This is a genomic window from Kitasatospora sp. NPDC005751 (genome assembly GCF_040630835.1).
Classification (GTDB): Bacteria; Actinomycetota; Actinomycetes; order Streptomycetales; family Streptomycetaceae; genus Kitasatospora.
This window is the reverse complement of sequence record NZ_JBEXYC010000051.1, coordinates 1-49,972: the sequence shown is the minus strand read 5'-3', so window position 1 is coordinate 49,972 and position 49,972 is coordinate 1. Positions and strand designations below refer to the sequence as shown.

Annotated in this window: 45 protein-coding genes and 1 pseudogene; 23 read left to right on the top strand and 23 right to left on the bottom strand. The window is 73.3% G+C overall.

Annotated elements, in window-relative coordinates:
* Together ABZ497_RS29700 and ABZ497_RS29695 are read left to right on the top strand one after the other, a co-directional pair.
* On the top strand, positions 1-74 hold a 74-nt coding region (locus ABZ497_RS29700; protein ID WP_229847715.1), incomplete at its 5' end, for a cold shock domain-containing protein.
* A gap of 371 nt (positions 75-445) precedes the next feature.
* Positions 446-1,984 (top strand): DEAD/DEAH box helicase, encoded by a 1,539-nt coding sequence (locus ABZ497_RS29695; protein ID WP_359809625.1) that lies wholly within the window; start codon positions 446-448, stop codon positions 1,982-1,984.
* Positions 1,985-2,330: 346 nt separating this feature from the next.
* Here ABZ497_RS29695 and ABZ497_RS29690 read toward each other — a convergent pair whose 3' ends face one another.
* The gene (locus ABZ497_RS29690; protein ID WP_359809623.1) at positions 2,331-2,720 is read right to left on the bottom strand and encodes an STAS domain-containing protein; all 390 of its coding nucleotides are present in this window, start codon (positions 2,718-2,720) and stop codon (positions 2,331-2,333) included.
* Positions 2,721-3,205: 485 nt separating this feature from the next.
* On the bottom strand, positions 3,206-3,487 hold the full coding sequence (locus ABZ497_RS29685; RefSeq protein WP_329492399.1) for a MerR family transcriptional regulator: 282 nt from the start codon (positions 3,485-3,487) through the stop codon (positions 3,206-3,208).
* Between the two features lie 1,084 nt (positions 3,488-4,571).
* Here ABZ497_RS29685 and ABZ497_RS29680 point away from each other — a divergent pair.
* Positions 4,572-5,009 (top strand): Hsp20/alpha crystallin family protein, encoded by a 438-nt coding sequence (locus tag ABZ497_RS29680; RefSeq protein WP_329491750.1) that lies wholly within the window; start codon positions 4,572-4,574, stop codon positions 5,007-5,009.
* Positions 5,010-5,492: 483 nt separating this feature from the next.
* Positions 5,493-5,876, top strand: a pseudogene (locus ABZ497_RS29675) (DUF2267 domain-containing protein); the annotation flags it as partial.
* Between the two features lie 389 nt (positions 5,877-6,265).
* Here ABZ497_RS29675 and ABZ497_RS29670 read toward each other — a convergent pair.
* On the bottom strand, positions 6,266-6,661 hold the full coding sequence (locus ABZ497_RS29670) for a hypothetical protein (RefSeq protein ID WP_329491749.1): 396 nt from the start codon (positions 6,659-6,661) through the stop codon (positions 6,266-6,268).
* Between the two features lie 194 nt (positions 6,662-6,855).
* Between ABZ497_RS29670 and ABZ497_RS29665 the strand changes: the two genes are divergently transcribed.
* Together ABZ497_RS29665 and ABZ497_RS29660 are read left to right on the top strand one after the other, a co-directional pair.
* The gene (locus ABZ497_RS29665; protein ID WP_329491748.1) at positions 6,856-7,047 is read left to right on the top strand and encodes a hypothetical protein; all 192 of its coding nucleotides are present in this window, start codon (positions 6,856-6,858) and stop codon (positions 7,045-7,047) included.
* Positions 7,048-7,174: 127 nt separating this feature from the next.
* Positions 7,175-7,375, top strand: a complete 201-nt coding sequence (locus ABZ497_RS29660) for a hypothetical protein (RefSeq protein ID WP_359809621.1) — start codon at positions 7,175-7,177, stop codon at positions 7,373-7,375.
* A gap of 708 nt (positions 7,376-8,083) precedes the next feature.
* Here the strand turns inward: ABZ497_RS29660 and ABZ497_RS29655 are convergent.
* A complete protein-coding gene (locus tag ABZ497_RS29655; protein WP_359809619.1) occupies positions 8,084-10,420 on the bottom strand; it encodes a molybdopterin-dependent oxidoreductase in 2,337 nt (778 codons plus the stop codon).
* 92 nt (positions 10,421-10,512) lie between these two features.
* On the bottom strand, positions 10,513-10,836 hold the full coding sequence (locus ABZ497_RS29650) for a plasmid stabilization protein (protein ID WP_359809617.1): 324 nt from the start codon (positions 10,834-10,836) through the stop codon (positions 10,513-10,515).
* 284 nt (positions 10,837-11,120) lie between these two features.
* Here ABZ497_RS29650 and ABZ497_RS29645 point away from each other — a divergent pair, with 284 nt between their 5' ends.
* Positions 11,121-11,681 carry a hemerythrin domain-containing protein gene (locus tag ABZ497_RS29645; RefSeq protein ID WP_359809615.1) on the top strand — a complete coding sequence of 187 codons (561 nt, stop codon included), beginning with the start codon at positions 11,121-11,123 and terminating at the stop codon, positions 11,679-11,681.
* 224 nt (positions 11,682-11,905) lie between these two features.
* Positions 11,906-12,415, top strand: a complete 510-nt coding sequence (locus ABZ497_RS29640) for a hypothetical protein (RefSeq protein ID WP_359809613.1) — start codon at positions 11,906-11,908, stop codon at positions 12,413-12,415.
* 182 nt (positions 12,416-12,597) lie between these two features.
* Here ABZ497_RS29640 and ABZ497_RS29635 read toward each other — a convergent pair whose 3' ends face one another.
* Complete coding sequence (locus tag ABZ497_RS29635; protein WP_359809611.1) at positions 12,598-12,840, bottom strand: hypothetical protein; 243 nt, start codon at positions 12,838-12,840, stop codon at positions 12,598-12,600.
* On the bottom strand, positions 12,815-13,504 hold the full coding sequence (locus tag ABZ497_RS29630; protein ID WP_359809609.1) for a hypothetical protein: 690 nt from the start codon (positions 13,502-13,504) through the stop codon (positions 12,815-12,817). The genes ABZ497_RS29635 and ABZ497_RS29630 overlap by 26 nt, the downstream gene beginning before the upstream one ends.
* Positions 13,505-13,613: 109 nt before the next feature.
* Here ABZ497_RS29630 and ABZ497_RS29625 point away from each other — a divergent pair, with 109 nt between their 5' ends.
* A complete protein-coding gene (locus ABZ497_RS29625) occupies positions 13,614-14,048 on the top strand; it encodes an Hsp20/alpha crystallin family protein (protein WP_359809608.1) in 435 nt (144 codons plus the stop codon).
* 125 nt (positions 14,049-14,173) lie between these two features.
* Entirely contained in the window at positions 14,174-14,467 is a 294-nt protein-coding gene (locus ABZ497_RS29620; RefSeq protein WP_359809606.1) for an STAS domain-containing protein, read from the top strand.
* A gap of 157 nt (positions 14,468-14,624) precedes the next feature.
* Here the strand turns inward: ABZ497_RS29620 and ABZ497_RS29615 are convergent, their stop codons facing one another.
* The 3 genes from ABZ497_RS29615 to ABZ497_RS29605 form a co-directional block, all read right to left on the bottom strand.
* Positions 14,625-15,044, bottom strand: a complete 420-nt coding sequence (locus tag ABZ497_RS29615) for a hypothetical protein (RefSeq protein WP_359809604.1) — start codon at positions 15,042-15,044, stop codon at positions 14,625-14,627.
* A 314-nt stretch (positions 15,045-15,358) separates the two neighbouring features.
* Positions 15,359-16,327, bottom strand: coding sequence for an LLM class F420-dependent oxidoreductase (locus ABZ497_RS29610; RefSeq protein ID WP_359809602.1), 969 nt, complete (start codon positions 16,325-16,327; stop codon positions 15,359-15,361).
* A gap of 509 nt (positions 16,328-16,836) precedes the next feature.
* Positions 16,837-17,748, bottom strand: coding sequence for a helix-turn-helix transcriptional regulator (locus ABZ497_RS29605; protein WP_359809600.1), 912 nt, complete (start codon positions 17,746-17,748; stop codon positions 16,837-16,839).
* A 225-nt stretch (positions 17,749-17,973) separates the two neighbouring features.
* Here ABZ497_RS29605 and ABZ497_RS29600 point away from each other — a divergent pair, with 225 nt between their 5' ends.
* From ABZ497_RS29600 to ABZ497_RS29585, 4 genes are all read left to right on the top strand, one after another.
* The gene (locus tag ABZ497_RS29600; RefSeq protein ID WP_359809598.1) at positions 17,974-18,990 is read left to right on the top strand and encodes a zinc-dependent alcohol dehydrogenase family protein; all 1,017 of its coding nucleotides are present in this window, start codon (positions 17,974-17,976) and stop codon (positions 18,988-18,990) included.
* A 29-nt stretch (positions 18,991-19,019) separates the two neighbouring features.
* Positions 19,020-19,430: a cupin domain-containing protein gene (locus tag ABZ497_RS29595; protein ID WP_359809597.1), complete on the top strand. Its 411-nt coding sequence runs from the start codon at positions 19,020-19,022 to the stop codon at positions 19,428-19,430.
* A 414-nt stretch (positions 19,431-19,844) separates the two neighbouring features.
* Complete coding sequence (locus tag ABZ497_RS29590) at positions 19,845-20,486, top strand: dihydrofolate reductase family protein (protein ID WP_359809595.1); 642 nt, start codon at positions 19,845-19,847, stop codon at positions 20,484-20,486.
* A 4-nt stretch (positions 20,487-20,490) separates the two neighbouring features.
* Positions 20,491-21,402: an alpha/beta hydrolase gene (locus tag ABZ497_RS29585; protein WP_359809593.1), complete on the top strand. Its 912-nt coding sequence runs from the start codon at positions 20,491-20,493 to the stop codon at positions 21,400-21,402.
* 135 nt (positions 21,403-21,537) lie between these two features.
* On the opposite strand, the gene ABZ497_RS29580 is transcribed toward ABZ497_RS29585, so the two are convergent.
* Complete coding sequence (locus tag ABZ497_RS29580; protein WP_359809631.1) at positions 21,538-22,704, bottom strand: GDSL-type esterase/lipase family protein; 1,167 nt, start codon at positions 22,702-22,704, stop codon at positions 21,538-21,540.
* Between the two features lie 1,234 nt (positions 22,705-23,938).
* Between ABZ497_RS29580 and ABZ497_RS29575 the strand changes: the two genes are divergently transcribed.
* Positions 23,939-31,999, top strand: coding sequence for a DNRLRE domain-containing protein (locus ABZ497_RS29575; protein WP_359809591.1), 8,061 nt, complete (start codon positions 23,939-23,941; stop codon positions 31,997-31,999).
* 111 nt (positions 32,000-32,110) lie between these two features.
* Entirely contained in the window at positions 32,111-32,572 is a 462-nt protein-coding gene (locus ABZ497_RS29570; protein WP_359809589.1) for a hypothetical protein, read from the top strand.
* 210 nt (positions 32,573-32,782) lie between these two features.
* Here the strand turns inward: ABZ497_RS29570 and ABZ497_RS29565 are convergent, their stop codons facing one another.
* Positions 32,783-33,274 (bottom strand): heme-degrading domain-containing protein, encoded by a 492-nt coding sequence (locus ABZ497_RS29565; RefSeq protein WP_359809588.1) that lies wholly within the window; start codon positions 33,272-33,274, stop codon positions 32,783-32,785.
* Entirely contained in the window at positions 33,271-34,365 is a 1,095-nt protein-coding gene (locus tag ABZ497_RS29560; RefSeq protein WP_359809586.1) for a Gfo/Idh/MocA family oxidoreductase, read from the bottom strand. The genes ABZ497_RS29565 and ABZ497_RS29560 overlap by 4 nt, the downstream gene beginning before the upstream one ends.
* Positions 34,366-34,434: 69 nt before the next feature.
* Between ABZ497_RS29560 and ABZ497_RS29555 the strand changes: the two genes are divergently transcribed.
* The gene (locus tag ABZ497_RS29555; RefSeq protein WP_359809584.1) at positions 34,435-35,571 is read left to right on the top strand and encodes an ROK family protein; all 1,137 of its coding nucleotides are present in this window, start codon (positions 34,435-34,437) and stop codon (positions 35,569-35,571) included.
* 502 nt (positions 35,572-36,073) lie between these two features.
* Here the strand turns inward: ABZ497_RS29555 and ABZ497_RS29550 are convergent.
* The 3 genes from ABZ497_RS29550 to ABZ497_RS29540 all read right to left on the bottom strand — a co-directional run bounded on the left by ABZ497_RS29550 (position 36,074) and on the right by ABZ497_RS29540 (position 38,993).
* The gene (locus ABZ497_RS29550; RefSeq protein WP_359809582.1) at positions 36,074-37,015 is read right to left on the bottom strand and encodes an ADP-ribosylglycohydrolase family protein; all 942 of its coding nucleotides are present in this window, start codon (positions 37,013-37,015) and stop codon (positions 36,074-36,076) included.
* A gap of 226 nt (positions 37,016-37,241) precedes the next feature.
* The gene (locus ABZ497_RS29545; RefSeq protein WP_359809581.1) at positions 37,242-37,781 is read right to left on the bottom strand and encodes an HAD domain-containing protein; all 540 of its coding nucleotides are present in this window, start codon (positions 37,779-37,781) and stop codon (positions 37,242-37,244) included.
* 294 nt (positions 37,782-38,075) lie between these two features.
* Entirely contained in the window at positions 38,076-38,993 is a 918-nt protein-coding gene (locus ABZ497_RS29540; RefSeq protein ID WP_359809579.1) for an alpha/beta hydrolase, read from the bottom strand.
* Between the two features lie 95 nt (positions 38,994-39,088).
* Between ABZ497_RS29540 and ABZ497_RS29535 the strand changes: the two genes are divergently transcribed.
* Both ABZ497_RS29535 and ABZ497_RS29530 read left to right on the top strand, forming a co-directional pair.
* Complete coding sequence (locus tag ABZ497_RS29535; RefSeq protein ID WP_359809577.1) at positions 39,089-39,793, top strand: TetR/AcrR family transcriptional regulator; 705 nt, start codon at positions 39,089-39,091, stop codon at positions 39,791-39,793.
* 257 nt (positions 39,794-40,050) lie between these two features.
* The gene (locus ABZ497_RS29530; protein ID WP_359809576.1) at positions 40,051-40,608 is read left to right on the top strand and encodes a hypothetical protein; all 558 of its coding nucleotides are present in this window, start codon (positions 40,051-40,053) and stop codon (positions 40,606-40,608) included.
* A gap of 396 nt (positions 40,609-41,004) precedes the next feature.
* Here the strand turns inward: ABZ497_RS29530 and ABZ497_RS29525 are convergent, their stop codons facing one another.
* From ABZ497_RS29525 to ABZ497_RS29500, 6 genes are all read right to left on the bottom strand, one after another.
* A complete protein-coding gene (locus ABZ497_RS29525; RefSeq protein WP_359809574.1) occupies positions 41,005-42,291 on the bottom strand; it encodes an MFS transporter in 1,287 nt (428 codons plus the stop codon).
* Positions 42,288-42,824 (bottom strand): winged helix-turn-helix domain-containing protein, encoded by a 537-nt coding sequence (locus ABZ497_RS29520; protein ID WP_359809572.1) that lies wholly within the window; start codon positions 42,822-42,824, stop codon positions 42,288-42,290. The genes ABZ497_RS29525 and ABZ497_RS29520 overlap by 4 nt, the downstream gene beginning before the upstream one ends.
* Positions 42,825-43,169: 345 nt before the next feature.
* Positions 43,170-43,457, bottom strand: a complete 288-nt coding sequence (locus ABZ497_RS29515) for a hypothetical protein (RefSeq protein WP_359809570.1) — start codon at positions 43,455-43,457, stop codon at positions 43,170-43,172.
* Between the two features lie 169 nt (positions 43,458-43,626).
* Positions 43,627-44,169, bottom strand: a complete 543-nt coding sequence (locus ABZ497_RS29510; RefSeq protein WP_359809569.1) for a hypothetical protein — start codon at positions 44,167-44,169, stop codon at positions 43,627-43,629.
* Positions 44,170-44,380: 211 nt separating this feature from the next.
* Positions 44,381-44,977: an NAD(P)-binding domain-containing protein gene (locus tag ABZ497_RS29505; RefSeq protein ID WP_359809629.1), complete on the bottom strand. Its 597-nt coding sequence runs from the start codon at positions 44,975-44,977 to the stop codon at positions 44,381-44,383.
* Between the two features lie 147 nt (positions 44,978-45,124).
* A complete protein-coding gene (locus ABZ497_RS29500) occupies positions 45,125-45,961 on the bottom strand; it encodes a 3'(2'),5'-bisphosphate nucleotidase CysQ (protein ID WP_359809567.1) in 837 nt (278 codons plus the stop codon).
* A gap of 139 nt (positions 45,962-46,100) precedes the next feature.
* Between ABZ497_RS29500 and ABZ497_RS29495 the strand changes: the two genes are divergently transcribed.
* The 4 genes from ABZ497_RS29495 to ABZ497_RS29480 all read left to right on the top strand — a co-directional run bounded on the left by ABZ497_RS29495 (position 46,101) and on the right by ABZ497_RS29480 (position 49,299).
* Positions 46,101-47,006 carry a LysR family transcriptional regulator gene (locus ABZ497_RS29495; protein ID WP_359809565.1) on the top strand — a complete coding sequence of 302 codons (906 nt, stop codon included), beginning with the start codon at positions 46,101-46,103 and terminating at the stop codon, positions 47,004-47,006.
* Between the two features lie 122 nt (positions 47,007-47,128).
* Positions 47,129-47,944 carry a class I SAM-dependent methyltransferase gene (locus ABZ497_RS29490; protein WP_359809627.1) on the top strand — a complete coding sequence of 272 codons (816 nt, stop codon included), beginning with the start codon at positions 47,129-47,131 and terminating at the stop codon, positions 47,942-47,944.
* Between the two features lie 297 nt (positions 47,945-48,241).
* Positions 48,242-48,922: a hypothetical protein gene (locus ABZ497_RS29485; RefSeq protein WP_359809563.1), complete on the top strand. Its 681-nt coding sequence runs from the start codon at positions 48,242-48,244 to the stop codon at positions 48,920-48,922.
* Positions 48,919-49,299: a hypothetical protein gene (locus ABZ497_RS29480; protein WP_359809561.1), complete on the top strand. Its 381-nt coding sequence runs from the start codon at positions 48,919-48,921 to the stop codon at positions 49,297-49,299. Before ABZ497_RS29485 ends, ABZ497_RS29480 begins: the two co-directional genes overlap by 4 nt.
* Positions 49,300-49,780: 481 nt before the next feature.
* On the opposite strand, the gene ABZ497_RS29475 is transcribed toward ABZ497_RS29480, so the two are convergent.
* On the bottom strand, positions 49,781-49,972 hold a 192-nt coding region (locus tag ABZ497_RS29475; protein ID WP_359809559.1), incomplete at its 5' end, for a pyridoxamine 5'-phosphate oxidase family protein.

Genomic DNA, 49,972 nt, shown 5'->3' with positions numbered 1-49,972 from the left:
AGGGCCAGAAGGTCGAGTTCGACGTCACGCAGGGCCAGAAGGGCCCGCAGGCCGAGAACATTCGTCCGCTGTAGTTTCTGCCACGGCACCCGCCTGGTAGCGAGGGGCCCGCACCGCGTATTTGATGCCCGGTGCGGGCCCCTCGGCATTGCGCCACACGCGCATCCCCGGCCGTTCAGGCCCCTGGCTCCGCCACCGGCGGCCATCCCCACGCGAGACGCCCAGCGCCGCGTCCGGATCGGCGCCCTGCCGTGACAGCTCACGGTTCGAGGTTCTTCGCTCCCGCCCCTTCGCGGTGAGCGCCGACCGTAGGTGACGTGCCGCACGGTTCTACCGTCCACGCTCCGCCCGTCACTCTTTCGGCCCGTTCCCTTGCGGTCTCCGCCGGCGCCTCCGCGCCACGGAGCCTTCCTCGTGACGTGCCGCCCTGAGGAAGGTCTCCCAGATGAACCGCTCCAGTCGCTCCTCGTACCAGAACGCCAACTCCCGCTCCTCCACGGGCTCCCGCTCCGGCGGCAGCTCCTTCTACGGCGACCGGCCCGCCGGCGGCCGGTACTCCTCCGGCGGCCGGGGCTCCCGTCAGGGCTCGTCCCCGCAGGGCGAGTTCGCGATGCCGGTCAGCACCACCCCGGCGCTGCCGGCCGTCGAAGCGTTCGACGAGCTGGACATGCCGAAGGCCCTGCTGTCGGTACTCACCCGCCAGGGCGTCACCGCGCCGTTCCCGATCCAGGCCGCGACGCTCCCGAACTCGCTGGCCGGCCGCGACGTCCTCGGACGAGGCCGCACCGGCTCCGGCAAGACCATCGCCTTCGGCCTCGCCGTCCTGGCCCGCACCGCCGGGCGCAAAGCCGAGCCGCGCCGCCCGCTGGCCCTGGTCCTGGTCCCCACCCGCGAACTCGCCCAGCAGGTCACCGATGCCCTCACCCCCTACGCCCACGCGGTGCGCCTGCGGATGGCGACCGTGGTCGGCGGGATGTCGATCGGCCGCCAGGCCCAGACACTGAACCGCGGCGCCGAGGTCGTGGTAGCCACCCCCGGGCGGCTCAAGGACCTGATCCAGCGCGGTGACTGCCAGCTCGACGGGGTCGGCATCACCGTGCTCGACGAGGCCGACCAGATGGCCGACATGGGCTTCCTGCCGCAGGTCACCGAGCTCCTTGAGCAGGTCGCCGAGGGCTGCCAGACGATGCTCTTCTCCGCCACCCTGGACCGCAACGTCGACCGCCTGGTACGCCGCTTCCTCAAGGACCCGGTCACCCACTCGGTGGACCCGTCCGCCGGAGCGGTCAGCACCATGGAGCACCACGTGCTGCACGTCCAGAGCTTCGACAAGAACGCCACGATCGCCCACATCGCCTCGCGTGACGGCGGGGTGATCATGTTCATCGACACCAAGCACGGCGCCGACCGCCTGGTCGACGAGCTGCTCGCCAACGGCGTGAAGGCCGCCGCCCTGCACGGCGGCAAGTCCCAGCCCCAGCGGACCCGCACCCTGGAGCAGTTCCGCACCGGCCAGGTCACCGCCCTGATCGCGACCAACGTCGCCGCCCGCGGCATCCACGTCGACGGCCTGGACCTGGTCGTCAACCTGGACCCGCCGAACGACCACAAGGACTACCTCCACCGGGGCGGGCGCACCGCCCGGGCCGGCGAGTCCGGCACCGTCGTGACGCTGGTGCTTCCCAACCAGCGCCGCGAGATGGCCCGGATGATGACCACGGCCGCCATCACCCCCGTCACCACCCGGGTCACCGCCGGCGACGAGGAACTGTCCCGCATCACCGGCGCCCGCGTGCCCACCGGCATCCCCACCGTGATCGCCGACCCCGTCGCCGACCGCCCCCGCCGCAGCGCGTCCACCAGCCGTGGCCGCCGCGGCCGCCCCGCAGGCGGCTCCGGCGACACCCGGTCCGCCGCGGGCCGCGACAACCGGGGCACCTCCGGCCGCCGCCGCGCGCCCGGGCGCGTGGCCCTCGCCGCGTAGCACCCGCCGGGCCCGGTGCTCACAGCGCACCGGGCCCCCGCGGTTCGCCGCCTCGGCGACACCGGCTTCCCGCGACGCCCCGCACGCGCGAGCCACCGACGGCGCCCCGCCCCGGCGGACCCGCCGGGCGAAAGTCGGCGAGGACGGCCGCTGCGCCGGTCAGGACCGGCCTCGGGCGCGATGTACGGCAGAGGCCGCCTGCTCCCGGCGGCCGGAGGCGTCAGCCTGGGACGCCCACGAGTGCGCGACGAACTCCCACCGGGGCTCCGCGGCCTCCGGGCCGCCCGTGGCACCCGGCCACCGGCGACCTTCTCCCCGCGGGGCGCTGCTCCGCGGCGGTGCGACCTCACGCGAACCCGGGCACGCCCTCCTGGGTGAAGGCCGCCGCACGGTCCGGGCCCACGAACAGGACCTGGTCCACGCCGGTACGGCGCAGCAGAGCCGCGACGGGTGCGGTCGGACGCAGCAGGTGAAGCTCCGACCCCGCTTCGCGGGCACGCAGGTGGGCGCGGATGAGGGCATTGAGGCCGCCGGAGTCGCAGAACGCGACCCGGGACATGTCGACCACCAGCTTCCCGGGAACGGCCGGCGTGTCCAGGACGCTCTCCACGGCGGCGCTCAGCAGTGGACCGGTGGTCTGGTCGAGGTCGCCCGCCGCGTCGAGCACCACGTCGCCCGCGCCCGGCCTCAGGGAGACCTCGAAGGCAGGAGGTCGACTCTCCTCGGAGACGGTCACCGTTCACTCCTTGCGGCCCCGATCTCGGCGGCCCGGGGTGCGCCCGCGGAGCGGGAAACTGACCTGCCGGCCCGCGTGCGGGGGCACACCACACCGTAGCGGCCGGGGGGCCGGCGGACCACCCGCGTGGGCGAACCTCCTACTGGCGGGTCCCGGGCAGAGCCGGCCGGGAGACAGGCGCGGTCCGGTCGGCGGAAGTCGGCCGGCCATCGCCGCCGGGCAGGCGTCCTGACCCTGGCGCGACGGTGGTGGATGAGCGTGTCGGGGCGTGGGCTCGGGAGTGACGACGAGGCCGTCGTACCCGGTGGTCACGGACAGCTCGCGCGGATGTGGCGGGGTCTGCGGCCGGCCCGCGCAGGAGAGGACGCTCCGCGATCCAGGATCGGCGGCCGGCGGCGTTGCCCTCAGACGGGCGGCCGGGCGGCCTGCGGTGAGCGCTTGTCGCCCACCGCGGGCCGGTCTCGTCGGCCGGGCGGGGCACCCGGTCAGGTATCGGCGTCGGGGGCCTGGCCCTGCTGGGAGCGGCGGAGCTCGTCGTTGATGCGCAGGGCTTCTTCGAGCTGGTCTTCGAGAATGACGATGCGGCAGGCTGCGTCGATGGCGGTGCCCTGGTCGACGAGGTCACGCGCGCGCATCGCGATGCGCAGCTGGTAGCGGGAGTAGCGTCGGTGGCCGCCTTCGGAGCGCAGGGGGGTGATGAGGCCCTGGTCGCCGAGGGAGCGTAGGAAGCCGGGTGTGGTGCCGGTCATCTCGGCGGCGCGGCCCATGGTGTAGGCGGGGTAGTCGTCGTCGTCGAGACGGTCGGGGGTGTCGGCGGTATGCGGTCGGATGGTTGCCGTGGTCACTGCACCTCATTCTTGTTGTGTCCGGGGACGCGCTGAGGGGCCCCGGGGCCGTTGCGGCTCCCGGGGCCCCGAAGGGTTTTACACCATCTTCCGGCCCTATGGCCGGGTTCCTTGAGTCCGCCTCGCCCCGGGTGAGGGGGCGTGCGGGGATCGCGTATGCGTGACCGGAAACCACCGTCCTTGCCTCGGGGTCCTCGGATTCCGCCCGGTTCATTGCCTCACGGGCCGGGCGATCCTGATGGCGCTACGTCCCTCCGTTCATCCTCTGCACTACCCGGGTTCTGTCCCTGCGAACTGCGGTTACCGCTGTACTGCCAACTACTGCTGCGGCGGTCCTGATGGTCCGCCCGGTCCGGCAGCCAGCCCCGTCGCCCGTCGTGCTCACCTGCTCGGCTTGGAACCCCACTGCCCGGACCTCCCAGCACGCGCGCCCGCAGTCCTGGCGCCTTTACTGGGATACCGCGTCCTGCGACTGCTGGTACTGCCCAACTCAACTTCACCTTCGGGTCATGCACTTGCTTGGCCATGCACGTGCTGAACTGCGGTAACGCTGGGTGGCGGCCCCTGATACCTGCGGGCCGCCCGGAGCGGCCACCGGTCCTGTTGCCTTACTGCACATCCCTGGCTTCAGGACCCTGCAACCGCGCCGACCTGCGAACGTGCGTACTGCTGCCCGCCAGTTCGTGTCTGGCGGGTACTGCTCGACCGCGTCTACGAGAGAAACAGTAACCACGGCGCCAGGCAATGTCTACTTCAGCGGGCATAGATTTTCCGGTTCGTACCGAGGAGGCAGTCTTCTCCCTGCGCGAGGGACGGGCTCGGCGGCCCGCGCCCGGAGCCCATACCGGCCGGGGCCGGTGGCGGCCCGCACCGGGCGCGACCGCTCTCTCCTGGCGTCACTCTGTCGGAGACATCAGCCGTTGTCATCGGATGGATGACATGCTACAACGGTGTCAGGTGAAGCGCATTGGCACTTGGTTGCCTGGACCACTGGAGGTGTTTCGCGATGTTGATGCGCACCGACCCCTTCCGCGAGCTGGACCGTCTGACCCAGCAGCTCGTCACCCAGAGCGGAACCTGGAGCAGGCCGGCCCCGATGCCGCTGGACGCCTACCGGGCCGACGACGAGTACGTGATCGCGTTCGACCTTCCCGGGGTGGACCCGGCGGCGATCGACATCGACGTGGAGCGGAACATGCTGACCGTCAAGGCGGAGCGGCGCCCGCGCCCGGAGGTCGAGGGCGCGCGCATGGAGCTCTCGGAGCGGCCGCTGGGCGTGTTCTCCCGCCAGGTGATGCTCTCCGACACCCTCGACCCGGAGGGCATCAGCGCCGACTACGACGCGGGCGTGCTGACCCTGCGCATCCCGGTCGCGGAGAAGGCCAAGCCCCGCAAGATCTCCGTCACCGCCCAGGGTCCGGCCCCCAGGCAGATCCGCGCCTGACCTCCTGAGCCTGCCGCCCTGCCGCCCTGCACCCCCGAGCCGCGCAGGGCGGCACCCCTCCGGCGCCCGCCCGGGCGTCAGCGGGGAAGGCTCGACCCGTGCCGAGGAAGCAACGCCGCCGCCGGCGCTGCGGGCACCCCCTCGTGGTGACGGCCCGCGGTGACGTCGAACCTCGCGAGCGGCGCGCCCCTTCGACGCAGGCTCCTCACCGTCGTGCAGGGCCGGCCCCGGGTCGTCGCCGACGTGTCCCGAGTGACGTTCAGGAACTGCTCGGGGCTCGCTGCCCACGTCGCCGCCCGCAACCGTGCCGACACCACCGGCCGCCACCCGGCCGCAGTACCCGGTCACCCGGATCCTGCGGCCCACCGGACTGGGCCGGCGCCTGACCGGCGGATCCCGACCTCACCGCCACCGGGCCCGCGAACGGCAGCAACCCGCGCCCAGGCCCAACCGCCCACCCACGCATCCGGAGAGGCAACCACGATGACTCTTCGACCCGAGGCGTTCCTGGCCCAGGTCCGAGAACGCGGCGAGTACCCCACACCCCGCGAGGCCGATCAGGCCGCCCGCGTGGTCCTGGCCCTGCTCGGTGCCCACGTCGCCGGCCGCGACCGGGCCGAGCTGGCGGCCCGGCTCCCGGAGACCTTCGCCCTGGTCCTCCTCAACCCCCTGCAGGCCGCCCAGCCCCTGGACGCGGAACGGTTCGTACGGGCCACCGCCGCCTGGATCCCCGGAGCGAGCGAGGCGACCGCCGCCTGGGACGTCAGCGCCGTCCTCAGCGTCGTCGCCGACGCCGCGGGCGACGACCTCACCCACCGCCTCCTGCTCCAACTCCCCCCGAGTTACGACCTCCTCTTCGGCCGCCCCGACCCCGCAGCAGGGCCACCGCGGCCACGACCGGGCACACCCGCCCCGACCGCGACCGCATCCTCGGCCGCCACCAGAACAGCCCGAGGGCCGAACGCGCCCTGACCACGGCCAGGGCGTCCTCGGCGCACGACTCGTCGGCGAGGAGCGGTGCGACCTCGCCGACGCCCTCCCCGTCGAGGCCTGCACCGCGACGACCGGCGAACTCCCCCTCCCCCGGACACTGGTGGCCCTCGTCGTCAGCGCTCCCGTTCGGCAACGCGCCACCGGCCACCGCGGCCTGACACCCCACACCATCACCGCGCCGCGCTGAAGCCGACCATCCAACACCGGCCATGGCCGTGCCCCGGGCTCGCTGGCCCGGGGCACGGCCATGGCCGGCCCTGGTGTCACTGGTCGGAGTAGCTGAGGTCTCCCACCGTCCAACTGCTGATGTCGGCGATGGCGATGCGGTACATGCCGCCGGTGTGCGGCAGCCCGTAGCTGCCCTGAAGGATGCGGGCGACGTGCAGGTGCAGATGCGTCGGCCGCACCGCCGGCACCGCCGTGCCTTCGCCGGCCGCGTCACCAGCGCCGGCCGCGGGCGCCGCGAAGAGTGCGGCGAACGGCTTGAGGTGCTCCGAGCCGGCGAGGACTTCCGCCACTCGCTCGTTCCACAGGCTCTGCGGCGCGAGCCGGCCGGTGATGACCGCCCCAGGCACGACGACGGTCAGGGGCATTTGGTTGCTGTGCTCGGACTCCACCATCGCGGCGATGTCGACGAGCAGCCCATCAGGGTTCGACATGCCACCAGAGGATAGTGCCCGCCGCAGCGCGGCCGCGCGGGCACCCCCGGCCCGCCGTCCGCCGGCACCTCCACCGGGCGCGCCGGGTGCAGGGAGATTCCACTGCCTGTGATCGAAGCATGGAAAAATGTGGTGCAGCCAGCGCAGATATCGGCGGCGGCCTGGCGCCTCCGCCGGACTACGGAGGGAGAAGCATGATCCTCAACTTGTCGGCCGTCGTGTTCTTCGGCGCGGTCCTCGCCGTGCTGATCCGTCAGCGCCGCGCGACCCCGGCCGCCGCGTGCGTCGCCGTCGCTTTCGGGTTCCTGCTCGCCTCCAGCTCGGCCGCGCCCGCCGTTCACGGCGCCCTGGCCGCCGCGCTCACCGCACTCGCGCCCGCCGGCTGAACAGGCCGCTCAACCCGGTACCCCGCAGCTCCGGGTCGCCGCGCGGCCGGTAGCCTCCCGCCCTGTCCGAGATGTCCCAGGCCCCGGAGAGGGCCTACGCCCCTGAGGGGCGCGAAGGAGGGTGGAAATGCAGCAGCCCGCACCGACCGTGGACGGTTCCGTCCTGAGCGGAATCGTGGAGGCGGTCCGCGACGGCGACGACCGGGTCCTGCGCCGACTGCTGGCGCGCCTGGCCGAGCAGGCGACCGCCGCCGACCTCTACGCCCTGCGAGACGCCCTCGACCCGAGCTCCGACGACCCCGCCCCCGGCCGGACGCGGCCGCAATAAGGTCCGACATCCAGACACGGAAACCTGTGCTGGTGAGAGTAGACATTGCACGGCAGTCTGTGTAGTGTTCCTGGCGTTGGGAGAGCAGGACAGCAGAACGGGCAGACACGAACTGCCCGGGCAGTACCGCAGTTCGCAGTACCAGCGGTGATGCAGGAGGCGTGCAGGTCGTCAGTACGCGGGACCCGGTCATGACAGATGGGGTTCGCGGCGGAAGGCGGGTGACCTGCCAGGCGTCACGGGCCCGGTTGTGCGTGGGGCCCGCGGCGGTGGCGGTCGCGCACGCGCAGGACGCAACATCCAGCAGTTCGCAGTACCGGCAGTACGCACGATGTACACCAGAGGAGAAGGGAAGGGTTCACCCCGTCGGATCGCCCGCCACGGCACGCAATCGGAGCCAGGCGGTCACCGCAGTAGCCATCGTCATGGAACGTCATGGAAGAGGTGGTCTTCGGTCACGCATACGCGATCCCCGCGCACTGCCCCTCCCCCGGGCAACGCGGACACCGCAAGCCGGCCCGACAGCCGGCAGCAGTAGTGCAGTAGATGGAGCAGTGAATCCACATATCCCTGGGCCCCGGCGCACACAGCGCCGGGGCCCTCGACCCGTTTACGGGAAGGCAGGTGCTGGCGGAACGCGCCACCCTCGCCAACGGCCGGAGCGCGGCGAACCTTCCCGGGTCCCGGGCGCTTCCGGGGGTTGCAGGGTCAGCGGTGGGGTTCGGAGCGGGCCAGGCGGGCGGTGGCCGTCTTGAAGACCGGTTGCTTCGACGAGGGGTCGAGGCGGGTGGCGATGAGCTCGTTCGCGGCACGGTCCCGGCGCGGCGGACTGTCGGCGTGGTCGGGGCCGTGGTCCCAGTAGCCGTAGTGGAACGGCAGGAAGAGCAGCCCCTCGCGGATCCCGGTGATCCGGACCCGGGCGGTGACGGAGCCACGGGCGGTGGTCAGGACCGCCCGGTCCCCGTCGGTGAGGCCGTGTCGGCAGGCGTCGGCCCGGGAGCATTCGACCCATACCTCGGGCGCGGCGCGCTGGAGTTCGGGAACGCGGCCGGTCTTGGTGCGGGTGTGGAAGTGGTAGATGGTGCGGCCGGTGGTCAGCCACAGCGGGTAGGCGTCGTCGGGCGGTTCCGGGGGCGGCTCGTAGTCGGCAGCCCGGAGGAGTGCTTTGCCGTGCGGGTTCAGGGCCCGGTACTGGGCCTCGGTCGCGGGCTCGCCGGTGTCGAGGTCGCGGCCGTAGGTCTCACAGGTCTCCGGATGGGCCCAGAAGCGGCCCTCCGCGTAGAGCCTCGGCGTGCCGAAGGGGAGAGCGGGTGTCGCGGGCCACTGGGTGCCGCCGTGTTCGCGCAGCAGTTGGTAGCTGAGCCCGGTGTAGTCGCAGGGGCGCCCCTTGCTGCACTGCTGCCATGCGGCGAACGCCGACGGGGCGTCCTGCCAGGTGATCAGTGGACGGCCGGTGCGGGTGCGCAGATCCATTCGGTGGGCGAAGCCGAGGAAGATGTCGAGGTCGGACCTGGCCAGGCCCGGTGGGTCGACGGCCTTCTCCGAGAGGTGAACGGTGCGGTCAGCGTTGGTGAAGGTGCCGGTCTTCTCGCCCCAGGTCGCGGCCGGCAGGACCACGTCGGCGAACTCGCCGGTCTCGGTGGGGAAGATGTCCTGCACGACGACGAACAGGTCGGGCCGGGCGAGGATCCGGCGGATCCTGGTGAGGTCGGGCAGGGACACCGCGGGGTTGGTGGCGCTGATCCACAGGAACTTCAGGGCGCCGGTCTCGGCGAGGCGGAACATCTCCAGCGCATGGGTGGGCGGGCCGCCGTGATCCAGCACCGCTGGGTCGATGCTCCACAGCTCGGCGAGTTCGGCGACGTGGCGCGGATTCGCCCAGTTGCGGAAACCCGGCAGGTCGCCGTTGGCACCGCACTCGCGGGTGTTCTGGGCGGTGGGCTGGCCGTTCATCTGAAGGACGCCGGCGCCGGGGCGTCCGAGTTGTCCGCGCAGCAGGTGCAGGTTGTTGACCTGGACGGCGCTTGCCGTGGCCTGGTGCGATTGGTAGACGCCCTGGAGCACGGTGGAGACGAGCCGGTCGGTGCCCGCGATCAGCTCGGCGGCGCGGCGGATCTCGCCCGCGGGCAGTCCGCAGATGCCGGCCGCCCATTCGGGGGTGCAGCGAGCCACCCGGGCGGCGAGTTCCGGGTAGCCGACCGTGTGCTCCCGCACGTAGGCGTGGTCGACGCGGCCGGTGGCGATGACCTCGTTCAGCAGGGCGTTGAGGAGGGCGAGGTTGGTGCCGGGGCGCGGCGCCAGGTGGATCGTGGCTTCCCGGGCGGTCGGTGTGGGGCGGGGGTCGAGAACGAGCAGTGCCGGCGGGTCCGCTCCGTGGAGCCGGTCGAGGACGCGCATCCACAGCACGGGCTGGCACTCGGCGACGTTGTGGCCCCACAGGGCGATCACCTCGGCGTGGTCGATGTCCTGGTAGGAGCCGGGTTGGCCGTCGCAGCCGAAGGACTCCTTGAGGGCCTCGCCCGCCGTGGCGGTGCACAGGCGGGTGTTGCCGTCCAGGTGGTTGGTGCCGATCCCGGCGCGGGCGAGGACGGTCAGCGTGTAGTACTCCTCCAGGAACAGCTGGCCCGAGGTGTAGAAGCCGACCGCGTCCGGCCCGTGGTCCTTCAGCACGGACCGGCAGCGCCCGGCGACGGTGTCCAGGGCGGTGTCCCAGTCCGTAGCGACGAGTCGGCCGCCGCGGCGGACCTGCGGCGCGGTGAGCCGGTCGGGCGAGGCGTTGGCCTGCCACCCGAACAGGTCCTTGATGTCGAGGCGGCCGTGGTTGACCCGGTCCCCGGCCCGGCCGCGGACACCGACGATCCTCCCGTCACGGACCGCGATGTCCATGGCGTCGCCGTTGGAGTGCAGAAGCGACGCGGAAGGCACCCAGCGCTGCACGTCGGCCTCGCTGAGCCCCGGGGCCAGGTGGAGGTCGACCCGGGCGGGCCACGGCGTGCCGGGTGCGTACGGGGTGCGGGGCCCCCAGAGATCGGCGGTCCGGTCCACGGTCGTGCTCCTTCCATCACCGGCCCCGGCGGTCGGGAGGCAACTTCTGCGCGGTGGCACCGGGGCCCTCAGGGGGCGCGGGCGGCGGTCGGTCAGTGGCCGAGAGCGCTGGCGAGCTCCTTCTTGGTCATCTTCGAGCGGCCGTGGAGGTTGCGCTGCTTGGCCTCGTCGTACAGCTGTTCCTTCGTCGGCCCCTGGGAGCCGGAGTGCGAACGTTGGCCGCCGTGCCGGGAGGAGGAGGTGTCGTGGGTGGAGGAGCGACTGGCCGTCTTCGACTCGCCGTGCCGGGCCCGTTCCTTGTTCACGGTCCGGGCCGCGATCTCCTCGGCCCGCTTCTTGCCCTCCCCGCGGTCCAGGGCACTGTCCTTGATGTGCTCGTACTGGCGTTCACGCTTCTTGCTCGATCCGGCAGGCATGACTCCTCCTTCTGACGGTGCTCCGCAGCGGCGTCTACCCCGAACGTAAGGGCCGACTCGCGGGCCCGCCCGTGCCCGTCCCGGCGGTGCGCCGTGCCGCGCTGCCCCCGCGTGCCGGGGCCCGTCTCCGGCCTCGGGGGCCGGGCCCGGGGACCTGGCCGCGGTCGGCCTCCGTTCGGGTGAGGTGGCGTCGCCGTCGCCCACCGCACGCGCCCGCCGGGGAACGACTGCCGGTGGCCGGGACCAGCCCGGCCCGGACGGAACGAACGAGAGGCAGGCGTTTCATGGGACACGGCGGAAACGTGATCGACGAACTGATGGCCGACCACCGGGAGGTGGAGGAGATGTTCGCCCGGATCCAGGCGATGACGGGCGGCGGCCAGCAGCTGCGGGACGTGGTCGACGAGGTCACCATCGAGCTGGTGCGGCACTCCGTCGCCGAGGAGCAGTACCTCTACCCGGCGGTGCGCGAGCACGTCCAGGGCGGCGACCGGCTCGCGGACAAGGAGATCGCCGACCACGGCCGGGTCGAGGAACTCCTCAAGAAGCTGGAGAACACGAAGACGGACGACCCGCAGATGAGCCCCCTGCTCCGGCGGCTCATGAACGAGGTCGCGGCACACGTCCAGGACGAGGAGCACAACCTCTTCCCCATGCTGCGCCAAGCGTGTACGCCGGAGCAGCTGAACGACCTCGGTGACAAGATCCGCCGGGCCAAGTCCATGGCGCCGACGCGCCCCCACCCCGCCGCACCCGACAGCCCCGCGGCCAGCAAGCTGCTCGCTCCCGGTGTCGGCCTGGTCGACCGGGCCCGCGACTTCGTCACCGGCCGCGGCAAGTCCTGATCCACCCCCGCGACCGGCCGACGGTCCTGGCGTCGGGGCGGGGCCGTCGCACGGCCCGCCCTGCCCCGACGCCAGGATCGGGCCGGCGTGATGCCCGTCATGCCGCCCCCGCAAGGAAGCGGCCTACACTGGGCGGCCACGAGCGGGGCAGCGCGGCTCCGCACCGGACGGCTCGCACCACCGGCACCGGACCAGGCGAGCACCTCCCCGAGGGACCGATCCCCGTGCCCGACCTGTCACCCGTCATAGCCTCCTGCACCCGCTGGCTCCTGAACGCCTACCCTCCCCCGGCCGGCGCCTTCAGCCGCGCACTCGCCGAGAGCCAGGCCCGGCAGGCGACCGCCCTGGCAGCCGCCCTGTGCTACCCCACCCCGATGGACGTCCAGCTCCTGGACCTGCTCGGCCCCGGCGGCGCCGACCGGCTCGACCGGCTCGCCGGCCACGACCCCCGTCCGGACGACGCCGCGTGGCGGACCTGGGTGGACGAGACCGTGGTCAGCTGGGCCGCCTGCTTCCTCGCCGACCCCGCCCTCGCCGCGCATGCCCACCAGACCCTCGCCACGACCGAGCACCACACCGGGGCGGGAGCCCTGCGACGCCTCACCGAGCCCGGCATCCGCGACACCGAGGCCGCCGTCCTGCTGCGCCACCCCGACCTCCTGGAGCCCGTCGCCGCCCTGCACCGGACCCGGCTCGGGGAGCGGCTGGACGTCGAGGGCGCCCCGACGGCGTGATGCCGCCGGCCGGCCGAGCGTCCGACATCGGGGCCACCTGGAGCTGGTAGACCGCTGGAAACCGCTGGAGGCCACTGGCGCTGACCGCCGCCGGGGCGCGCCGGTGGGACACGGGCGCGGACCTACGGCGGTCGCGGGCCGCGGGCGCCTCCCGGCCGGGTCGGGCCTGCTGGCTGGCCGGGTCAGGCGTGCTGGTCGCTCGCCGGCGTGGCCCGGGGGCCGCCTGCATCGGGGGCGAGCAGTGACCAGTCAGGTCGGGCGAGCTGGTGGCGCAGGGTGTCGAGCCGGGCCAGGTGGGAGTCGAGGGCGGTGGTGACGGCGACCGTGGTGGCGGCCACTCGTGCTTCGAGGTCGTGAATCCGGTCCAGGAGCTCCTGCCAGCGCTCCTCGGCGACGGGATCAGGCGCGGCGTTGGTCGCTGTCATCGCGGAGCTGGGTGGTGTGGTGGGTGAGGGCGTCGAGGCGGGTGGCGAGGTCGTCCTGGCCGGCGCCGAGGTGGGGGCGGACGGCGGCGAGGGGCTCGATGAGGTCGGCGGGGTCGGTGGCGCCGAGGGCGGCGGTCAGGGCGGCCTGGGCGGGGCGAGCGTCGGGGGCGAGCGCGGTCGTGGTGATCTGGGCGGCGAGGACCCGCAGCTCGGCGGCGTTGTCACGGGCCCAGGCGGTGACGGTGCGGTCGGCGGCTCGGCGGTCACGGACGGCCTTGACGCGTTCCGCGCCGGTACCGGCCCGCGTCGTGCGGCCTGCGGCGGGCTTGAGGCGCAGGTAGCGGTTCTCGGCCGCCTGGCGGCTGGCGACGCCCATGGGGTGGGCGAGGTCGGCCCAGGTGGCACCGGCCTCCCGGGCGGTCCGCACCAGTCCGGCCTCCCAGCCGGCGAGCTCGGTACGCAGCTCCCGCAGCAGGACGAGTGCGGCCAGAGCGGGCTCGGGGCCGTCCTGCGCGTCAAGGGCGCCCGGGGGCTGTGTACCGGGGTCGCGGGCGGTGCGGACGGCGTCGTCGATGGCGGCCAGCGCCGCCGCGGCCGCCAGGAACGAGGCGGGTTCGACCGGCCGGGGGCCGTCGGGGGCGGGTCTGCGGGGCTTGTCGTTCATGCAGTCACTCTATAGGCGACGCGGCGACTTGTCATCGGATGGATGACGCGCTACAACGGTCTCAGACGAAGCGCACTGGCACCCGTTCGATCTGTGGAGGTGTTTCGCGATGCTGCTGCGCACTGACCCGTTCCGCGAGCTGGACCGGCTGACCCAGCAGTTCCTGGGCAACACGGGAACCTGGTCGCGGCCGGCATCGATGCCGTTGGACGCCTACCGGGCCGGGGACGAGTACGTGATCTGCTTCGACCTGCCCGGGGTGGCCCCGGAAGCCATCGACATCGACGTCGAACGGAACATGGTGACCGTCAAGGCCGAGCGTCGCCCCCGCCGCGAGAGCGAGGGCGTGAAGTGGGAGCTGTCCGAGCGCCCGCTCGGGGTGTTCTCCCGCCAGGTCATGCTGTCCGACACCCTCGACCCCGCCGGGATCACCGCCGACTACGACGCCGGCGTGCTGACCCTGAAGATCCCGGTCACCGAGAGGGCCAAGCCCCGCAAGGTCGCGATCAGCCACAGCGGAAGCCGCACGCAGATCCAGGCCTGACCCGCCCCGATGCCGTTCCGCGCCGCCCCCGATCTCTCCCCCCTCGATCGAGGGGGCGGCCGGAACACCCCCGACCGCAGGCCGGCCCGCCCGGACCGGCCTGGCCGCAGCGACGCGGAAACGCCATGAACAGCCGGAGCAGCGAACCCTTCATCGTGCGGGCGGACGGCGAGGTCGACCTCGCCACCGCCCCGGCCCTGCGCCATGCCCTGGCCACCGCGCTCGAGTCGCACCGGGAGGTGGTCCTCGACCTGTCGGAGGTGACGTTCATGGACTGCGCGGGCCTGGGCGCCCTCGTCCAGGCTTGCAACCAGGCCGACCGCAACGGCAGGCGCCTGATCGTGCGCGGAGCCGGGCGTTGCGTCATCCGCCTGCTGCGGCTCACCGGTCTGCACCGGCGCCTGGCCGTGCCGCCCTGACCGGACACCGGCTTTTGGGGGTGGAGGGAGAATCGCGGTGACTCTTCCCTGGGAGGCGTTCCTGGCGGAATCCGGGAACGCGGTGATTACGACATCCCCAGGAGGCCGAACGGGCCGCCCGGATCGTCCTGACCCTCCTCGGCGCCCACCCGGCCGGTCAGGTGGTATGGCTGCCGCGGGTGAGCATGGCGGCGAGGAGGCGGGCGGCGGCCTCGGCGTCGGCGAGTTCGTCGCCGGTGGGGAGGACGGCGCCGAAGCTGCGGTTGCCGGGGGCGTCCAGGGCGCGCCAGTGAAGGACCGGTGCGAGGTGGCTGCTGGCGTCGGCGAGGAACCAGGCGAGGTGGCCATGGGTGCGGGCGATGGTCAGTGCCAGGGCCGCGAGAGCTTCGCGCAGTGCGGCGAGCCGCTCGATCCTCGACAGCGCCTGGTGGGTGTCGGCGGGGCCGATGGCGGCATCGAGGGCTGCGGCGGTCTTGCGGGCCAGAGCGGAGTCGGTCGCGGTGAGTTCCCAGGTCCCGTCGGTGAGCTGGAGTTCCGCCTCGTGGATGACGCGCTCGACCGCCATGACCATGCTCATGACGGGAAGTGTATCGGCAGGGCCCAGCGCGCCGGTCGGCGGTGTCAGCGGGGACGGGTTGAGCGTGCGGGCAGGTGGGCCGGCCTGGTCCGACCGGTCCTTCGAGCGGCCGGGCCGCCTCCCCGACGATCTCCCTCCGGGGGACGTCGGTTCTGTCCGTGTGCACCGGCGCCTCCCCCGGACCAGGTCACGCCCGTCAGATCGACGATCGGCCCGGGAGGGCGGTCCGCGAGCGCCTTGGCGAGGGCGTCGTCGAGCATGCCCCGACCGTCCTGTGCCCGGCGGAGCCGCGGCGTGACCGAGCCGCCCAGGTTTCAGAACGCCTCACGCAAGGCCGGCAGCAGGGTGCCCTCGGCCCAGTCGAGGAACGCGGGCTGGCTGTCGCCGCCGACCTGTATGAGGGCCACCTCGTCGAACCCGGCGTCGACGAACGGCCGCACCGCCTCGACGAAGTCGTCGACCCGGTCACCGCACGGAATGGATTCGGCGACGTCCTCGGGGCGGACGAAGCGGCTCGCGGCGGCGAACCCCGCCGTCCCGGGCAGCTCGGCGTTGACCTTCCAACCGCCGCCGAACCAGCGGAACTGCTCGTGGGCCCGCCGGACAGCGGTGTCCCGGTCGGTGTCCCAGCACACCGGAAGCTGACCCACGGCCGGCTTTCCGGCGCCGCCGTGCTCGGCGAACCCAGTGATCAGCGCCTGGTCCGGCTCCACGGCGATCACCAGATCGGCCAGCCGGCCGGCAAGCTCGCAGGAGTCCGGCCCTGATACCGCCACCCCGATCGGCGGCGGCCGGTCGGGCAGATCCCACAGCCTGGCACCCTCGACGTCGAAGTACCGGCCCCGCCGGGTGACGTACCCGCCGTCGAACAGTGCCCGGATGATCTGTACCGCCTCGTCGAGCATCGCCTGGCGCACCGGTACCGCCGGCCAGCCCCGGCCGATCACGTGCTCGTTGAGGTTCTCGCCGCTGCCCAGCCCGAGCCGGAAGCGGCCCTCGGACAGCAACTGCAGCGTGGCGGCCTTCTGCGCCACCACCACGGGGTGGTAGCGGAACGTCGGGCACGTCACGTAGGTCATGAGCGGGATCCGGGAGGTGGCCTGCGCGGCGGCACCGAGCACCGCCCACGCGTACGGGGCGTGACCCTGCTCGTCCAGCCAGGGGAAGGAGTGGTCCGAGATCACCGAGAAGTCGAACCCGCCCTGCTCGGCGCGCACCACGTCCGCGACCAGGTCACGCGGGCCGCGCTGCTCGGTCATCATCGTGTATCCGATTCTCACCATGACCCCGCGCCTGCCCGATCACCGCGGCCCTCACACCGAGCGGCCCCGTCCCATCCGGGGCCCCCGGATGCCGGCAGCGGCAGCGGCCACCTGCCAGCGCCCGCCCGACGCGGGCCGTGGCTGCGCCACAGGGCGGCGGTCGTCCAGGCCTCGGCGGCACCCCGACCGGAGGACGCTGGACACCGACGGGGGCCTGAGGCGTGTCCGAGGGCCCGTCCTTCAACCGGTCGTCGGCCGGGCGGGCCGCGCGACAACGACGAAGCCGACGGAGATCCACCCTGTGTCTCCGCCGGCCTCGTCACGCGGTCAGGCCACTTCCATGTCGGGCTTCGTCCTCCTCGACGCCAAGGAGGGCGCACCTGGACGGCGTCTCGTCCCGGTCAGGGTGGGACGGCAGGCGGCGGGCGTGCGCTGATGCCCGGGCTCCTCACGTCGACGAGCGTGAGGAGCCCGGCCGTCTTGGGGGGCGGTGCCGATCCCGGATTCAGGGTCCACACAGTGGGACGTGCTCACTCGTGAGGAGTCGACGCCGACTGTTCGGTCTGCCGGAAGCCACTCCCGGCTTCGCGGGTGGCGGCCCAGGAGGCGAGCAGACGCAGGCCCTCGTCGGAGGCGGAGCCGGGTTCGGCGGAGTAGACGGTGAGGGTGAGGCCGGGTTCGGCGGCCAGCTCCAGGCCTTCGTACGCGAGGGTGAGGTCGCCGACAGCGTGATGGTGGAAGCGTTTGGTGCCGGTGCCGTGATGACGGACGTCGTGGGCGCCCCAGCGGGTCCGGAACTCGTCGCTACGGGTGGAGAGCTCACCGACCAGGTCGTGGAGGTCCTTGTCGTGGGGGTCGCGGCCGGCCTCGGTGCGCAGGATGGCGACGGCGATGTCGGCGGCCTGGTCCCAGTCGGGGTAGAAGCGGCGGGAGGCGGGGTCGAGGAAGTTGAACCGGGCCAGGTTGTTCCGGTTGCCGGGTGTGTCGTAGACCTCGGCGTAGAACGCGCGGGCCAGCTGGTTGGCGGCGAGCAGATCCATACGGCCGTTGCGGACGAACGCCGGCCCGGCGGTGACGGCGTCGAGCATCCACTGCAGGCTGGGGCGCGGCGTCCACGGGCGGCCGCCGGTGCGGCGGCGGGGGCGGGCGAGGACGTAGGAGCCGTCGGCGGCCTGGGCGAGGCGCAGCAGGTGGGCGCGTTCGGCGTCGTCGAGCTGCAGGGCGCGGGCGACGGCCTCCAGGACGGCGGGCGAGGCACCGGCGAGGCTGCCGCGTTCCAGTTTGGCGTAGTACTCGACGCTCAGGTCGGCGAGGGCGGCGACCTCGCTGCGCCGCAGGCCGGGCACCCGGCGGCGGGAGCCCGCGGGCATGCCCGCCCGTTCGGGGGTGATCTTCGCGCGCCGCGAGGTGAGGAACTCGCGGACCTCCTGGCTGTTGTCCACGCCTTCGACGGTACGGCGATCCGGGCGGCGCAGGGGTGTACTGCCGGTACGCCCCTCGACGGTGGCTCGCTGCGCTCGCCGGCACCGGGTTTCCTGGATCACGTGGCGCTCTCCGCCTCGGAGCCGACAGGACCGAGCGGACCGAGCGGAGTGTGCGCCCGACCCGTACTCGGCGGCGGCCGGCTCGCCCGGCCGCCGCGCCCCGGAACGCGAAGGAAGATCCCCATGCGCGGCGCAGTGATCCACGCCCCCGGTGACGTCCGCTTCGAGACGCTGGACGACCCGAAGATCCTCCACCCCACCGACGCGGTCATCCGCACGGCCGTCACCTGCGTGTGCGGCTCCGACCTGTGGCCCTACCGGGGCGCGGAGCCGATCGGCGATCCGCACCCGATGGGCCACGAGTACGTCGGCTTCGTGGAGGAGGTCGGCTCCGAGGTGACCGGTCTGCGGCCGGGCCAGTTCGTGGTCGGCTCGTTCGCGACCTCCGACAACACCTGCCCGAACTGCCGCAACGGCTTCCAGTCGAACTGCCTGCACCGGGAGTTCATGTCCACCTGCCAGGCCGAATACGTGCGCATCCCGAACGCCGCCGGGACCCTGGTCGCCCTGGACGAGGTCCCCGGCGAGGAGTTCTGGCCGGGCCTGCTGGCGAACTCGGACGTGATGGGCACCGGCTGGTGGGCCGCCGACGCCGCCCGCGTCCGACCCGGCTCGACCGCGGTGGTGGTCGGTGACGGCGCGGTCGGCCTGTGCGCGGTGATCGCCGCGAAGGAGCTCGGTGCGGAGCGGATCATCGCCATGTCCCGCCACGCCTCCCGGCAGAACCTCGCCCGGGCCTTCGGCGCCACCGACATCGTCACCGAACGCGGCGAGGACGGCATCGCCCGGATCAAGGAACTGACCGGCGGCATCGGCGCCGACAGCGTCCTGGAGTGCGTCGGCACCGCCCAGTCCATGCAGCAGGCGCTGCACTCCGCCCGCCCCGGCGGCAGTGTCGGCTTCGTCGGCGTCCCGCACGAGGTCGCCCTCGACGGGCAGGAACTGTTCTTCTCCCACGTCGGCCTGCGCGGCGGCCCCGCCCCGGTGCGCCGCTACCTGCCCGACCTGATCGAACGCGTCCTCACCGGCCGGATCGCCCCCGGCAAGGTCTTCGACCTCACCCTGCCCCTCGACCAGGTCGCCGAGGGCTACAGGGCGATGGACGAGCGCCGCGCGATCAAAACCCTCCTCACCCCCTGACAGCCCCCGCCCCCGTACAAGGAGCACACGTGCAGATCACCCGAAGCTCGATCGACACCGCCAAGGGCCCAGCGGACTGGTTCACCGGCGACGTCTACATCGATGCCGTCGCCGCCGCGCCCACGCCCTCCCGGGTCACCGCCAACCTGGTGCACTTCATGCCCGGCGCCCGCACCCACTGGCACCGCCACCCGCTGGGCCAGACCGTCTTCGTCACGGAGGGCATCGGCCTGTGCCAGCGCCGCGGCGGACCCGTCGAGGTCATCCGGCCCGGCGACCGCGTCCTGTTCGAAGCCGACGAGGAGCACTGGCACGGCGCGGCGTCGAACCGGCTCATGGTCCACCTCGCGATCAACGAGGGCGACGACGACCACGACGTCGTGCAGTGGCTGAGCCCCGTCACCGACGAGGAGTACACCGCGACTCCGGCCACCCACTGACACGGGCGTCATCGCGGTCACCGGTTACGGCGGCGACGTCGTCGACTTCACCGTCTCGGGACTGACCGCCGCGTTCCACCCTCGCGTCCCGATCGCCCCCGACCGCACGCCCCGCGCACCGCGGCCCCGGGAGCGGCCGTCCGGCAAACCACCGCTCCCTGTCCGCTTCCCCCGACCGACTCGTCGCCGGGTCGCGATCACCCGGGGAGACGACACGGTAGTGATCGGCCAGTACGATCATGGTCGCCATACGGAGCTTCGACAGCAGCGACTCCCCCAGAGCGGCCGGCACCGCGGACGGCCCGGACGGCGGACCGGCGGATACGGAAACCGGGTTCCGGCGCGGCGATGAGTTTTCCGGCCCCGGCAGGTCTATATCTCGACCGGGATCACCGACTCATCGGGAGTACAGACATGGGACTCATCCACATCGAGCTGTTCGCGACCCTCGACCTCGTCGCGCAGGCGCCCGGCGGACCCGACGAGGACCCGGCGGGGTTCCCGTTCGGCGGCTGGCAGGCGCCCCTGCTGAACGAGGCCACCGGCGCGCAGATCGTCGCCGCGTACGAGGGCACCGACGCCCTGCTGCTCGGCCGGCGCACGTACGACATCTTCGCCGCCTACTGGCCGCACCAGAAGGACGGCGAGATCGCCGAGCTCTTCAACCGCGTCCCGAAGTACGTGGCCTCCCGGGGCACGCCCGACCTCCCGTGGGCCGGGTCCACCCGGCTCGGCCCGGACCTGGCCGGCGCGGTGCGCGAGATCCGCGAGCGGCACGAGCACGTGAAGGTCGTCGGGAGCCTGGACCTGGTGCAGACCCTCCTGCGGGAGAAGCTCTTCGACCGTCTCGACCTCTGGGTGCACCCGATCACGCTCGGCGTCGGGAAGAAGGTGTTCGACGGCGGCGCGGTGCCCACGAACCTCACCCTCCTCGAACCGCCGGTCGCCGGTCCGGAGGGCACCGTCTACCTGCGCTACGGGCTCGCCGACGGCACGCCCGCGACGGGCGACATGAGCGCGCCCGACCGCGGTCTCGGCCGCGACGAGTCCCGGTGACCCGATGACCGTCGTCCATACCAACGGGACCGCCCTGGGCATCGAGTCGTTCGGCCGCGAGGACGCGCCACTCGTCCTGCTCGCGGGCGGGACGACGATGCTCTCCTGGCCCGACGCGCTGTGCGAACGCCTCGCCGCCGGCGGACGCCGCGTGGTGCGCTACGACCTGCGCGACAACGGGGAGTCGACGACCGCGGATCCGCAGGCACCCGACTACACCCTGCGCGACCTCGCCGCCGACGCGGCGGCCCTCGCCGAGACGCTCGGCGGGGGCCCCGCCCACCTCGCGGGCATCGGCGTCAGCGGCATGGTCGCCCAGGTCGCCGTGCTCGACCACCCGGACAGCTTCTCGGCGCTCACGCTCGTCGGCACCCGCCCCGTCGCCCCCGGCCCGCCCGACGACGACCTCCCCGACCACGACCCCGCGACCATGAGCCGGCTGTTCGCACGCCCGATGCCCGACTGGACCGACCGCCGGGCCGTCGCCGAGTTCGCCGCCACCGGCGCCGAGATCCTCGGCGACGACCCCGCCGCCGCCCGCGCGACCGCCGCGCGCATCTGGGACCGCACCCCCGGCACCGCACCCCCGGTCCAGACGGCCAACCAGCTGCGGATGACGTTCTCCAAGCTCGACTGCCGGCCCCGCTGGCGCGAGCGCCTGCCCGAGATCAGGATCCCCACCCTCGTCGTCCACGGCCGCCGCGACCCGTTCTTCCCCGTCGGCAACGGCGAGGCGATCGCGCGCGCGATCCCCCGGGCACGACTGCTCGTTCTCGAAGACGCCGCCACCGCGATGCCGGACGCGGCCCTCGGCGAGGTCAGCGAGGCGATGCTCGCGCTCGGACAGCGGACGGCCGGTGCTGCGCGGCTCCCGCCTCCGGACGGGTCCGCCCCGCGCGGCGGCCGTCCACGGTGAACGCCCCCACCCACCACCGGTCCACCGCGCACCCGCCAGCCTCGGCGCCACCGGGGTCGGAGGCTGCCCGGGAACGCCTCGGACGGCCCCGGGCTCCTCGGACCCGGCTCGCCGGGCGCCGCACCCCCGGACGGCTCACTCGGCCGGCCGGGTGCGGGGGCGGGCGCGGAACGGGCCGTCGGCGGCGAAGGCGTGGGCGGCGAAGCGTTCGCCCATGCGGCGGTAGGCGGCGGCGGACGGGTGCAGCCCGTCGGGGAGGTCGTCCACGTCGGCCGGGCCGAGGAGGTCGCGTCCGTCGAGGTGGTGCAGGTGAGGATCGTGGGCCTGCCGGGCCGCGACGATCCTCGCCAGCTCGTCACGGACCACCTGCAGCGACAACGCTCCCCGGGCCAGGTCGGCCGGGTCCCCGAGCGCGGTGATCCTTCCGTCCGGGCCCACCGTGGTCGGGCCGGGACGATCCTCCAGCGCGGGGCAGCTCACCGGGGAGATCACCAGCAGCGGGGTCTCGGGATGGCCGTCCCGGATGGTGTCCAGGAATCCGTGCACCGCCGGGCCGAAGGTCCGCAGGCGGAAGGTGGCCAGGCCCACGATGTTGACGCCGGTCTTGAGGCTGATCAGGTCGGCGGGCAGGTCGCGGATCGTTCGGGCGACGTAGGGGTCCAGCATGGCGTTGCCCGGCTCGCTGAGGTTGGTCACCTCCACGCCCCCGATGGACGCCGCGACCACGGGCCAGGTGCCGGTGGGACCGTCGGCTTCGAGGCAGTGGCTGATGGAACTGCCGTGGTGCACCCACCGGGGCCGGCCGTCGGGAAGGGGTGCCAGGACCTCGCCGTCGGCGCGGAGCGCCACCAGTTCCGTGGGGGTCTGCTGCGGCAGCCACAGCTCGACGTCCTTCATCCCGGCCGGCAGTCCGGCGAAGCGCGCCGTCCCCGGCTTCCCCGGTATCAGCCGCTGCTCGGCCCCGGGGCCCGCCATCCGCATGACGTTGCCCAACGGCGCTCGCTGCCGCCCGACCAGGACGCCGTCCACCGTCAGGTCCAGCATTCCGGTCGGCCGGGGCTCCGGGTCGCCGTCGAGCTGTCCCGTGGACGTGAGCACCTCGAACTCGAGCACCCGCGCCTCGGTGCGGAACACCAGCCGCACGCCCGAGGGCATCACCGTTCCCCCGTAGACCGACGGGTTCTGGTACTGCTCCTTGGTCCAGGCCGGCAGCCGGCGCGGCATCACCCCGGCCGGCGTCCGCTCCAGATCAAGCGCCCCCCGTACCTCGACCGGACCGCCCACCAGCGGATACTCCCGCATCGTCACTGTCACCGCTCCTCGACTCCGGCCCGTCCGGCCGGGCGGGTGCCCGGCCGGAGGCATCGGGCCCCACCACGAACCTAGTCACCGCGACGGTGATGTGGTGTCGGCCGGGTGCGGGTCGTGCCGGTCCGCCGGTCGGATCCCGAGGGGGTACGTACCTGAATCGGCGCCGAGGACGGGGCGGGGCTGCGACGGGGAATCAGCCCGGCGGCGTCCCGTGCCACGCCGAGGGCGGGCGGGAGACGCTCGCCGCGGAGGGCAGCCCGGAGTGGTCCAGCACCGGGAAGGCGTTCGGCGTGCCGGTGCTGTCCTGGGCCGTCCAAGGCGTGCCGTTCGACCGGCGCGGGTACTGCCGGACCGGAAACTCCGCGGAGAAGAAAGGACGTTAGCCTCGTCCGGATCCGGCTGCGGATCGTACCCGCCGGAATTGACCAGCCGGCCGCCTGGCGATTCGATCCGGGGGCGTCGAGGAATGCCGTGCGTTTCTCCGCCGCCGTAGCGGGCGGGATATTCGGTGGGTCAATCCGGATGTCGTAGTCGCGATGATTCCGGAGCATGGCCCGACCGCTCCCGGCCGACCCGTGATAACCGGACGCGGGTTTCCCGGCGAATCGTGCGCCGCCGAGGTGGTCCACGGTGTCGGCCGGATCGAACGGACGCGGGGGCGAGGGGACGTCGCCGCCCCGGAACGCGACCCGGAACGCGACCCGGTCCGCGACGACCTGCGGGAACGACGTCCCGCCGGCCGCAGCTGCCCGCCTTCGGCGCAGGTGGCCGTCGCCGGGGCGACCGCGGTGCCGCCGAAGGCGCCATCCCCAGGGCCTTCGGACATCGCATCCCACCCCCGTGCTCGTAGCGTCCGAGCGGGAGTCGGCATCGCCCCCGGTCGGCCCGGAAATGACTATCCACAACATGATCGTCTGCCGTCAAATCATGATCGCCGACCCCCGCCGATCTGCGGGGGTGCGGGTCGGGCGTCGGCGAGCAAAGCGTCTCCTTTCCCGGCCAACTGACATGCAGTCAGCATTTTATGTAATATCGGGGCAAAGTGGGCATCGGTCGGCCAATCTTTGCCGATTCGATATCCGGATCCGGGGATTCCCGGTCAGCCGCTCTGCGATCTTGGTGTGGCACGACTTCTTTGCCATCACTATTCGTGGAGAAAACTCTCTTGCCATCGAGGAAGCAGGCCCCGCCCGTTTTTGGGGGCGGGGCCTTCACTACGCGCCGGATGCGGCGGACAGCCGTTCTGGCGGCGCTCGCGCTACTGGTGGAGACGGGGGTCGCGCTCGATGCGCTGACCGCCGACTCCGCCTACGCCGCACCCGCGACCGACCCCAAGGCCACGGCCACCGCACCCGTCAACGAGGCCCCCGACGCGGCCTCCGCCCTGCTCGCCGCCCGGCTGAACGGCCACCGGGTCGAGGTGACCGGCGCCCGGACCGCCACCACCACGCTCTGGGCCGACCCCGCGGGGACGCTGACCCAGGACACCGCGACCGGACCGGTCCGGGTCAAGGTCGGCGACGCCTGGGTCCCGGTCGACACCACGCTGGTGGAGACCCCGGACGGCAAGGTCGCGCCGAAGGTCCACCCGGAGGGCCTGACCTTCACCGGTGGCGACCCCGGCGTGCGCACCGGTGACGCCGTCGCCCCGCCCGCCGGCGCGCCCGGGACCGGTATACCCGCCGCCGGCACCCCCGCCGCCGAAGCCCCCGCCACCGGCGCCTCCGCGCACGCGGCTGCGGCCGACGCCCGGGCCGGCCGTGACGAGGCCCGGCCGCAGCTGCCCACCGCGCCCGGCCCCGGCTCCGCCTTCGCCAAGCCCGCCGACTCGGCCCCCGCCGCTGCCACCGCCGCGCCCAACCCCGCCGCCGAGAAGCCCGCCGAGCGCGAGCTGGTCAAGATCGGCGCCGGCGAGCAGCAGGTGCAGCTCGGCTGGCTCGGCCGCCTGCCCAAGCCCAGGCTCGACGGCAGCCGGGCCACCTACGTCGACGCCCGCCCCGGAGTGGACCTCGTCCTGGAGGCCACCCGGACCGGCTTCGAGCAGTACCTGATCGTCAAGGACCGCTCGGCCGTCTCCCAGGCCGGCACCGTCGTGCTGCCGATCGACACCAGCGGCCTGGACGTCGACCGCAAGGACGACGGCTCGATCGAGCTGACCGAGCGTCCGTCCGGCAAGGTGCAGGCGAAGATCCCCGCCCCCGTGATGTGGGACGCGGCGGTCGACCCGCAGTCGCTGGAGCACAACCGCCGCGCGCCCGTCGCGATGGAGCTGCGCGGTGCCGGCGCGGAGGCCGAGCTGGTCTTCACCCCGGACGCCGGCTTCCTCGGCGACCCGGCGACCAGCTACCCGGTGACGATCGACCCGGCGCTCACCGTCGGCGCCTCCTTCGACACCTTCGTCCAGCAGGGCTGGACCACCGACCAGTCGTCCGCCACCGAGCTGAAGCTCGGCAACAACGGCAGCGGCCAGGTCGCCCGCTCCTTCCTGCACTTCCCCGAGGGTCCGTACCACGGCAAGCACATCCTCTCGGCGAAGCTGAACCTGTACAACACCCACTCGTGGTCCTGCGAGCCCTGGTCCTGGGAGGTCTGGGACACCGGCCTCGCCTCCACCGGCTCCCGGTGGACCAACCAGCCCAACTGGAACAAGCAGTGGGCGGTCAGCAACGCCACCAAGGGCAACGAGAACGCCGGCTGCGGCGACGCCTGGGTCGCCCAGGACGTCACCTCGCTGGTCACCGCCTGGTCCGACAACGGCTACGCCAACAACGCCCTCGGCCTGCGCGCCTCCACCGAGACCAGCCCGTACTCGTGGAAGCGCTTCGACTCCTCCCAGGGCGGCCACCCGCCGTTCCTGTCGGTGACCTACAACACCGTCCCCGCGGCGCCGCCGGCGGTCGACGTGTTCCCGGCCCGCCAGGGCAACCCCCGCTTCACCTCCTCGGCCACCCCGACCTTCCAGGTCCTGGCCAGTGACCCGGACAGCGGCGGCAAGGTCGGCGCCGACTTCGACCTCTACCGCGCCGGCGTCCTCGTCAAGCGCGTGTACAAGGAGGTCCCGAACGGCAGCTACGCCCAGGTGAAGCCGGCCGACTTCGGCCTCGCCAAGCTCGACGAGGGCGTGCAGTACTCGATGGGCGCCCGGCTCTGGGACGGCACCGACAACTCGCCGTGGGCCCCGCAGGACGTGGTCGTCGTCGCCGACACCACCCGGCCGGGCGCGCCGTTCGTCACCTCCGCCGACTACCCCGCCGACGAGGTGTGGCACGGCGCCGCCGGCCAGACCGGACGGTTCACCCTCACCCCGCCGGCCGGCACCGACGACGTGGTCGGCTACGTCTACACCTTGGACGGCAAGGCACCGGTGACGGTCGACGCGACCGGTGCGACCACCGCGTCGATCACCCCGCCCACCGACGGCACGCACACCCTCAAGGTGCAGACCAAGGACCGGGCGGACAACCTCTCCGACCCGGCCGTCCACACCTTCCGGGTCGGCCGGGCCGGCGTCAGCTCCCCGGTCGACGGCTCCGAGACCGCCAAGCGCGTCAAGCTCGCGGTCGACGCCCAGACCCAGTACACCCGGGTCACCTGGCAGTACCGCCGCGGCCCCGGCGCCACCGAGTACGACATCCCTGCGGCCCACCTCACCAAGGCCGACAACACCCCGACCGCCGGCACCCGGCCGCGGCTCGCCGAACTCGGAGGTCACGCCAACTGGTCGGTGCTGGAGTCGCTGGGGCAGATCGGCGGCGTCGTACAGGTCCGCGCGCTGCTCTACACGGACCAGGACAGCGACCCGGCCTACCCGACGGCCTGGTCCACCTTCACCGCCGACGCCAACGCCGACGGCGCCACCGGCGTCGAGGTCGGCCCCGGCTCCGTCAACCTGCTCACCGGTGACTACTCGGTGGACGTCACCGACACCGACGAGTTCGGCATGACCACCACGCGTTCCTCCTCCTCCCGCGGCACGACCCGCGGCTGGCAGGAACAGGGCGAGCGGCTGACCGCCAACCAGCAGCAGGTCTCCACCGACACCACCGGCTTCCTGGCCACCCCGGGCACCGCCGTGCGGGCCACCGACCGGGGCCAGGGCGGCTCGACCGACTCGCTGAAGGTCCTGCCGGACGCCAACCGCAGCGGTGACACCTACGCGCTGCTCGGCGGCTCGGGCGGCCTCCAGCTGGGCATGAAGCCCGGCCACACCTACCGGGTCAAGGCCTGGGTGTACGTGCCCTCCTCGACCGGGCTGACCGCAGGCCTCGACGACCGCGGCATGCGGATCGTGGCCGTCCACGGCAAGGCCGGCGCGCTGACCACGACCGTCTCCCGCAAGGCGCCGTACACCGACGCCTGGGCCGAGCTGACCACCGACGTCACGCTCGCCGCGGACGCCACCGAGGCGCAGATCCGGCTCTACAACGGGCACTCGGACAACGCCGACAAGCCGGTCTACTTCGACGGCATGTCGGTGCGCGAACTGGTCGCACCGTTCGGCCCGCAGTGGGCCGGCGGGGCGCACGGCGAGTCCGCCGACTACGTGTCGCTGGCCTTCCCGAGCGCGGACGCCGCCGTCCTCAAGGGCCTCGACGACACCTCGCTCACCTTCGCGCGGGCGCAGGACGGCACGCTCTTCCCCGAGCCGGGCGCCGAGCACCTCGTCCTGAAGGCGACCGGCGACACCTACACGCTGTCCGAACTGGACGGGTCCGCCACGGTGTTCGCCCGCCAGGCCGGCTCGGACGTGTACAGCGTCCAGTCCTCCACCGGGCCGGACGCCGGGTCCACCGCCCGCTACGTCTACGACTCCACCGACCGGCGCTCGCTCGTCAAGCGGGTGATCGCCCCGGTCGAGCCCGGTGTCGACGACGCGAACGGCTGCACCGTCGACCCGCTGCCGCGCGGCTGCGAGGTCACCGACTACGACTACGCGTCCGCCACCACCGCGACGGCCGCGGCCCCGGGCGACTTCACCGACCGGATCCGGTCGGTGAAGGTCTGGTCCTGGAACCCGGTGACCGCCAAGCAGGAGGCGGTCGAGGTCGCGCACTACGTCTACGACGAGCGCGGCCGCCTGGCCCAGGTCTGGGACCCCCGCCTGGCCCAGCCGCTGAAGACCGCCTACGACTACGACGACGCGGGACGGGTCACCCGGATCACCCCCGCGGGCGAGCTGCCGTGGAACCTCGACTACGGCAGGGCCGCCGCGGACCAGGACCCGGGACGCCTGCTGAAGGTCCGTCGCGCGGCCCTGGCCAGGGGCAGCAAGGACCAGGTCAGCGGTGAGACCGCGAGCAAGGTCGTCTACGACGTGCCGCTGACGCGCGCCACGGGCGGTCCGTACGACCTGGGCGGCCCGGACGTGGCCGCCTGGGCCCAGACCGACGCGCCGACCGACGCCACCGCCGTCTACGGCCCCGAGGACGACCCGGGCACCGGCACCGCCACGGCGGCCAGGCCCGGACCGGACGGCTACCGGCCGGCCGTCGTCCACTACCTGAACGCCTCCGGCAACGAGGTCAACACGGCGACGCCGTCGACCACCCCCGGCGGCGACATCGACACCACCGAGTACGACCGCTACGGTCACGCCGTCCGCACCCTGGAGGCCACCAACCGCGCCATCGCGCTCGGCACCCACCCGGACACCGAACGCCTCGCGGCCGAACTGAACCTGCCCGCCGACTCCGCGTCCCGGGCCCGTCTGCTGGACTCCCGGACCCTCTACACGCCGGACGGCCTCGACGTCACCGAGACGCTCGGACCGGTCTACCGCGCCTCGCTCGCCGAGCAGGTCGACGGCCAGACCGCACCCGTCACCGTCACGGCCGAGGGCGAGAGCCTGGTCCAGCTGGGCGCCACCGACCCGGTGCGCGTCCAGACCCTGGCCACCTGCTGCGCCGGGGCCGGCTGGTCCGGCGGCGGCCAGGTGTTCCTCGCCGCCGACGCGGTCGGGGACAACGCCTCCTTCCGGATCTCGGTCCCCGAGGAGGGCACGTACCAGCTCGGCGCGCTGCTGACCAAGGCGGCCGACTACGGCATCGTCCAGCTGTCGGTCGACGGCCAGAACGTCGGTGCCCCCTTCGACGGCTACAGCGCGGCGGTCACCACCACCCCGTTCGCCGCCGGTCCGACCGGCCGGCTCGCCCGCGGCGACCACGAGCTGCGGCTCACCGTCACCGGGAAGAACCCGGCGGCCGTCGCGCCCTCCTACCAGGCGGGTCTGGACCGGGTCACCCTGACCAAGACCACGCTCAACCCCACGCTCGCCGCCGGCACGCCGGTCGTGGCGCGGGACCACAACACCAACACCTACGACGAGGGCAAGCCCGACGGCAAGGCCTACCACCTGGTCACCACCAGCACCGACGGCGCCCGGATCGACGGCTACGCCGACGACGTCGAGCTGCGGGTCACCAGGACGGGCTACGACGCCCCGATCGGCGGCACCGCCGGCTGGACGCTGAAGGCGGCCACCTCGGTGACCACCGACGCGCTCGGCGCCAAGCTGACGGCGACCATCCGGTACGACGCCGCCGGCCGCGCCGTGGAGTCGCGCAAGCCGGGTTCGACGGGCGGCGACGCCGGGACGGTCAGGTCGGTGTTCTACACCGCCGGTGCCAACCCGGAGGACCCCGCCTGCGCCAACCGCCCCGAATGGGCGGGCAGCCCGTGCGCCACGCTGCCCGGCGGCGCGGTCACCGATGCCGACGGCACCCGGATGCCGACCACCCTGCCCGTCAAGCGGGTCACCCGGTACTCGCCGTTCGGCGAGCCCGAGGAGACCACCGAGACCAACGCGGGCAAGTCGCGCAGGACGGTCGTCGGTTACGACGGCGCCGACCGGATCACCTCGACCGAGATCACCTCGGACGAGGGCGTGGCGATGCCGAAGGTCACCACCGAGTACGACCCGGCCACGGGTGACGCGGTGCGGACCACGGCCGACGGCAAGTCGCTGACCCGGGTCATGGACCAGCTGGGCCGGCTGGTCTCCTACACGGACGCCGACGGCGGCACCACCACCACGGAGTTCGACGCCTTCGGCAAGCCGGTGAAGGTCGCCGACCCGACCGGGTCCACCACCTACACCTACGACCGCGCGAAGGAGCCGCGCGGCCTGGTCACCTCGGTCAACGACAGCACGGCCGGCGAGTTCACCGCCGCCTACGGTCCGGACGGCCAACTGGTCGAGCAGACCTATCCCGGCGGGATCGTCCGCAGGGACACCTTCAACGCGGTCGGCGAGGCCACCGGCCGCACCTACACCCGCACCTCCGACAACGCCGTGGTCTGGGCCCAGACCAGCGACGTCTCCACCCAGGGCCAGGTGGCCAGGGACACCAGCTCCACCGCCACCCGCACCTACCGCTACGACCGGCTCGGCCGACTGGTGAAGGCCCAGCAGTCGACCACCACGACCGGCTGCGTGACCCGGCAGTACGCCTTCGACGCCCACTCCAACCGGCTGTCGAAGACCACCCTGCCCTCGGCCCTCGACGGCACCTGCGGCACGACCGGGGCCACCGTCGAGAACCACGGCTACGACTCCGCCGACCGGCTCACCGACCCCGGCTTCGGGTACGACGCCTTCGGGCGGACGGTGCGCACCGCGACCGGCGCGACCAACACCTACTGGGCCAACGACAAGGTCGCCGCCCAGGAGAAGGGGGACACCAGGCAGCAGTGGGCCCAGGACGCCGCCCACCGCCTCACCGCGTTCACCACGGCCAAGAAGCAGACCGACGGCTCGTGGGCCAACGCCACGTCGAAGCTCAACCACTACGGCGACGACTCCGACGAGGTCCGCTGGGTCGTCGAGGACACCACCCAGGGCACCGTGACCCGCAACGTATCGGGCCCGGACACCGACCTGGTGGCCACCACGAGCCGGACCGGTGACGTCCAGCTCCAACTGACCGACCTGTTCGGCTCCGTCGTGCTGACGACCGACCCGGCGCTCACCAAGCCGGTCGTGCTGGACTTCGACGAGTTCGGCATCCCGCAGGACGGCCAGGCCGCCGCGCGGTACGGCTGGCTGGGCGGCAAGCAGCGCTCCGCCGAGGCCCAGGACGGCGACATCCTCATGGGTGCCCGCCTCTACAGCCCGGCGCTGGGCCGCTTCCTCCAGGTCGACCCGGAGCCCGGCGGCAACGCCGGCGCGTACGACTACTGCACCGGCGACCCGGTCAACTGCACGGACCTCGACGGCCACTGGGGCATGCCCAAGTGGCTGAAGAAGACCGTGCACGTGGTGGCCAAGGTCGCCGAGGTCGCGTCGTACATCCCGGGCCCGATCGGCTCCGCCGCGGCCGCCGTCTCCGCCGTCTCGTACGCGGCGACCGGCAACTGGCGCAAGGCCGCCGAGATGAGCATCACCGCCGCGGCCGGCCTGGTCGGCGGCAACACGGCGGTCCGGGCCGGCTTCGCGGCCGCCCGCTACTCGCGGGGCGCGGCGCGCGTACGGCGCGTCTCCTCCCGGGTCCGCTCGGTGTTCCGCCGGACCGGCTGCAACTCCTTCGACCCGGGCACCCCGGTGCTGATGGGCGACGGCGGGCAGCTGCCGATCGGTGAGGTCCAGGTCGGCGACCTGGTGCTCTCCACCGACCCGGCGACCGGTCAGACCCGGCCGGAGCCGGTGCTGTCGGTGATCTACGGGTACGGCACCAAGCACCTGGTCGACATCGAGACCGCGACGGCGGATCCGTCGACGGCGACGGCGAGCGCGACCGGGGACCCGGACACCGCGGCCGCGCTGCGGGTCACCGCCGAGCACCCGGTCTGGGTGAGCGGCAAGGGCTGGACCGACGCCGCGCAGGTGCGGGTCGGCGACTCCCTGGTGACGCCGGCCGGCACCCCGGTCCCGGTCACCCGGGTCACCGACCGGGGCGAGATCGCCGACCAGCTGGTCGTCAACCTCACCATCGGCGACCAGCACACCTACAGCGTGCGGGTCGGTGACGACTGGGTCGTCGCGCACAACAAGAACGCGTGCCACATCGACCTGCCGCACATCCTCGGCGGGCACGGCGCGAAGTCCCGCGTGGCGGGCAAGAGCCGGTTCCGCTCGCGCAACGTCCGCGAGGTCAAGTACCTGATCCACACCACGATCAAGAAGGGCAAGAGCCGGGCCAACACCGGTGGCCGCGACGGCCGGATCTACGAGCACGACTTCGGCCGGATCATCGGCCGGGACGGCAACGGCCGGCACACCACGCGGCTGCGCGTCGTCGTGAAGCAGCACAAGGGACGGAGGACGGCCAGGACGGCGCACCCGTACTGACCGGGGTCGCACCGACCGAACGGTCCCGACCGTGAGACCCGGATCGCCGGGGGCTGGAGCATCAGCCCCCGGCGATCCGCCGTCCCGCCCACCTGCGAGAATGCGAGCATCATGATCGAACTGTCCTTCTCCGCCGCCGACACCGGCGGCGCCGACCGCGGACCCCGCGGCACCATGGACTTCGCCGCGGCGGACCTCTACGACCTCACCTGCGAGGCGTTTCGGGGCCCCTACACGTTCCGGGTCGAGGGCGCCGACTTCAGCGGCACCGGGCCGGTCCTGGACCTCGCGCTCGGCCTGTTCACCGCGGCCGGGGAGCTGGCGGGAGCCGGGCGCGCCCGCTACTCGGCCGCCGGGGGCGCCGGTGAGTACCGCTTCGAACGCCGGGGCGGCAAGGAGACCGTCCGGATCCACCGGGAGCGGGACGGCAAGGGCAGCGCGGAGTACGCCGAGTTCGAGTCCGCCACCCGGGCCTTCCTCGGCGAGGTGGTGCGCGGCCTCTGCGAGCGCTTCCCCGACCTGCGCCGCAACCCCGAGATCCGCCGCCTCCGGGAGGCCGCCGCCGGCGGGTGACGGGACGCCGGCCGGGGGCCTTCCGGCCCGTGGAACCGCGACGATCGCCGGCAACCGCCACCGGGACGGCGGGTCCTCCCCGCGCGGCGCCACGATCAACGGCCTCAGACCCCGGACCCGGTCGCCGGGTGAGCAGGCGCGCGGGGGCCGCACCCCCTCCAGGTCCAGGCCCCCGCCGCCTCGCCGGGGCGGCGGGCGGCCGGCGGCGGGTCAGACGGTTTCGAGGCGCCGGTCCAGGTGCCGTTCGAGGGCGGTGACGACCAGGCGGTGGTCCTCGGCCTGGGGGAGGCCGGAGACGGCCACCGTGCCGACCACCCCGACGCCCTGCACGTGGATCGGGAGGGCGCCGCCGTGGGCGGCGTAGGTGTCGGGGTCGAGCCGGGAGTCCTCCTCGAAGGTCCGGCCCTTGGCCGCGAAGCGCAGGCCGACCAGGTAGGAGGAGCAGCCGTAGCGGTCCACCGTGCGGGCCTTGCGCAGGATCCAGGCGTCGTTGTCGGCCGAACTGCCCGGCAGCGCGTAGTGGAAGAGCTGCTGGCCGTTGCGCCGGATGTCCACCACCACGGGTGCCTCCTCGGCGCGCGCCAGGCCGACCAGCAGGGTGCCGAGCAGCCAGGCGTCGTCGTTGTCGAAGCGCGGCAGGCGCAGTCGGCGCTCCTCGTCCTCGACCCGCTGGATCAGGGCGGTGGCCTCGTCGGGGGTCATCGGGCGACCCTCTCGGTCAGGGTGACGGTGCGGCCCTCGGCGGCCGAGCGGCGGGCGGCCTCCAGGACGGTCAGCGCCGCGACGGCGTCGCGCGGGTCGACCGGCGCGGGCCCGCCCTCGCGCAGCGAGCGGACCACCCCGGCGTAGAAGGAGGGGTAGTCGCCGGGGAGCGAGGGGTACCCGGCGGCGCCGTCGGTGGTGCCGAGCAGGCCGTACCCCGACGCGGGCACCTCGCCCCAGCCCGGGCCCGGGCGCTGTCCGGCGCGCAGCGCGTCCTCCTGCGGGTCCATGCCGTCCACGGTGTACGCGGAGCGGTCGCCCAGGACGCGCAGGCGCGGTCCGAGCCGGCCGGCGAGCGCGCTCATCCACAGGTGGGAGCGGACCCCGCCGGCGTGGGTCAGCGCCACGAAGGCGTCGTCGTCCACGGCAGCGCCGGCGCGGCGGACGTCCACCTCGGCGTACACCTGGACGGCCGGGCCGAAGAGGGTGAGCGCCTGGTCGACCAGGTGGCTGCCCAGATCGTAGAGGATGCCGCCGGCGTCGACCGGGTCGGCGGACTCGCGCCAGCCCTCCTTCAGCTCCGGCCGCCAGCGCTCGAAGCGGGACTCGTAGCGGTGCACGGTGCCGAGCGCGCCGGTGTCGACCAGCTGCCGGACGGTGCGGAAGTCGGTGTCCCAGCGGCGGTTCTGGAAGACGGTGAGCAGCAGGCCGCGGGCCTCGGCGAGCTCGACCAGGCCGGCCGCCTCGGCCGCGGTGGCGGCAAGCGGCTTGTCCACCACGACGGGCAGCCCGGCCTCCAGGGCGGCCCGGGCGAGCGGCACGTGGCTGCGGTTGGGGGAGGCGACGACCAGCAGGTCGAGAGCGCAGGGAGCGGCCAGCAGCTGCTCGGCGCTGTCCACGACGCGGGCCTGCGGGTGGTCCTGGCGCAGTTGCTCGCGCCGCTCGGGCGCGGACGTGACCACGGCGTCCAGGCGGAGCCCGGGCGTGGCGGCGATCAGCGGGGCATGGAAGGCCGCTCCGGCCAGGCCGTAGCCGACCAGTCCGACGCGGAGGGCGGGGTGCCCGGGACCGGGGGTGCTCTCGAAGGTCATGCGAACCAGTTAAACAACGGTGTTTCCTAAGTGCAAGCCCCACCGCCCGGCCCCAGGCAGAATGAGCCCATGACGACGCCGCCCCCCGGCCCGGCCGGCCACCACCGACCGGCCGGCACCAACCTGGCCGGACTGCGCGACCACAACGCCGCCCTCGTCCTCGGCCTGCTCCGGGCCGCCCCGCAGGGCGGCAGCCGCGTCGAACTCGCCGCCCGGACCGGCCTCACCCCGCAGGCCATCGGCAAGATCACCGCCCGGCTGCTCGCCGAAGGCATGATCGTCGAAGCCGGCCAGGCGGCCTCCACCGGCGGCAAGCCCCGCACCCTGCTCCGGCTGCGCGCCGAAGCCGCCTGCGCCGTCGGCGTCCACCTGGAACGCGACGAGCTCACCGTCCTGCTGGTCGACCTCGCGGGCCGCCACCACCACGTCCGCACCGAACCCGTCGAGCGGGGCCTCACCCCCGCCGACGCCGTCCGCCTCGTCACCGCGCGGATCCACCGGGCCGCCGCCGACCTGCCGCCGGGCGCCCGCCTGCTCGGGGCCGGCATCGGCTGCCGCGGACCGCTCGACCACGCCGCCGGCGTCCTGCACTGGTTCACCCCCCTCGACGCCCGGGACTCCCCGGGCTGGGACCGCTACCCGCTGCGCGACGAACTCGCCGCCCGGCTGGACGGCCTGCCCGTCGTCGTCGACAAGGACACCAACACCGCCGCCCTGGCCGAGGCCCCGACCACCCCGCGACCCGGTGGCGGTCTCGCCTACGTCCACCTCTCTGCCGGCCTCGGCGCGGGCCTGCTCCTCGACGGGACCCTGCACCGCGGCACCCGCACCAACGCCGGCGAGTTCGGCCACCAGACCGTCCAGCTCGACGGACCGCCCTGCGACTGCGGCAACCGCGGCTGCCTGGAGGTGCTCTGCCTCGCCGAGCTGCGCCGCGCCGACCACGCCGCCGCGGCCCGACTGCTCGGCGTCGGCGTCGCCAACCTCGTCCGACTGCTCGACATCGACCGGGTGGTGCTCGGCGGGCGGGCCGTCCTGTCCGCCCCCGACGTCTACCTCGCCGGCGTCACCGCACAGCTCGAGTCCCGGATCCCGGACCCCGACTGGCAGCCCGTCCCGGTCTCCGTCAGCACCGCCGGCCGCCTCGCCGTCGCCGCCGGCGCCGCCGAACTCGTCCTCGGCCCACTCTTCGGCCGCCGGACCTGACGGCCTGGGCTGGCCGCAGTGGCTCATGGCGGCCGGCGGCGGCCACGACCTCCTGCGTCAGCCGTGGCCCCCCGCAGGGGGCCGGCGCCGTGTCCCGGCTCACCGCGGCCACGGCGGAAACCCCGGCCTCGGACTGATCGCCACCGGACCGGCCCTCACCGCCCAGATCCGTGGCGTCGTCGCGGCCCCGAACGGCAACCGTCACCCGCCCGCGCGCGACGGCCCCCGCATCACCCCCGAAACTCTCACCTGGTCCGAGCGCCGCATCCGCGCCCTCGAAGGACTCGAAACCGGCAGCCCCGTCCCCCAGCACGCCCTCCACCTCGCCGCCCGCACCGCGTACCGGCTCATCACCGACCTCCTGACCGGCTGCCCTCATCTCCGCCGGGCGAGGCGGTGCCGACGTTCGACGGGTTCGGCGGTATCCGGGTGCCAGTCGTCCTCCGGCGCTCCGGGGCCCGGTCCCGGCGATCGCCGGGACCGGGCCCGAACCCACGCAGGGTCAGGCCCGGTCCTCCGACTCCGACTCCGCCTCGGCGACCCAGGCGGGCAGCGGCTCGCGGCAGGCCAGCCAGGCCTGCGGCACGTCCGCCAGACCGGTGCGGGCGGCGACGACGCCGCCGGTGATGGCGCAGGTGGTGTCCACGTCGCCCAGGCCCTCCGCCGTGGTCCAGAGGGCGTCGGCCAGGCTGTCCAGGTGATGCGCGGCGGACCACAGGGCGAACGGGACGGTGTCGCTCGCCCGGACCCGCTGCCCGTTGCCGAGCAGGTCGGCGGCGCGCCAGGGCTCGGTGGCGGCGGGCAGCCCGGCGGCCCGGCGCAGCCCGTCGCGAACGGCGCCCGCCGGGGTGCGGTCCGCGACCTCGGCCAGCAGGTCCGCGCCGCCGGGCGCCGTCCCGGAGCGGCCACGCGCGGCGAGGGCCGCTCCCAGGGCCACGGCCACCGCGCCGGCCACGCCCTCCGGATGTGCGTGGGTGACCTCGGCGGACAGCGCCGCCTGCTCGGCCGCCTCGTCCAGGTCGGCGCAGAACCAGGCGCCCAGCGGAGCCACCCGCATCGCCGCGCCGTTGCCGAGGCTGCCCTGGCCGTCGAACAGCGCCCGTGCGGCGGTACGCCAACTCGCCGGGTCCGCGCCAAGTTCGGGCAGCAGCACGTGCATGCCGTACCCGTACCCGCGCCCCTGGTCCGCCCGGTAGGCGGCCGCGAAGGCCTCGGCGAGCCGCTCCTGGTGGACCGCGTCGAAGGCGGTCAGGATCCCGTAGACCGACAGCGCCATCGCGGTGTCGTCGGTCCAGTGCCAGGGCCCCTCCTCCGGGGTGCGCCGGGCCCGGATCTGTTCGAACGCCTCCTTGGGCGAGCGGAAGAGGGGGAACCAGCGCTCCCCGAATCCGTCCCCCAGGGCCAAACCTTCCAACGAGTCGCGAGCAGCGGAGATGGTCGTCATCCCGGCATCCTGACAGCCCCCTCGGTCCTGCCGCAGCCGGTTTCCGGCGGCACCACCGGCCGGTGCCTGCCGGGCCCAACCCGTCGCCGTCGCCGACGCGGTCCCGGCAGCACCGCGCCCTCGCCGCCCTGCCGCCTCGTGCCGACTTGACGACCCAGTGGCCGAGCGAAGCCCGGCCCGTCCACGAGCGCCCGGACAGCACCGGCCGCCCGGGCAGGGGTCTGCCTCAGGCCTCGCGCAGCCAGTGGTCGAGCACGGCGTAGTCGGCCTCGGTCAGACCCCGCCGGGGGTCGACGCGGTGGAGAAGGGCCCGACCGCCGTGGTGCGCCGACATCCAGGCCCGATCGATGTCCGTGATCTCGTCGTCGACCCAGGCGAAACGGCGGCCGGCCGCCCAGTCGAGCAGGGCGCGGGTCTTCCAGTGCAGGCCGTCCTGCTCGTCCTGCTCGTCCTGCTCGTCCTGGTCGGTCGGCTCGGGCCAGGTCACCACCGGCAGTTCCGGCAGGCCGATCAGCGGTGCGACGTACTCGTTCGCCTCGGCCATCCAGGTCGTGGCCCACACCAGTTCGCACGGCAGCGCCGCCAAGCGGCGCCCATGCGCGGGATCGATCCTGGCCAGGAGCGGATTCGCGTCCGCCCCCCGCAGTCCGGTAGCCGTCCGAAACGTCGGATAACCGTCCGGAAGCTCCTGCGCGGTGGCCCCGAACGGGATCAGCGGTCCGTCGACATCCAGGAAGAGCAGCGGACGCTGTGCAGAACTGGTCATCGCTGCACGGTAGCCCTGTGGCGCAGCGACCCGGCGCAGGTGCTCGTCGAAGAAGCGGCGGGGGGTCGCCGCCCATACGGGCGAGCGTCACCAAGGCGGTGAGCGCCATGTCGCACGCCTCCTTGCGTACGTCGTCCCAGTCGTGCGAGAAGCTCTTGCGGGGGTTGGCACCGAGCGCGCCGAGCACGGCCTCGGCGACCTCCCCCGGCACCGGCTCGGCAGGCGGCGCCCCGACGGGCCGACTGTTCGAGGCCTTCGCGAAGGCCGATGGCCGGACCTTCGTCGAAGCACTCCTCAGCTGCGCGCCGCCCGGTCGGCCAGGGCGCGGATCTCGCCGGCGATGGTGCGCCAGACCGATTCGGGCAGTTCGTGGCCGACCTCCAGCAGCAGCAGCTTGCGAGCGTTCGGGATCCGGGACGCGATCGCCGTCGCGGCGGCGGGCTTGATCAGGGGGTCGTCCGCGCCGTGCAGGACCAGTGTCGGCCGCCGGATGCCGCTGATCGGCCCGCCGTGCCACTGGGCGCCGACCTGGCGGCTCTGCGCCTGCTGGTCGTGGACGCCCGCGTCGGCGGTGCGCTCGGCGGCTTCCCTCGCGGCGTGCTCGTCGAAGGGGCGGGCCGGCGAAGCGAGCAGCCGGGAGACCTCGACACTGGCGGCGATCGCGCCCTCCCGGGTAGCGGGGAACTTCAGCTTGGCGAACTTCGCGAGGGTGCCCATCCGGATGAACCGCATGGTCTTCAGGCCCGCGACATCGCCGGGAACCGCGGACATGGTCGTCACGGTCCGCACCCGGTCCGGGTGCCGCAGGGCCACGCGCTGGGCGATGGCGCCGCCGAGGGAGACGCCCAGCAGATGCGCGGATTCCCAGCCCAGCGCGTCCATGACGGCGATCGCGTCGTCCGCCATGTCCTCGGCCGTATAGGCCTCGCCACGCTTGCGGAACAGCGCGGAGACGGGGTTCCTGGTGGCGGAGGGCGGCAGGTGGGTGGATTCGCCGCCGTCGCGCTGGTCGTAGCGGGCGACGGCGAAGCCCGCGTCGGCGAGCAGGTGGCACAGGCCGTCCGGGATCCAGAGCCGGTTGACGCCGAGACCGGTCATCAGCAGCAGCGGCTCCCCGCCGGTCCCCTCGGTGAGCCGGTCGTACGCGAGCTTGACCGGCCCGTTCTCGGCGAAGCGGACCGGGGTCCACGGGTGCGCGGTGGACTCGGACATGGCGACCTCCCATAAAGTGCGATCGATGTTCGCAGTTTTAGTATAGGGGGCGCTCGCAGGCAGCAGCACGACAACGGATGAGAGCAGGTGCTTGAGTGGCCCAGGAGCCCGTCATCGTCTGGACCAGGCCGGAGCGCGGCACACGCGGGCCCGCCGCCGTGCACACCCGTGCGGAGTTGGCCGAGGTGGCCGTCCGGCTGGCGGACCGCGGCGGCCTCGCGGCCGTGTCCATGCGCCAGGTCGGCGCGGAACTCGGCACCGGCCAGGCGTCGCTGTACCGCTACCTCGGCTCCCGCGACGACCTCCTCGACCTGATGACGGACGCGGTCGCGGGCGAGATCGGCCTGGACGTCCCGCTGACCGGTGACCCGGTCGAGGACCTGGTCGCCCTCGCGGTCCGGGCGAAGGACGCGCGGCTGCGGCACCCCTGGCTCGTCGACGTCCCCCCGGAGCCACTCCGGATCGGCCCGAACGGGATGGACTTCCTGGAGTACGCGCTCCAGGCGCTCGCCCCCGCCGGGCTGCCCGGCCGGACCAGTATGGAGATCGTCGCCGTACTGAACGCCCTGACCGAGCAGTTCTCCCGCGCCGAGTTGCAGACCGACCGCGGACTCACAAGCCGCCAAGGGGCGCAGGCCGCGTACATCGGCGAGACGGCGGCCCGCGGCGGGCACCCGCACCTCGCAGCGGCCCTGGCTCAGCAGTCGGAAGCGGACCCGGCGGAGGACGGGCAACAGCGGTTCGAGCGCATCATGCGGCGGGTGCTCACCGGCCTCATCACGCAGGGGGCCGACTCCTGAGCTTGTCCTACCTTCCGCGCGCTCAACGACCCAGCGGCAGACGCCGAGGCCTGACCCGTGGGGCACTCCGCGGCGGGCTCGGTCCGCTTGGGGACCCCGTCGGGCAGCCAGGAGCCCCTGAGGCTACGGCGTTCGAGCGCACGGGCCGCTTGCAGAGCCGTCGCCGCGCCTGCCCCGCGCTTCCGAACGTTCGGCGACGCCACCGATCGGTCCCGGCGTAGGCTCTCCGATGATCACAGCAGTCACGAGAGGTGGACATGGGCCAGAAGATCATTCGGTTCTCGGACCTGACCGGCAAGCACGTCGAGAACGACGGCGACCTGGTGCGCGTCGTGGTGCGCCAGCACCCCGATCTGGAGGGCGGGCCGGTCGAGATCGAGGCGCTGGCGGAAGAGCTGGCCACGGTGGAGGAGCTGGCGCTCGACCTGGTGACGATCGAGCTGCACTTCTCGGACGCCGAGGAGCCGGAGACGGTGGTCCTGGAGGCCGAAGCGTTCAACCGGCTTGCCTCGGCCGCTCCGATGGCCGACGTGCTGCGCGGCGCCAAGCGGGTGGCCCGGACCGTCCCGAGCCAGGCCGCGGTGCCGACGGGCGCCAGGGAGCGGGTCAACTACGCCAGCCTGGAGCACGCCGGCAGGCCGCACAAGGGCCGCACCACCGACGCCGAGAAGCAGCTCGTCCAGCGGCACCTGGACGAGGTCAACGCGCGGCTGGCCGCCGAGGGCACCCGGACGATCGACCTGAGCAACGCCGAGCACGTGGCACGGTACGGCCTGGAGGCGCTGGCGCACGAGCGCGGCACAACGCTCGGCTGACCGGGGACCAACCCGCCGCCGGGGCCGGCAGAACGCCGGGTCTGCATCCGGTCCTGCTCGACCCCGTGGTGACCGGGCTCGGCTGCCGACGCAGCTCTCGCCCGCCGCGTCGGCGGCCGGGTCCGGACCGCTGGTCGGGCCGGCCCTCGCGGCCGTGGGGGCCGCGCGGTGCGACGTCGCGTCGTCGGCCCGGCCGGGCAGCGCGTTCCGTCCGCGGGCGCGAGCGCCTCGCGAGGTCTGTAGCCACCCGGCCCCGGGGGGCTTGTCGGCGGGACGGACGGCTGGGCGGATCACCGTCGAGAGCGGTTGTCGGTGGCTTGGGAGAGCATCGGGCGATCAGATGCCTGCCGGTGGCGTGTTGGCAGGCGAGACTGGCTCGACGACCTCCGCGGCGTCCTACACGGCACCCTCGTGAACGAGCTGCCGGGATCCCGGGTGGGCCGGGTCGTCGGCCGGGGCGGTGGCGCGCAGTACCGCCTCGACCTGGCGGTTGCTGGTCATGGTCGCGGTGACGGCGGTCATGGTGAGGAGGAGACCGGCGGCGGTGTAGAGCGGGGTCCGTACGTCGTAGGTGGTGGCCAGCCAGCCGCCGAGGAAGGCGCCGAACGGGGCGGCGCACATGGAGAGCATGCGGGAGGTCGAGGCGACCCGGCCCATCAGGTGGGCGGGGACGATCGTCTGCCGGAGGGAGGGGGCCAGCACCATCGTGGCACCCATGCCCGCACCGCAGACGGCGAGCGCGAGACCGGCGACGTACGGGTTCGGTGCGGCGGCGAGGACCAGGACGGCAAGCCCTTCGAGGGCGGCCGTGCAGGTCAGTGCGGTGCCGGTGCCGAGCCGTCGGCCGAGGAAGGAGGCGATGCCCGCGCCGAGCAGACCGCCGGTGGCCTCCGCGGTGAGGAGCAGACCGAAGCCGAAGGCGCCGATGCCGAGGCGGTCGTGCGCGAAGAGGGCGAGCACGGTCTCCACGGCGAGGAAGGCGATGTTCCCGACCGCCGGACGCAGCGCGAGCCCGAGCAGCAGCTGGTTCCGGAAGACGTACGAGGCGCCGTCCCGTGCCTGCCGCAGCAGCGACTCGCGGGCCTGCGGCAGGGGCCGCGGCGCGGCGGGCAGCGAGCGTACGAGCAGGGCGGACAACGCGAACGACACCGCGTCGGCGAGCAGCGGAACCGCCCGTCCGAGCGCGAGCAGGGCGCTGCCCGCGGGCGGTCCCGCGAAGCCGGACGCGGCGGTCTGGGCGCCGCGCAGGCGGGAGTTGGCGCGCTCCAGGAGTGCGGGGTCGCGGCCGAGCAGGTCCGGCAGATAGGCGGTGGCGGCCGTGTCGAAGAAGAGTCCGCCGAGGCCGAGCAGGAAGGCGACCGCCGCGAGAAGGGGAACGCCGAGCAGGTCGAGCGCGGCCGCTGCCGCCGGTATCGTCAGGAGCACCGCACGCGCCGCGTCCGTCACCCACATCGTGCGCCGACGGTCCCAGCGGTCCACCAGCGCACCGCCGAGCACCCCGAACAGCAGCCACGGCAGCGTTCCGGCGGCAGTGACGACGGCGAGCGCCATCGGATCCCGCGTCAGCGTCAGCGCGAGCAGTGGCAGCGCGGCGTGCGTCACGCCGTCACCGAGCGAGGACACCGTCTGCGCGGTCCACAGCCGTCCGAACCCGGTCGGCACCTTCCTTATGTCCGAGGTCACTTGGCGTCTCCTTCGGCCTGCACGCGGGTTGCCGGGTGGAACAGGGCGAAGACGAGCGACGCGTCCGGCAGGGACGGATCGGACAGCTCCCGGTACTCGTCCGCCAGCGCTTGCAGCCGCGCCCCCAGCTCCGCGAACTGCTCCTCGGTGAGCCGAAGATGCGCCATCCGCACGTGCCGCTCGCCGTCCGCCGGCGCCGCCTCCAGGTCCGCCACCGCATGCCGCATCAGGATGTCCGGCCCTCCCTCGCCCGGATGGCGCACGATCGACCGCGCGGCCATGGCGTAGTACCGCTCGGTGACCCCCCGGACCTTCCGCGTCCGTACCACCGTCACCAGCCCGGCCCGCTCCAGCAGCCGCACGTGGTAGCTGGAGCTCCCCTTCGCGAGGCCCACCCGCTCGGCGATCTGCGTGATCGTCGCGGGCTCGAAGCGGAGCACGGCCATGATCCGGTGGCGCGTGAGGTTGGAGACGGCGCGTAGCTGCTCGTCAGTGGTGACGTGGAACTTCGCGGGGAGATCATCGGTAGGCATGGGTCCAATGGTCAACGTTTCTTGACCATTGGTCAAGGGGTTTCGCCCGCGCGCCCGGGATCGACTGTGCAGCACGCGGGGCCTTCACCCCTGCCCCCACCCGAGCTGCCGGGGCGGGCGCCTTCGGCCCGCTGTGGGCGCTCAACCAGCCCTCGCTGTCGACGACCGTCGATCCATGATCGAAAGGACCTCCAGGGCCTTCCCGTGCCCCTTCGGCAACCTGGGTGGTTCAACGAACCCGGGGTCGTTCTCTTGTGCCAGAACTCCGGCTTTGGGCAGGGAACTTGACCTCTACGCGTTCCGCCTCCTGGTCACCGAAGCGCCGATGCGGACCGGCACCCGCTCCTACGGGAGATCGTGCAGGACGGCCACTCCCGTACCGAACGTCCACACGGCCGGCAGGAGCCACATGCCAGGGGACGGGCGGTCCTTGCGCAGCACGGCGATGGCGATACCGACAAGGAGGCAGAGCAGGGTGAGGCCCTGGGCGATCCAGGCGATCGTGGGATGGCCGGGGTGGGTGCCGGTGCGGTCGGCGGCCATCCGAAGGATGAGGGAGGAGAGGAGCAGTGGCACGCCCGTGTGAGCGACGATGTCCTGGAGGATGGAGGTGCGACGGGCGGGGTCGGTCACGCCGATTCCTTGACGACGGGCGGCGTATGGCTGTTCCGCGCCACCGCAGGGAGGTCGGTTGCACGACGGATCGGGGAGGCCAGGAGGGATCCGCTCGCTCACCGTCCGGCCGTGGCGTTGTCGCGGGACATGACCAGCGCTGAGCCGCGGGCCGGTCGCCGCGGGGCCTTCAGAGCAGAGCGGTGACCGATCGCGCCGCGGCCATGGCGACCAGGAGGGCCGCGCCGGCCAGAAGGCACTGCGTCGCGCGCTGCATCCTTCTCGCCCTGAGCTGGTGGACGCTGATGCAGCGCCACAGCTCCAGGACCGCGGAGTCGGCCGCCGCCTCCACGCTCTGAGCGGAGAAGCCGGACCGGAACTCCTCCGGAGAGCCGAACGCACCTACGGTGTCGCCGTAGCCGAAGGCGATCGGAACCGGGAAGCCGGCCGGCCGCGACATGCCCGGGAGCCTACGGAACCCGGTGAGCACCGAGGCCGCCAGGGCTGCCGAACCCGCGCTCACCACCAGCGCGAGGAGCGCGGCAGCCCCGATCACCGGCGACACGTCCGACGACGTCGCGCCGGAGGCGAACACCACACCCGTGATCACGAGCGCGTCCGCGCTCAGGAGCGTGCCGGCCCGATTCACCAGACCGAGACGCAGTCCGTCCGCCCGCGTCAGGTGCCACTGGGCGAGCTGCAGTCTCTCCTCGGCACGTAACTCCCCGCTCACTGCTCTCCCCCGTCCCCGCACCGCACCGCGAGGACATCCCCGCCGTGCAACAGACGCTTCCCCCGCCACCGCAAGCCCAACCCACTCCGGGGCCGGACCGGGCGAATCACGACGCCCAGGACACGGAGCGCGGGGACGCCGGCCGAGCGGGTCGGCCAGCACCGCACCGGGATACGGTGCGGTGTGGCCGGAGCGGTGCGCTGTGCCCGGCTCAGCGGGCTATCGAGATCGCGAAGGGCGAGAAGCCGTTGGCGCGGATCACGTGCGGTACGAACAGGATCGCGGCCTCCGTGGCGCGGGCGGTCCGGATCCCGCCGAGATCGGTGATCCACTCGTCGTGCCAGCCGAGGTCGTTGAGCAGTTCGCGGACGGTCTGCTTGGCCTGCGGGTCCTCGCCGGAGAGGAAGGCGTCGGGTGCCCGGGTGAGCATGGCCGGTGCGGTCATCACCGGGAAGAGCATGGTGTTGAGGGTCTTGACGACATGCGTTTCGGGGAGCGCTTCCTGGAGTTGCTCGGCGAGGCTCGACCCGGGGTAGAGCAGTTCACCCGGCAGTCCGTCCGGTCCGTCCGCGGTGGCGTTGGAGACGTCGACGAGGATCTTGCCCCGGAGTTCCTCGCGCAGGGCGGTGAGCCGCTCCAACGAGCCGTCGCCCGGGGTGGCGTTGATGACGATCCGGGCCGTGCGGGCCGCGTCGGCGGCGGCGCCCGGCGTGCGGTCCGCCACGGTCACCTCGTGTCCGGCCCGGGTGAGGGCGGTGGCCAGGTTGCCGCCGACGCGGCCGTTGCCGAGAACTGCGATCGTGGTCATGGGGAGGGGGTCCTTCCGTTCGTACGGGATCGTGGTGGTCGTGGTGCGGTTGCTCGTGGCGCGGGTGGTCGTGGTGCGGTTGCTCGTGGCGCGGGTGGTCGTGGTGCGGTTGCTCATGGCGCGGGTGGTCGTGGTGCGGGGGCGCGCTCAGCGCGAGAGCGTGGTGACGGCCTGGGCGTGGACGCCGGGCGCGGCGGCCAGGAAGCTCTCGCTCAGCGGGGTCCAGGGGCGGCCCTGGGCGTCGGAGATCCGGCCGCCGGCCTCGGTGACGAGCAGTGCCCCGGGCAGCAGGTCCGCCCGGGCGCCGGCGAACTGCCAGAAGGCGTCGATCCGGCCGGCGGCCACGTTCACCAGGTGCAGGGTCGCGGGCACGGCGGTGCGGACGACCAGCGCGTCGAAGAGCATCGCGGTGATGGAGGAGCCGACGCGCCGCACGACCTCCTCGTTCTCGTCCGGCCGGGCCTGGCTGGTGGCCACGATGCCCAGGCCGAGGTCCGCGGTCGGGGAGACGTGCAGCGGCCGGCCGTCGAGGTGCGCGCCCGCGCCGGCGAGCGCGGTGTAGGTCTCGCCGGTCAACGGCAGGTGGACCACGGTGAGCACCGGCCGGTTCTCGCGTACCAGGGTGGCGGTCACCGCCCAATCCGGCAGGGCGTGCAGGTGGTTGACGTTGCCCTCGGCCGGGTCGACGACCCACCACTCGCCGGGCGGCAGCGCCCCACCGTCCAGCTCGTCCTCCACCCACCCGGCCTCCGGGCGCAGCTGCGTGAGGCGGGGACGCAGGACGTCGAGGGCCGTGTCGTCGTTGGCGGCGAGCGCGTGCATCAGCTCCTCGCGGGTCCGGTAGTGGACCACGTCACCGAAGCGTGCGAGTAGCGCGGAGCCGGCCTCGCGCACGGCGATCGCGACCTGGGCGAGCAGGTCGGTGTCGGCGGTGGTGGCGACGGCGGCGGCGACGGCGGTGGTGTTCTGAAGCATCGCGGACATGGCGGAACTTCCTTTTCCAGCAGAGGTGATGAGGGCCGGTCGGGCCGAGCGGTCCGTTGCGTCCCGCGCTCACATCTCGAAGGTAGACAGCCCAGTCATTAACCACAACTGCATGTCAAGCACGGCTAGGATTACTCCCATGCAACTGGATCTGAATCTGCTCGCCGCGCTCGACGCGCTCCTCGAGGAGGGCAGCGTGGCCGGGGCGGCCGCGCGCCTGCACGTCACCGCCCCCGCGATGAGCCGCAGTCTGGGCCGGATCCGCCGTACGACCGGGGACCAGATCCTGGTACGCACCGGCCGCACGATGACCCCGACCCCGTACGCGATCGCCGTCCGGGAACAGGTGCACGAGCTGTTGCACCAAGTCCAGGGGGTGCTGGCGCCGAGCCGTGAACTCGACCTGACGACACTGGAGCGCACCTTCACCCTCCGCTGGCACGACTCCCTGGTCGCCGCGAGCGGCCCCGCCCTGCTCACCGCCGTCCGCGCACAGGCGCCGGGCGTGCGCCTGCGCTTCCTCGCCGAATCGAGCGGCGACACCCCCGGGCTGCGACGCGGCGAGGTCGACCTGGAGGCGAACGCCAACTGCCCGGCCGCACCGGACATCCGTGCCGAGAACGTGGGCGAGACCCCCCTCGTCATCATCGTGCGGCACGGACACCCCCTCACCCGCGTCGAAGACGTCACCGCGCAGCACTACGCCGCCGCCGAACACATCACCGTCTCGCGACGCGGAAACCTCGCCAACGCCCTCGACGACGCCCTCGCCCGGCTCGGCCTCAGCCGCCGCGTCGTGGCGAGCGCGCCGACGGAAGCGGCCGCGCTGGAGTTCGCCCGCGGCTCCGACGTCCTGGTCAGCGTCCCGGAAGCCACCACACGCACCGCGGTCGCCGACCTCGGCCTGGTCGCCCTGCCCCTGCCGCTCGAACTGCCCTCGGCACCGGTCTACCTGTCGTGGCATCAGCGCCACGACAACGACCACGCCCACGCCTGGCTGCGCGGACTGGCACGGACCGCGCTGGCCGCCTGCGCAGCGCCGTAGTCGGCACCGTCCGGGCCGCTCCACCCGGATGAGTTACCTGGTTCCCTCCACCCGGCCCCTTGGAGCCGGTCATCTAGGCTGGCGCGGTGACTGATGAGCGGGGGCGGGCGCAGCCGTCGGGAGTGTGGGCCACGGCGGTGGGGGTGGCCAGGGTGCGGGCGCTGGAGACCGCGCGGGAGAACGCGCTGTTCCGCGACCCACTGGCCCAGGCCTTCGCCGCCGCCGGCGGCCTGTGGCCCCCCTCGCCGCCGCTGCCCGACGACGAGGCCGCGCGGCGCCGCCGGCTGGCCGTGTCGTACTCCATCGTCATCAGGACGAAGTTCCTCGACGACCTGCTGCGGCAGGCCTGCGCGTCCGGGATCCGGCAGGTCGTGCTGCTCGGTGCCGGCATGGACAGCCGGGCCTTCCGGATGGACTGGCCTGAGGGCACCCGGCTGTTCGAGGTCGACACCGCCGCGCCACTGGACTTCAAGGCTTCGGTGCTGCGCCAGGAGCGGGCCGTCGCACGCTGCGATCGGAGCACCGTCGCGGTGGATCTGCGCGAGGACTGGCCGGGCGCGCTGGCCGCCGCAGGGCACGACCCGGCCGCGCCGACGGTGTGGATCGTCGAAGGACTGCTGATCTACCTGCCCGAGGGCGCGGTGGAGCTGTTGCTGGCCCGGATCGGCGCACGGTCGGCGGCGGGCAGCCGGATGGGGCTGACCTTGGGCTCGCGTGGCGTGATCGAGCGCTTCGGCGCGGACGCCGTGCCGGGGTCGGCGGCGTCCCTGTGGGTCTCGGAGATGCCCGACGACCCGGTGCGCTGGCTGGCCGGGCACGGCTGGGAGGCCGACTGCCACACGCTGCGCGAGTGCGGTGCAGCCTACGGCCGCCCGATCAGCACCCCGCCGCGGCGCGAGGAGCGGCCCGGCGGACTGGTCTCGGCGGTCCGCCGGTAGGGCGCCTCGAGTCCTTCATCGCCGCCGAATCGCTGCCGCGGTCGAACGAGTGCTCCGACTTGCCGGGAGACAGGCCCGGCGGACGCCGACGAGGCGCACATCCGGCGAGAGCGTCACCGGATGTGCGCCGCTCACGTCCTGATGCGTCAATGCTCAGCGGGGTCCGCGACTCGCGGTGCGCGAAGTACGGGCACGGAGAACCGTTCATCGACAAGTCTTGAACGTGTACGAGACGCGGATCACATGAGGGAAGGTCACATTCCGCCCGGCCCGGCGCGCCCGGTGAGTGAGAATGACATGGACACCTCATCCGAGATGAAGCTCTCTTACGACACCGCCGACAAGGTGACGCAGGTCTTCACCACGATCTACCACTCGGGCTGGTCGCAGTCGTTCGGTGTGGGCCTGTCCTCCTCGGTCGGCGTGTCCGTCCCGGTCCAGGCCATGGTTTCCACCCAGCTCCAGACGACCACGACCTACGAGTCCGACCAGTCGACCATCAACGGCATCGCGGTGACCGTCCCCGCCAAGAACTACGGATGGGTCGACTTCGCGGCCGTCGGCAAGAAGGTCACGGGAACGTGGACCTTCGACACCGACAACCAGCCGTGGACGACCGACGCGACCGTGACCGTCCCGGTCATCAACTCCACGGCCGGCTCCACGATGTACGTCGCCCACACCAGCCCGGACCAGCCGGGCACCACGAGCGTGACGAGCGCTGACGCGCCGGCCCTGACCATGGCCACCAGGGCCTCGTTCACCCCGGACCTCCCCGACGGCACCGCGGCGTCGCAGGACGGCCCGAACACGGTGAAGCTCGTCGACACCGCCACCGGGGCCAGGATCGGCACGATCAAGCCGAGTGCCGTCGTGGACACCCGAGGGACCACTCACCCGGTCAACCTGACGGTCACCGGCAACGTCATCACGCAGACCATCGAGAACGCTCCCGGCGACACCATCGACGGCTCATGACCCTGCCGTCCGTCAGCTACACCACCACCACCGCTCCGGCCGCCAAGACCGGCGGCCTCGCGACCGGCGGTGTCACGACCGCCGCGCTCACGACCACCTCCGCGAAGGCGACCGTTCACCCCGCGTTCTGGCCGATTCCCGACCGCGAGCACCCGAAGAACTCGGACGAGTGGAACAAGTGCATGGCCAAGGAGCTGGGCAAGAGCATGGTGGAAGGCGCAGCCAAGGCCGCCCTGCTGGGTGCCCTGCGAGGTGGCCAGCTCGCCGCCGCCGCCGGCCCCGAGGGAGCGGCGGCCGGCGCCGCCCTGGGGATGCTGACCGGCACCGTCACCGGGCTGGGCAAGGCGTACTACGTCTGCGGTACCGACCCGGGCTGATCCGCACGCGCACACCACACGCGGGTGCCACCCACCGACCGCTCGAGTCGGCGAGCGGCGGGCGGGCCGACACCGGGTCGGCTCTCGGAGACGACCTGGTGCCGCCCGTCGCCGTGGAGGCGCAGCCGCCCGAGTAGTACGGCCTACCGCGTGCCACGTCGACCCGCCGCCACGGGGCGACTCGTGGATTCCCCCTTCAGTCACCGGTGGCTGGAGGGGGAATACGACCGTGGCAGAGGGCATCCGGACGTGACCGTGCCCGCCGACGCACCCGCTACTCCTCGCTCGACAACTGCTCCGCCCCGCGGCTGTGGCCGCCGACTGGTCAGATCGCGAGGTCCCGGCGGTTCAGCAGCCGGAAGGCCGCTGTCAGGCCGGCCAGGCCTACGGCGGACAGGCCCGCTGGCGAGGTCCAGGGAACGGTGTCGTGGGCGAGGGCGTCGTCGGGTGTGAAGTAGTGGAAGGGACTGAGGTAGCGCGGTCACCGTGCGGTGATCCGGCGGCCGTTGGTCTCGTCCGGGCGGATGCGCACCCACAGGTCGCGGCCGCCGCCGGCCCAGGGGGTGCTCCCCGGCAGTTCCTTGAGCCGGGCGATCTCGTCGGGGTCCTCGACGTACTGGGCCCGGCCGAGGATCAGCACGCTCCAGCCCCGGCTGAGGCTCTCGTCGATGTG

Bases quoted from the DNA above. Each gene is read 5' to 3' on its own strand.
- ABZ497_RS29695 (WP_359809625.1), top strand. From the start codon at position 446: ATGAACCGCTCCAGTCGCTCCTCGTACCAGAACGCCAACTCCCGCTCC.
- ABZ497_RS29685 (WP_329492399.1), bottom strand. From the start codon at position 3,487: ATGGGCCGCGCCGCCGAGATGACCGGCACCACACCCGGCTTCCTACGC.
- ABZ497_RS29680 (WP_329491750.1), top strand. From the start codon at position 4,572: ATGTTGATGCGCACCGACCCCTTCCGCGAGCTGGACCGTCTGACCCAG.
- ABZ497_RS29670 (WP_329491749.1), bottom strand. From the start codon at position 6,661: ATGTCGAACCCTGATGGGCTGCTCGTCGACATCGCCGCGATGGTGGAG.
- ABZ497_RS29665 (WP_329491748.1), top strand. From the start codon at position 6,856: ATGATCCTCAACTTGTCGGCCGTCGTGTTCTTCGGCGCGGTCCTCGCC.
- ABZ497_RS29660 (WP_359809621.1), top strand. From the start codon at position 7,175: ATGCAGCAGCCCGCACCGACCGTGGACGGTTCCGTCCTGAGCGGAATC.
- ABZ497_RS29650 (WP_359809617.1), bottom strand. From the start codon at position 10,836: ATGCCTGCCGGATCGAGCAAGAAGCGTGAACGCCAGTACGAGCACATC.
- ABZ497_RS29645 (WP_359809615.1), top strand. From the start codon at position 11,121: ATGGGACACGGCGGAAACGTGATCGACGAACTGATGGCCGACCACCGG.
- ABZ497_RS29635 (WP_359809611.1), bottom strand. From the start codon at position 12,840: ATGACAGCGACCAACGCCGCGCCTGATCCCGTCGCCGAGGAGCGCTGG.
- ABZ497_RS29630 (WP_359809609.1), bottom strand. From the start codon at position 13,504: ATGAACGACAAGCCCCGCAGACCCGCCCCCGACGGCCCCCGGCCGGTC.
- ABZ497_RS29625 (WP_359809608.1), top strand. From the start codon at position 13,614: ATGCTGCTGCGCACTGACCCGTTCCGCGAGCTGGACCGGCTGACCCAG.
- ABZ497_RS29620 (WP_359809606.1), top strand. From the start codon at position 14,174: ATGAACAGCCGGAGCAGCGAACCCTTCATCGTGCGGGCGGACGGCGAG.
- ABZ497_RS29615 (WP_359809604.1), bottom strand. From the start codon at position 15,044: ATGAGCATGGTCATGGCGGTCGAGCGCGTCATCCACGAGGCGGAACTC.
- ABZ497_RS29610 (WP_359809602.1), bottom strand. From the start codon at position 16,327: ATGGTGAGAATCGGATACACGATGATGACCGAGCAGCGCGGCCCGCGT.
- ABZ497_RS29600 (WP_359809598.1), top strand. From the start codon at position 17,974: ATGCGCGGCGCAGTGATCCACGCCCCCGGTGACGTCCGCTTCGAGACG.
- ABZ497_RS29590 (WP_359809595.1), top strand. From the start codon at position 19,845: ATGGGACTCATCCACATCGAGCTGTTCGCGACCCTCGACCTCGTCGCG.
- ABZ497_RS29585 (WP_359809593.1), top strand. From the start codon at position 20,491: ATGACCGTCGTCCATACCAACGGGACCGCCCTGGGCATCGAGTCGTTC.
- ABZ497_RS29580 (WP_359809631.1), bottom strand. From the start codon at position 22,704: ATGCGGGAGTATCCGCTGGTGGGCGGTCCGGTCGAGGTACGGGGGGCG.
- ABZ497_RS29575 (WP_359809591.1), top strand. From the start codon at position 23,939: ATGCGGCGGACAGCCGTTCTGGCGGCGCTCGCGCTACTGGTGGAGACG.
- ABZ497_RS29570 (WP_359809589.1), top strand. From the start codon at position 32,111: ATGATCGAACTGTCCTTCTCCGCCGCCGACACCGGCGGCGCCGACCGC.
- ABZ497_RS29565 (WP_359809588.1), bottom strand. From the start codon at position 33,274: ATGACCCCCGACGAGGCCACCGCCCTGATCCAGCGGGTCGAGGACGAG.
- ABZ497_RS29560 (WP_359809586.1), bottom strand. From the start codon at position 34,365: ATGACCTTCGAGAGCACCCCCGGTCCCGGGCACCCCGCCCTCCGCGTC.
- ABZ497_RS29555 (WP_359809584.1), top strand. From the start codon at position 34,435: ATGACGACGCCGCCCCCCGGCCCGGCCGGCCACCACCGACCGGCCGGC.
- ABZ497_RS29550 (WP_359809582.1), bottom strand. From the start codon at position 37,015: ATGACGACCATCTCCGCTGCTCGCGACTCGTTGGAAGGTTTGGCCCTG.
- ABZ497_RS29545 (WP_359809581.1), bottom strand. From the start codon at position 37,781: ATGACCAGTTCTGCACAGCGTCCGCTGCTCTTCCTGGATGTCGACGGA.
- ABZ497_RS29540 (WP_359809579.1), bottom strand. From the start codon at position 38,993: ATGTCCGAGTCCACCGCGCACCCGTGGACCCCGGTCCGCTTCGCCGAG.
- ABZ497_RS29530 (WP_359809576.1), top strand. From the start codon at position 40,051: ATGGGCCAGAAGATCATTCGGTTCTCGGACCTGACCGGCAAGCACGTC.
- ABZ497_RS29520 (WP_359809572.1), bottom strand. From the start codon at position 42,824: ATGCCTACCGATGATCTCCCCGCGAAGTTCCACGTCACCACTGACGAG.
- ABZ497_RS29505 (WP_359809629.1), bottom strand. From the start codon at position 44,977: ATGACCACGATCGCAGTTCTCGGCAACGGCCGCGTCGGCGGCAACCTG.
- ABZ497_RS29500 (WP_359809567.1), bottom strand. From the start codon at position 45,961: ATGTCCGCGATGCTTCAGAACACCACCGCCGTCGCCGCCGCCGTCGCC.
- ABZ497_RS29495 (WP_359809565.1), top strand. From the start codon at position 46,101: ATGCAACTGGATCTGAATCTGCTCGCCGCGCTCGACGCGCTCCTCGAG.
- ABZ497_RS29485 (WP_359809563.1), top strand. From the start codon at position 48,242: ATGGACACCTCATCCGAGATGAAGCTCTCTTACGACACCGCCGACAAG.
- ABZ497_RS29480 (WP_359809561.1), top strand. From the start codon at position 48,919: ATGACCCTGCCGTCCGTCAGCTACACCACCACCACCGCTCCGGCCGCC.